The sequence below is a fragment of the Alcanivorax sp. MD8A genome, assembly GCF_002888555.1.
Classification (GTDB): Bacteria; Pseudomonadota; Gammaproteobacteria; order Pseudomonadales; family Alcanivoracaceae; genus Alcanivorax.
In genome coordinates this window covers 1-57,038 of the sequence record NZ_AQOQ01000019.1, presented here as the reverse complement: position 1 = coordinate 57,038, position 57,038 = coordinate 1, and the positions used below count along the sequence as shown (strand labels likewise).

Here is a 57,038-nt window from a genome sequence, read left to right as displayed (position 1 = left end):
ACGATGTGCAATTCACCATTTCCAATCATGCAAGAGGCTGCATCATGCCATCGGTCCAACACTGGAAAACCCCAAAGGCGGGCAACCTGGCCACACTGGCCCTGCAGGAGGGCACCCTCCCGCCACAGCCCAAAGGGAAAGTCCGGGTAACGGTTAAAGCCGTGGGCCTGAATTTCGCTGATATTTTCGCGCTCACCGGGCTCTATTCCGCCACCCCGGAAGGTAGCTTTGTTCCGGGCCTGGAATTTTCCGGGGTTGTAGAGAGCGTGGAGGACTCTGGCGCTTTCCAGCCCGGAGACCGGGTGATGGGCGTCACCCGCTTCGGAGGCTACAGCAGTGTAATCGACAGCGAGCCAGAGTATCTGATGCCGCTGCCCGCAGACTGGAACTTTTCCCAAGGCGCAGCCTGGCCGGTACAGACACTCACGGCCTGGTACGCCCTCACGCATCTGGGCGCCGTCGACAAAGGCCACAGAGTGCTGGTTCACAGCGCCGCAGGGGGCGTTGGTTTGCAGGCCATGAAATTGTGCAAGGCGCTGGGAGCAGACCCCATCGGCACCGTGGGAAACGCAGAAAAAGCCCGCTGGTTAGTTTCACAGGGCTTCGAGCAAGTACTGGTTCGCGATGCGGATTTTATGAAACAGCTTTCCGGTCTGTCTGAGCCCCTGGATCTGGTGCTGGATGCCATTGGCGGAAAGGTACAACAAGCCAGCTTTGCCGCATTGGCGCCCATGGGCAGACTGGTCGTGTTTGGTGCCGCAGAATTCACCCCCACCGGCCATCGTCCCAACTATCTCAAGGCGGCCTGGCGTTATCTACGCCGCCCCCGCTATGACGTGATGGACATGATCAGCAGTAACCGGTCAGTGCTGGCCTTCAACCTCATCTGGCTATGGGAACAAAAAACGCGAATGCAGGGATTACTGCAAGAACTGACAGCGGTGGAGATTGCCCCTCCCCATGTCGGTCACGCACTGCCCTTTGAAGAGGCACATCAAGCCCTCGCCCTGCTGCAATCTGGCAAGACCTGCGGCAAAGTCGTACTGACACTGCCGTAACGCTGTGTTGTGCGGGCCCCTTATTGCCGACCCGCGGCCAGCGGAGCCAGCAACGCCTGCAGCGCAGCTCGGTCAGGGCGGACAACACGGCCGATTTCTTCACCATTCTCCAGCAGAATCAGCGTCGGCCATAACCGGACCCGAAAACTTCGCCCCAACGGCCTGCCAGGACCGTCTTCCACCTTGAGGTGTTCACCTTCCTCAATCCGCTCCACACAGGCCTCGATATCCGGCTGGGCAGCAATACAGTAACCGCACCAATTGGTCCCGAATTCCAGTAAGCGTATTCCCTCGTGGGTGTCTACCTGTGCCCGCTCAAGGGTTTCCGGCGCGTAGGTCGATTGATAGTGCATGCAGGCTCCACTAACGTGAACATTCATCTTCCGCACAGGATAACAATATGTCCGGGCCTCCCGTACTGATTGAACACATCGACAACGTCTGTGTGATTACCCTTAACCGCCCCGCCCAGCGTAACGCTGTCGACCGCCCTGCCGCAGACGCCTTGCGAAAAGCGTTTGAAGACTTCGACAACAACCCGGCACTGCACGTGGCGATCCTGACCGGCGCTGGGGGGAATTTTTGTGCAGGCGCAGATCTGTCGGCACTGGGCGACCCGCAACGCCGCAATGAAATCGATGCGCAGGGTAGCGGCCCAGGCCCCATGGGCCCTACCCGGCTGGCCATGAGCAAACCGGTTGTCGCCGCGGTTAGCGGTTATGCCGTTGCCGGGGGGCTGGAACTGGCGGTGTGGTGCGACATGCGGGTCATGGAAAGGAGTGCGATCTTCGGGGTGTTCTGTCGCCGTTGGGGGGTGCCCCTGATCGACGGCGGCACAGTGCGACTTCCCCGTCTGATCGGACAAAGCCATGCCATGGACATGATCCTGACGGGACGGCCGGTCGGGGCCGAAGAGGCTCTGGCCATGGGCCTGGCCAACCGCGTCGTCGACGACGGTCAGGCCCTCACTGCCGCCATGACACTGGCGAAACAGATCGCGACCTTTCCCCAGGCCTGCCTGCGTGCAGACAGGCTTTCGGCCCTGCAACAATGGGAGCACCCCATGGCCGATGCCTTGCGTCAGGAAGGTGCCGGGGGATATCCAGTGGTGTTCGAGGAAGCCCTGCAAGGTGCTGAGCGTTTTCGCGAGGGCGCAGGACGGCATGGCCACTTTGAGAGTGAGTAATCCGGGGCGTCGCTAGCGATGCTGCCTTTCCGCCATGCCCCGTCTGACCACAAAAAAACGCCCCGATTCCGCTGAACCGGGGCGCTTCTTCAACGAGCCGATCACACCGAATCAGTCTCTGCGATCCAACTCCACTTCGGTGGCGTAATGCTTGCCATCACGGTATTTGAAATCCACCTCAACCCGCTGGCCGACTTGCAGATCACCGAACTGGCGCAGGCCATCGTCATAATCCGTTTTCTTGGTGACGTGAAAGGTAATGCCCTGGACCACAAAGGTCTGGTTGCCCGCATCCACGGCTTCCACCTTGCCTTCCAGATCATCGGCCATGGCCGCATTGCTGGCCATCATGGTGACGGCAGCGATACCACTCAATAGTCCTTTTTTCATCGTTACTCTCCTTGGCATGGCGCGTTGTGTGCGGCGTCTCATATCGAGAACCTGACGGGGCCTGCTGCCCCTCCACTACGCGTCTCAAAAGATAGAACCCGAACCTTGTTCATTAACGTACCACCACAAAGAAGATCCCGCCATTACGATTGACTCGCAGTAACAGGGTTGCATCCTTGTCTTCCACTGCCGAACGCAGCTCTTTCATATCGACCACGTCCTTGCGGTTGGCGTTGATGATCACATCGCCCTGACGCAAACCGGCACGCCAAGCGGGAGAAGCACGCTCCACAGCATCTACCAGCACACCGCTTTCAGCATGCTGAAGCTCACCCTTGCGCAGATCACGCAGGCTGGCGCCTTCCAGGAAACGGGAAACCGCCTCACCACCGGCGGTTTCACGATTGGATTCACTGATGGTGGCAGTGACATCCTTCTTCTTTCCGTCGCGCAGAATGCTCAGGGTCACCTTCTCGCCAACTGGCGCCATCCCGACCTTGTTACGCAGATCAGCAGCCCGATTCACTGGACGGCCATCCACAGCGGTTACCACGTCGCCGCTCTTCAAGCCGGCTTTCTCCGCAGCACTGTCTTCCACTACCTGGGTAATCACCACACCACGCTGGCGCTCTACACCAAAAGCGTCTGCCAGTTCCGGGGTAAGATCCTGGATCGTGACACCCAGCATGCCGCGACGCACTTCGCCGTGCTCAATCAGCTGGTGCATGACGTTCTCGGCCATTTCAGTGGGAATGGCAAAACCAATACCCACGTTACCGCCCGCCGGTGCCAGGATAGCCGTATTGATGCCGACCAGTTCACCACGCAGATTCACCAGAGCGCCGCCGGAGTTCCCTGGATTAATCGAGGCGTCGGTCTGGATAAAGCTCTCATACCCTTCGATACCCAACCCGGTACGCCCCAGTGCTGAGACGATGCCGCTGGTCACGGTCTGGCCAAGCCCGAACGGGTTGCCGATAGCGACCACAAAATCCCCCACCCGCAGGCCGGTAGAATCGGCGATGGCGATCTGGGTCAGCCCATCCGCCTCTTCCAGTTTCAGGACCGCCAGATCCACTTCTTCATCCGTGCCCACCAGCTCGGCAGACAACTCACGGCCATCGGTGAGGGTCACTTCAATGCTGTCCGCATTCTTGACCACGTGAGCATTGGTCAGAATGTAGCCATTATCCGCATCGACAATCACACCGGAGCCGGCACTGGCCGCCCGGCGTTCACGCTGCTGCTCGGGCATGTTGAAGAAGCGGCGAAAGAAAGGATCATCCATCAACGGGTTCCGGGCGGCACGCACCCGGGTTTCGATGGCAATGTTGACGACCGCTGGCGACGTCTTTTCCAGCATGGGCGCCAGTGACGGCAAGGCATCGCCTTCCCCAGTTACCGACGGCAGCGCCGCCTGAACGGGTGAAAAAGCCACACACAGCGCCAGCATCAGCCAGACCAGTGGCTGGACGGTTTGCATTTTCTTGGACAATGTCTGTTCCTCCTGATGATTCAAGGAAAACCGGAATTCGGGATGAGTTCCCTGTTACCCCCTACAGCGGACGTAGTGGCAGCCCGAAGCTGATAGCGCCCGCCAAACTGTGTGACCAGAATTTCTTATTCCGGTTCCGAAGCGAACAACCTTACCCCGTTGTACTCACTGGACTCCCCCAGATCCGGCCAGGTACAGGACTGCCACTGTCCCAATAGCCGGTACCCCTGCGGATTCAAATCCGGCACACGGGAGTCCGCCAGCAACACCCTGCCCGCGGCCTGAAAACGCGCCAGTAACGGCAGGTTTTCCCGGTCATAGAGAATATCGGCTGCCGTCACCAGGTCCGCCTCGGCCAAAGCACTGTCCAGATCCTGGCTGAGCGTCACCTCCACGTCATTTTCCAGCGCATTGACCCGGGTGGCAGTGAGGGCATCCGCATCCAGATCACAGGCAATGACCTTGCGAGCCCCCGCCATGGCCGCGGCAATAGCCACCACCCCGGATCCCGGGCCCACATCGACGACACAATGGCCCTTGACCCATTGCGGATGCGCAATCAGGTACTCTGCCAATACCTGCCCTGACGCCCAGCAAAACGACCAGTACGGAGGCTCTTCCATGATCCGGTTAACGACCTCCGGCTCCAGGGCCTGTTCAGGAAACAGCTCATCCAGCAGCCAGAGACGCAACTGGGGCGTATTAGGCAACGATTGGCTGCGCAGGCTTACCGCAGGCAATACGCGGTGGAGACACTGGTGCAGGGCGTCGAGGCCTACTCTTTTTTCATTCTCTGTCATACCCTAGGCCCTAATTCACTTATGCCCATCCAAAACGTCGAAGAGAATAACAAAATGATCGGCAGACAGGCATGGATTGGACTCATTGCCCTGTTCTTTACTCTCCCCACCCCTTCACAGGCCAGGGAGATCTGGACAGACGGTGTGCCCGACGCCTATTTCCAGCACTTCCTTGATTTCTACAAGGCTGATCCCAGCGCACTCGGGCGCTGGGTCAACAGTATGTCCAAAATCTCTACTGCCCAGCTGGACGCCACGCTGGAGGCACTGGATACCACGCAATTCACCTATCTTTACCCAATGGAAATCAAGGGGTTTGAGCTCTCCGCCCATAACGGTATCGCCGTTGATGAACTGTCCCTGATGGCTGTTCGCGAAGGCAAACTGATCCCGATCCCCTTCCAGATCGACGAATATGACAAAACCGGCCTGATCTGGATTGAGGGCGAGAACGACAACCCGCCAGAGGGCAAACCCGGCATCTTTGATGATTTCGACGAGCTCGCCTTCATGTTCCGCGACGGCGGCTGGGAACGCTATAACGCGGAACAACATCCGCTTGAGCAAGGCACCCTGCTCGAGGAAATCCGCCTGGACTCACCACGCAACCAGCCCCGCTATATTTATCTGGTGCGCAACAATCCTGAGCGTTCCAGGGCGGACTATGTCCAGGTGGACCTCGAACAAGGCGAGATCAGCAGCACCCTGATGAAACTGAACTACGACCCCGAGGATTTCACCCAGATTGAGTCCATGGCACCCAGGCTTGGTCCCCATGCCAACAAGAATGTTTTCGACAATATCTACGTCAACATCAGCACAGGCATTCTTAACCAGAAACTACGCGTGGACCTGGATACCCGCAAGAACATCAAAGCCACCCCCATTGCGGTGAAGGACGGCGCGGTGCGCGCCTCACTGCTGGTCAAAGCCCGCATCTGGTATGCCTATCTGCCGACCTTTTTCAGCCAGAAATTCCAGATCGATTTTTACGAGCAATCGGTGACCATTCCTTCCCGCTTCGCCATCGGGAGCGTGAAAGTCCTCAAATTTTTCCTGCTCTTTCTGCGCGAACCGCGGATCCATTTTGCCATCGATTTCCACAATCTGGATGGTGCCCGGCTGAGTTTCGACCAGGTCTATGGCGACGGCCAATACGGGCTTGTGGATGGCAAGATGAGTGCCTTTGAGACCACCATGAACGCCACCCGGCTCCCTGGCGACTGGCTGCATATGGACTCGAATCAGGGCTGGGAAATGTTCTTCAGCAACCATATGCCAGTGGTCCCCAACGGGCTGTTCGATGCCTTCCTCAACGGCGTCACGATGAACATGTTTTATGAGGACGATACCGAAAGCACGACCGACTACGAACGCTATCCCGGTGCAACGCCGCGACTGGGATTCCAGAGTGAAGGGCTGCCACGCACCGTCATTGATCTGCTTGGCGCAATCCCCAAGCTGGATTACATGAACATGGATAGCCTGGGAGAAGCCATACAGGCACTGGCAGAGGCAGAAGAAAAGGGCGCGTTTGAGAAATACGATAAAATCGTCAATGCGCGCATCCGTGAGCTTAACGAAGAAGGCCGCTTCACCACGGTGACTGCCGTTGCCGATGGCTTCGTGGCCGACCTGGACCGAATGAACTTCTCTGGCATTCCCAGAGACACCTTCAACGGCCTGGTGCGTCAATCCATTCTGGATAGCACCACCGCTCCCGACCAGATCCACCACGGCAAGGTCCTGCAGCGCATGGTGGCACTGGCCAACCAGCAGGGCATCGACATCACCCGCCTACGCTACGCCACCATGGACAACACGTTGTGGTTCCCGGCCTGGGTCGGGGAAGGTGGCGCCAGCGATTTTCACTGGCAAGTCAGCCATGCTCCCAGTGCTAAACCATTGGGCGCCGTCAGGGCTCCTTCCGCAACAGCGCCGTAAGCGCGGCGCTGTCCTTCACCTGCCCGTCTTCATCCAGTTCCGGGTAAGGCACCCCTTCTGCATCGCACAGCCGGGCGATCTTCGGGTGCCCCCAGCGAAACAGCAACGCGTTGTAGCGCGCCTCATCTACCCTGGGGCTGTCATAAAACCCCTTGGCTCGGCGCTGTTCGCAGGCTTCGGACAGGATAATCGCCGCCGCCACACTCACATTGAACGATTCCACCATCCCCATCATCGGGATGATGACATGCTGATCCACGGCCGCGGCCGCTTCATCGCTGACGCCAAACTTCTCGGTGCCCAGTAACAGGGCCGTGGGGCGAGTGAAATCTACCTGGCGGTAGGGAATGGCGGTGTCGGAAAGGTGCGCGGCCAGCACCTGAACCCCCTCACCCTGCAGCTCACGAATGACGCTGGTGCTTTCGTCCCGCTTGTGAACCTTCACCCAGCGCTGGGAGCCCATGGCCGTTCCCGCCGCCATGCGCGCCCGGTTGTTGGGCAAAATCGCGTGGACATCCATGATTCCTACCGCATCACAGGTACGCACAATGGCGGCAATATTATGGGGTTTGTGCACCCCATCCATGATCACGGTCAGGTCAGGCTGACGGCGATCCAGGGTGTCACAGATGCGGCGATAACGTTCCGGAGTCATGGTTTTTCCTCGTAGCAGGCCGCGGATTGTATAGGCCCGGGCCCGGATGGCAAAACTTACGCCCTCCTCCCGCCCCCAACCTGACGACAAACACCCGGCGCCGGGCATTTTCGCCACTGCCACTGCACGTCCCAATCCGCTAGGCTTGAGAGCCTTTTAACAGCCTGTTAACCACACCCTGGCCCCACGGAGAGACCATGTCCCACACCGCACCCCGCCGCCTGCCCCTGGAAGGAGTCCGTGTTGTTGAGCTGGGCCAACTGCTGGCTGGCCCTTTCACTGGCACCTTACTGGCCTACTTCGGTGCCGATGTGGTCAAGGTCGAACCGCCTGGGGGCGATCCCATTCGTGGCTGGCGCAAACTCGATGACGATGGCACCTCCTTCTGGTGGCGAAGCCTGGGCCGCAACAAGAAATCCGTGACCCTGGATCTCAAGACCGACCAAGGCAAGGCGCTGGTGCGCAAGATGATGACCAAGGCGGATGTGGTGATCGAGAACTTCCGCCCGGGGACCATGGAAAACTGGGGGCTGGGCCCGGACAGCTTCAGTGAAGACAACCCCGGCCTGGTCTACACCCGCATCTCTGGCTATGGCCAGACCGGGCCCTACGCCAGCAAACCTGGCTATGCGTCAGTCTGTGAAGGCATTGGTGGCATGCGCTATGTGAACGGCTTCCCCGGAGAGCGCCCGGTACGCCCCAATCTGTCGCTGGGCGATACCATTGCCGCCTTGCATGCCGCACTTGGCATCCTGCTGGCCCTGTTCGAACGTCAGGCCAGCGACAAGGGCCAGGTCGTGGATGTGGCCCTGTACGAATCAGTGTTCAACCTGCTGGAAGGGGTGATCCCGGAATTCGACGGCGCCGGCGTGATTCGTGAGCCCTCCGGCTCCACCGTGACCGGCATTGTCCCCACCAATACCTACCGCTGTGCAGACCGCAAATTTGTGGTCATCGGCGGCAATGGCGACTCCATTTTCAAACGACTGATGGTCGCCGCCGGACGCCCCGACATGGCAGAAAACCCGGACATGGCCACCAATGCAGGCCGGGTCGAGAACGAGGCCGCCATTGATGACGCCCTGGACAGCTGGTGCCGTAGCCTGCCCAGCGATGACATCCTCTCGATTCTGGAAGACGCCCGTGTCCCCTCAGGCCCAATTTATTCGGTTGCCGACATGATGCAGGACCCGCACTTCCAGGCCCGAGGCCTGTTCCAGCAGGTCGAAATCAACGGCAAGCCCCTCAAGATTCCTGCGATCACGCCGCGACTCGTCGAGACCCCCGGGGAAACCCGCTGGCCTGGCGGTGACGTGGGCAGCCATAACCAGCAGATCCTGCAGGAGGAGCTGGGGCTGAGCGCCGAGGAATTCGCCCAGCTTCGACAGGACGGCATTATTGGCTGACCCGAGACCTGTTCCCCTCGCCGGCCAGCGTCCGCTTGTCTGGTCAGCAAGTCAGAACATTGACCGTCAAGTTCGGCAGGCGTTACAACAAGGTATCGCCACGATGACGAGGCACTGACATGCACACAATAATGGGGATAACGGTGGGGCTGGTCGCACTGTGCCTGCTGGCTGCCGGGCTCTACTACCACGCCAGGCGGAACGCATTGCAGTCCGACCCGATTCTCATCGGCAGTTGTTACCTTAGCGGCGCCGGGCTGCTGCTCGGCAACTGGCTGGTACCCATGCTGTAAAGCCTGTCATGCGGCTCAGGCTTTCTCTTGCAGAAAGCCTCGCACGGCCTCTACGACCAACGAGCCATTTTCACGGTGCGGGAAATGCCCTCCGCCTGGCAAAATCCTCAGCTCCCCCTTAACCGCCGCCTGATCATTCAACCGCAGGGGGTGCGCCACCGATCCATATTCATCGGCATCGCCATGAAGACACAGCCAGGGTCGCCGCATGGAGGACAATAGCTGATCCAGATTCCAGTCACTGAACGACTCACCCAGCCAGGTATCAATCCAGGCAGCCAACACCCAATCCGTTTTGTCACCATGATACCGTGATAACTTCTCCCTCTGTGCGGGGTCAGAAAAAGCGACCTTCGCCGCCTCGATGCCGCACCGGGTCCGCTCTTCCACAAAGGCCTGGGCTGCCAGGGTAATCACGGCAACACAACGCACCCCAAGAGCCACGGCACTCGCCAGCGCCATTCCGCCCCCCACACTGTGCCCCAGTAAAGCGACCCGATTCAGATCAAGCGCATCACACAGCGCCACCACCTCAGTAGCTTCGTCTTCCACGAACGACACCGGGAGTGGGTCCGCCCGGTTGGGAGAGCGGCCAAAACCCGGGCGATCATAGGCAATGACCGTGCGCCCGGTGGCGACATTGAGCTGCTCGGGGAAATCCCGCCACAACGCCACACACCCAAGCGAATCATGCAGCAACAGCAACGGAGCCTTGCGCGGGTCACCAGGCCAGATTTTGGTATAGACCCCCCCCAGCCCGGGCAACGGTAATAGCCTCTCGCCCCCTTTCTGCAAAAACCCTGTTGGCTCTGTCATGTCTGTCCCCGGCTTCGCCATTACTGTGATCCCTGTATTGTCCCCAGCCCCCTCTTCCTGTTCCATTCCCGCACAGGCAAACTGATAGTCCATTCAGGCCATCATGCGTTCCCCTGTCTATGAAAAACATCGGTATTGTCGTCACCCCTGGCTGCTGGGCCATGAGCCTGTTCGCGGTGACCGACTTCTTCCGTATTGTCTCTTTGCTAGAAAAGCAGACAGGGCTGGCAGCGGGTTACCGGGTTCACCTGCTGGCGAACGCAGCGGACACCCGGCTCGATGCAGCTGGAGGGATTGCCATTGAGACAGACTCCTCTCTGGAAGAGGCGCGCCCGGTAGACTGGCTGATTTTTCCGGCCATTGAAGGTCCGGTACTGGAACATACCCCCAGCCCGCCGCGTCGCGCGTTGGAATATCTTGCCCGGCACTGTGAAGCAAAGCGCGTTGTGCTTACCCTGTCCACCGGCATTGTCCCACTGGCAGCCACGGGGCTCGTCAACGGCTTGCGTATCAACACCCACTGGGCGTTTCTCCCCACGCTTCAGCAGCGCTACAAGGAATGCCACTTTCGGGCCAGAGAGAGCTACCTTCAGGATCGCTGGTTATACAGCACCGGTTCGTTGCATGGCAGTTTCGATGCCCTGTTGGCACTGCTGGCCAATGACCGTGGCGACCACTTTGCCCAGCTCTGCGCCGCGCACCTCCTGGTCTCAAGCCCAATCCAGATGCGCCCGGTTCTGCCCGGCACCCGACGCCACGATGATGCGGCCATCCTTGCCGTGCAGGAGTGGCTTGAAAGCAACCCGCAGGCGTCATTGTCACTGGAGCAGCTCGCCTCCCGGTTCGGGTTCAGCGAGCGGAACCTGAAGCGACGCTTTACCCTTGCGACCGGACTTGCGCCTCATCTGTACCTTCAGAAAGTCAGAATAGATCGAGCCAAGAAGCTGTTGATCAGTGGGGCACTGTCTGTGCAGCAGATTGCCCACCAGGTGGGATACGAGAATGTCAGCTATTTTATTCGGTTGTTTCAGCGCGAAGCGGGCGACACTCCTGCCCAGTGGCGCAAGACTAACGGCGCATACTGAGCTGACGGTAAAGATTATCCATTACCCGGGCCGCAAGGCGTTTGGCCCGGTCGGTGTTGGGCCCGGCAAAACGTCCGTCAAGATTGGCCATAAAATGGCCGAGCCAGCGCTCATGATGCACACCGGTGAGCGGGATCTTGTTATCCAGCGCCCGATGCTTTTCCATCATGTGCCGCTGGTAGGTTCTGTCCCCCAGCAGCATCTTGTGCCAGTACTGGCAGATCAGCGGTAAATGTGCGTTGAGATCGATGCCGGCTACGTCAAAAAATACCGGTGCCATCTCCGGGTCTTCCAGCATGCGCTGATAGAAGCCGTAGACCATGGCATCGATATTTTCTTTGCAATCCAGATCCGGCAACGACGTATCATCTGGCTGCGCCTGACCCGGCACAAAGATCTCCACCGCCGTCATCACTTTTCCTCTTACCAGCTGATCCGGCCGACAAGAATATCCTTGAACATCACAAAGTCACCGGCAAGGCTGTACCAGGGATGCTTGAAGGTAGCCGGACGATTTTTCTCGAAAAAGAAATGTCCTACCCAGGCAAAGCCATAGCCCACGATGGGTACCCAGATCAGGCCCCACAGGTTGCCGGTGTAAATGACCCCCAACACAATCGAGATCACCCCGAGGGTGCCGAAAAAGTGCAAACGACGACAAGTGGGATCGCCATGCTCCTGCAGGTAATAGGGGTAGAACTCTGCAAAGTTCTGGAAATCTGACTGCTTGATGGTATTCATCGCTCTCTCCTGAATCCGGCCTGACACCATTATGTTGTTATACCGGGATCATCCAAGGCAGCAGGCACAAAAACTTGTAATCTCAGGCTGATTGTAACCCCGTTCACGTCGTCATATGAGGACAGGATTCTGGTGAAATTGCGCCACCCGTCACAGGCCCTGCTGCCAATGCAAGGCACTGAAAAACACGGAAAATAATTCGTATACACAGTGTTCCCGTCCCGCGCCAACCTGAGCGCGGGCTTAACAGGTTTAAACAATATGGCTCTACGTCCCCGCGTTCGTCGGCTCATCAGCAAGCACGGCAACCCGATCCCCCGCAGTCTGGATTCCCTGGTCCGTCAGGGCGAAGAGGCACCGCTGGAAAAAACCGGCATGGCCTCAGAACAGGTGGAATCCATCTGGCGCGCAACCCGCAAGCTGTACCGCGGTGGCATGAGCCCCGCCGTCAGCCTGTGCCTGCGCCGCCATGGCGAGATCATGCTCAATCGCAGTATCGGCTTTGCTGACCCGGACAGCCAGCGTGTGATGACACCGGACACGCCGGTCTGCCTGTTTTCGGCCTCCAAGGTCGTGGCAGCCATGATGGTTCACCACTTGGTGGAACAAGGACAGCTGGATCTGGATGATCCGGTCACCCGCTACCTGCCGCAGTATGGCCAGAACGGCAAGGGGCGCACCACCATCCGCCAACTGCTGACCCACCAGGCGGGCATTCCTCGCCCTCAGGAACCGGTATCCCCGGACATTCTGTTTCGCCCTCAGGAGATTTTCGACATTCTCTGTGCCGCGAAACCCACCACACTGAATACTCAGGCCTACCATGCGGTCACCGCCGGCTTCATCGTGGGTCGCATTGTGGAAGCCGTTACCGGCGAAGATCTCAATACCACGCTGGACCGGGTGGTGCGCAAGCCCATGGGCATGAAGTATTTCACCTTTGGCGGCACGGGCCCGGAGCGGGCCATGGATGTGTCCACCGGGGTGCCCTTCAAGCTGGTCGATCTGTTCCTTAACCACGCGGTGGGGGGAAGCATTGATGAGGTCGTGGAAGTCTCAAACGATGATCGTTTCCAGGACATCATTGTCCCTGCGGGCAACCTCTACGCTACAGCGGAAGAAGCCAGTCGCTTCTTTCAGATGCTGCTCAACGAGGGGCGCTACAAGGGCCAACAGATTTTTCAGCCAGAGACCGTGGCGCGTGCGCTGGAACCGGCCTATCACCGGCCCCGCTTCGATCGCAGCCTGATGTTGCCGCTGAACTTTTCCAACGGGTTCATGCTCGGCAACCGGGGAATGGGCATGTTTGGCCCCGGCGCGCCAAAAGCGTTTGGGCATCTGGGCTTTATCAGTATTTATTGCTGGGCCGACCCGCAACGGGATCTGAGCGGTGCATTGCTGACCACCGGAAAAGGCGTTATTGGTCCCCACTTGCCGTCCCTGTTTGGTCTGCAGCACACCATCAACCGGCACACACGGCTGCGTTGAAGGCCAGCGAAACGCTCGTCCGGATCCCGGGCGGGCGTTGGCATACACAAACATACTGCGCCGCCAACGCTGTTGACTTGCCTGAAGGCAAAACCCCGCTGAGCCGAATACTTCCATCAGTGGCCAGATTTTTACAACGCCCCCCTTGGAAAAGACCATCTTTCTGCCTCACAGAAGCATCACTGGGTGAGATTCTATGGTCTCAACCGCGCATGCTCTCGAACAAGCAAAGCAACCTGCAACGCCCTCCACTCCCCCTCCGTAGGAGCTATGCTCGCATAGCGATAACGAGCCTCAGCGAGACAAGAACAACCTCCGAAACCCTTCCGTCACCGCCATGTAGAACTGTGATGGATCAGGCCACTCGCACTGCGAATAGATCGCCTTGCGAGCAAGGCTCCTACAGTCGCTTGTCTGCAAGCGATAACAGCATCCATTGATAGGTCGCTTGCAGACAAGCTTTCACAGAACCCGGAGATGATCGTCGACGCCTGGCTGACGCCCCCCGCTATCGCGGTAGCGGCATGCCCCGCTGGCACTGGGTGCACGTGACGACCATGCCCAGATGCTGATGACGGCCTGCCTCGCTGGTCACCCAGGGGCGATTGATGAACGGGGGCTGATGGCGCACATGCTGGCGATGGCCGCAGGACAGCAGCATCACCCAGTCGAGTCGTTCATCCTGGCTAAACCCGGTCACCGTCACCTGAAAGCTCATGGTCTGGCCCTCCATGGTCCGCATACCCCCTATCTAATCCTCAACGCCTTCGCCCTTCAAGCGACTCGCTGGCAAGCCCCACGACCATAAAAAAAACGGAGCGCCAGGCGCTCCGTTTTTTGTCTTCCCGATACCCGGCAGGGATCAGGACATATTGGACAGAATCGCGCCTTTCACCGCGTCCAGGTCCGCATCAATGGTCACCATGCGGCTGTCCTGACACTGCGCAATGGCGGTATCCGGGTCTTTCAGGCCGTTACCGGTAAGGGTGCACACGATGGTGGAACCCTCCGGGATCTTGCCGTTCTGGATATCGCGCATGGCACCGCCCAGAGACGCAGCAGAAGCAGGCTCACAGAACACGCCTTCTTTCTCGGCCAGCAGCTTCTGGGCTGCCAGAATTTCCTTGTCGGTCAATTCATCGAACCAGCCGCCAGACTCTTCCTGCAGGGCCCAGGCCTTGTCCCAGGACTGCGGGTTACCGATACGGATCGCTGTAGCGACCGTTTCCGGATCACTGACCGGGCCGCCGCGCAGGAACGGTGCGGCACCTTCTGCCTGGTAGCCCACCATCTTGGGCGCTGCGTTCACCACACCCGCTTTCTTGTATTCGCTGTAGCCCATCCAGTGCGCGGTGATGTTACCCGCATTGCCCACCGGCAAGCAGTGGAAATCCGGGGCACGGCCCAGCTCTTCCACGATTTCAAAGGCAGCAGACTTCTGGCCCTGCAGACGGTAGGGGTTCACCGAGTTAACGATGGTCACCGGTGCTTTTTCGGCTACCTGCTTCACCAACTCCATACCCTGGTCGAAGTTGCCACGGATCTGCATGATCACCGCACCGTACATCATCGCCTGAGCCAGCTTGCCCATGGCAATCTTGCCTTCAGGGATCAGTACAAAGGCGGTGATGCCGGCCCGAGCCGCGTAGGCCGCAGCGGCCGCAGAGGTGTTCCCGGTGGAGGCACAGATAATGGCATTACTGCCCTCTTCCACGGCCTTGGTAACGGCCATGGTCATACCGCGGTCCTTGAAGGACCCCGTGGGGTTCAGGCCTTCGTATTTCACGTAGATGTCCACATCCTTGCCCAACATCTTGGGGATGTTCTTCAGGCGGATCAGCGGGGTGTTACCTTCACCCAGGCTGATGATCGGCGTGTCATCATTCACCGGCAGGTGGTCACGGTAGCGGTTGATCAGGCCGGTGTAACGGTCACGAAAAGGCATAGTCTTCATCTCTTTTTTAAAGCATCGGACGTCTGGCGTCTGCCGCCAGACGACAAAAATCAGGCGTCCAGGGATTCCACGCGGATGCGCATTATATCGCTATCCACGGTCTCAAGGGCAGCGATCTTGTCGAGCGCGGCATTCATGTCACCCTCGCGGACCTCGTGGGTCATCATCACGATAGGCACCAGCCCCTGATCCACTTCGCGCTGCACCATGGCATCAATACTGACGTTGTTGTCGCTGAGGATTCGGGTGATGTCCGCCAGCACCCCACGCTGATCCTGCACATGCAAACGCAGGTAGAAACAGCAGGTCACGTCATCAATGGTCAGAATCGGCTCGTCAGACATATGATCGGTATGGAAGCCCAGATAGGGCACCCGCTCATCATGATCCACGGTCAGTGCACGGCCCAGCTCAATGATATCGGCCACCACCGCAGAGGCTGTCGGCTCGGCACCGGCGCCGGCGCCGTAAAACAGGGTCGGCCCGACGGCATCGCCATTGACCATGACGGCGTTCATGACACCGTTGACCGCAGACAGCATGGTTTCCTTGGGAATCAGGGTCGGGTGCACTCGCAGCTCGATGCCGTTGCCGGTGTCTTTGGCAATGCCCAGATGCTTGATGCGATAACCGAAATGGGCAGCGCTGGCCACGTCTTCGGTAGTAATACGGCTGATCCCCTCGGTGTAGACCTTGGAAAACTGCAGCGGAATACCAAAGGCGATGGACGCGAGGATGGTCAGCTTGTGCGCTGCATCAATGCCTTCCACGTCGAAGGTCGGGTCCGCTTCGGCATACCCCAGCTGTTGAGCTTCGGCCAGCACGTCGTTGAAATCACGACCGCCCTCTTCCATTTCTGTCAGGATAAAGTTGCCGGTTCCGTTGATAATCCCGGACAGCCAGTGGATATGGTTGGCCGCAAGACCTTCACCAAGGGATTTCAGAATCGGGATACCCCCCGCCACAGAGGCCTCGAACGCCACATCGACACCATTATCCTGGGCAGCCTGGAAGATCTCGTTGCCATGCTCGGCGATCAGCGCCTTGTTGGCGGTCACGATGTGCTTGCCGTTGCGAATGGCGGTCAGAACAAGCTCACGGGCAGTGTCGGTGCCGCCAATCAGCTCAACAAGAATGTTGATATCGGGATCACTGGCCACGGCAAAAATGTCACGGGACAGGCGAATGCCGTCGGTCTCGCAGGCCGGATTGTCACGGCGAGCACCAATGTGCGTAATTTCAATCGGACGCCCCACACGACGTGCGATATCACGCGCATTGCGCTTGAGCACGTTTACGGTGCCTGAGCCAACGGTACCCAGACCTGCAATTCCCACCTTCACCGGCTTCACAGCGTTTCCTCGTTCAGATACATCATTCATTATTCAGTCAGCGGCAGGCCTCACCTGCCCGCCATCTCAGCCCAGCAGCCCATCCTGACGGAACATCTTCTTGATGCCGCGAATAGCCTGCCGGGTGCGTTGTTCGTTCTCGATCAGACCAAAACGGACATGATCATCCCCGTATTCCCCAAAACCCACGCCGGGAGACACCGCAACACCGGCATCCGTCAGCAGTTTTTTGGCAAACTCCAGTGAGCCCATTTCCCGGTAGGGCTCAGGGATTTCGGCCCACACGAACATGGTGGCACGGGGCCGCTCCACCTGCCAGCCGATCTCGGCCAGCCCGTCCACCAGCACATCACGGCGCTGACGGTACATTTCGCAGATCTCACTGACACAGCTCTGATCTCCCTCCAGCGCCGCAATGGCGGCCACCTGAATCGGAGTAAAGGTGCCGTAGTCGAGATAGGACTTGATCCGGGCCAGCGCGTGAATCAGGTCCTTGTTGCCACAACAGAACCCCACCCGCCAGCCGGGCATATTGTAACTCTTTGACAGGGAAAAGAATTCTACCGCCACATCCCGTGCGCCTTCGACCTGCAGGATGGACGGGGCCTGATAGCCATCAAACACGATGTCTGCATATGCAATATCGTGTACCACCCAGATATTGTGCTCACGGGCAATGGCCACCACTTTTTCGAAGAACTCCAGCTCCACACACTGGCCGGTGGGATTCCCCGGGAAATTCAACACCAGCATTTTCGGCTTGGGCCAGGATTCCTTGATCGCGCGTTCCAGCTCGGCGAAGAAATCCACCCCTTTCACCAGGGGCACATGACGAATGTCCGCATTGGAAATCACGAAACCGTAGGGGTGAATCGGATAGCTGGGGTTCGGCACCAGTACTGTGTCACCCGGGCCCATGGTCGCCAGCGCCAGATGGGCGAGGCCTTCCTTCGAGCCGATGGTCACAATGGCCTCGGATTCCGGGTCCAGCGCAACACTGTAGCGGCGCTGATACCAATCGGTGATGGCCTTGCGCAGCCGCGGAATCCCCCGCGACTGGGAATAACGGTGGGTATCGCCCCGCTGCACGGTTTCCGCCAGCTTGTCGACGATATGCTTCGGGGTGGGCTGGTCCGGGTTGCCCATGCCGAAATCAATAATATCCTCGCCCCGCGCTCGTGCCGCCTTCTTCATCTCACCAACAATGTTGAAGACGTAGGGAGGCAGTCGTCGAATGCGCTGAAAATCCGTATCCACAGGACACCTTGGGGGCAGGGAAAACAAGGCGGACACATTAACGGCGCATCACTGCGCCGTCAATGTATAGGCTGTCTTGATTCCGGCGCAAAGCGCCGGGGGACGGGGCTCAGGAGCCCGAAGCACCAAGCCGTGAAAGCATGTCTTCCGGGGTAATGTAGCCGCCCAGTTGCTTGCCTTCTGCCGTGTAAATGGCAGGCGTACCACGTACACCAAATTCCAGGCCCAGCTCGTACTGCTCCATCACCAGACCTGCACAGTCATCTTTCAATTCCGCTTCGCTGAGAGTCTCAGACAGCTTGGCATCGGTCAGGGCCTGTTTCGGGTCATCTGCGCACCAGATATGGCGCATGGGTTCCGTGGCTGGCGAGGATTCACCACCACGAGGGAACGCAAGATAATGGACCGTCACCCCTTCCTGCTGAAATTCCTCGATATGCCGATGCAACTTGCGGCAGTAACCGCAGGTGATATCCGTGAAGACATACACCTCGTATTTTTCGTCTTCCGCCTCATAGGTGATGAGCTCACTTTCATCCAGCTTTTTGATCCCGGCCCCTCGCACCTTGGCCAGGCGCTCTTCCACCGGATCGATGACCTCTCCGTCTCGCAGCTCCAGCATCGTGCCATTAAACAAGAAGCGACCGTCATCGCTCATGTACAGCGTATCGGAACCGTTGATGGTGAGCTCCAGCACTCCCGGCATTTGTGTTTCGCGAACCTCGGTCACTTTGCCACGGGTAAAGACCTTCTCAAACGCTGCCTTGGCCACATCAGCGCCCGCCTCCCCCGTTTTAGCCGACCCGTTATCCGTTGCGCCAGAATCCGCACCACAGGCTGTCACCAAGCCCACAAGGGCAATTACAAACCACTTCTTCATTCTGTCATTTCTCCTTCCGCTCCCAGCTTGGAGCCTTGCGTCTCGCTCAGGTTCCCGAGCGGGGATGATGTTTCTGGTACAGATCCTGTAACCGCTGCTGCGCCACATGGGTGTAGATCTGAGTGGTGGACAGGTCACTATGGCCAAGCAATAACTGCACCACCCGCAAGTCCGCCCCGTGATTCAGCAAGTGCGTTGCAAAAGCATGCCGCAGTGTATGGGGTGACAGGGCTTTTTGCACCCCTGCCACCTGCGCCATCTGCTTGATACGGTGCCAGAATGTCTGTCGGGTCATGCAGGTGCCTCGCAGACTGGGAAACAGCAGCTCCTGATCATTGCCCAGCAACATGGGACGCCCCTCGCGCAGGTAGCGGACCAGCCAATGCAGCGCTTCTTCACCCAGTGGCACCAGCCGTTCCTTGTCGCCCTTGCCGATCACTCTCACCAACCCCTGCCGCGGATTGATCTGGCTTTGCGTCAGCGTGACCAGCTCCGTGACCCGCAACCCCGTGGCATAGAGCACCTCCAGCATGGCCCGGTCACGCAACCCCAGCGGGGTATCCAGATCCGGTGCCGCCAGCAGGGCCTCCACATCGGCCTCGGTAAGAGTCTTGGGCAGTGGCCGGCCTGTTTTCGGCCGCTCAATCAACAATGCGGGGTCTTCCGGCACCCGTCCCTCGCGCTTTAGCCAGCGATAGAAGCTTTTTACCGCGGATAACTGTCGCGCCACGGTGCGGGCAGAAATCCCCAGCTGGTGGCGGTCCGCAAGAAACTCCAGCAACTGGTACCGCTGCGCCTCAAGCAGTGAACCGCCCTGCTCCTGCAGCCAGATCGCCAACTGCCGCACATCCCGACGGTAGTTGCTGAGGCTGTTCTCGCTAAGCCCCTTTTCCAGCCATTGCTGGTCCAGCCAGGCGTCAATCAGCCGTGCTTGCGCATCGCAAATCTCAGTCATGAATCATCATTGCCTTGCTGCCATTACCGGGCTGAGTTCCTTTTTACCAAATATTACCGGGTTTGCGGCTTATCCAAAGGACAAACGCGCCGCTTTCTGGCATCAATAGAGGTTACACCGTGACAACCAAGGAGAGGATACATGGGCATCTTATCGTGGATTGTGTTTGGCCTGATTGCCGGCATTGTTGCCAAGTGGATCATGCCGGGCAAGGATCCCGGGGGCTTTATTGTCACCATTCTCATCGGTATTGCAGGTGCCTTTGTCGGCGGCTGGCTGGGCTCCATCACCGGGCTGGGTGGCTCGGTGGGCAGCTTCAGCCTGGGCAGCTTTGTGACCGCCATTGTCGGGGCACTGGTGCTGCTATTCCTGTACCGGATGCTGAAAAAGGCGTAAAACGCGGAACTCGGGCAACCTTCCCGGCAGGCGATCCGACCATAACCCGGGTAACGCCTTACGCCAGGCTCGTTATCTCAAGGGTCGCCTGCCGCAAGCTTCCCACAACGACGGTCTGCCCGACCGTCGCATCGTGATGCAACCATAGCGCAGCCCCAAAAAAAGGATCATCGCAGATTAGCGGGAAAGCCCGATTTGATCCTCCCACCTATCCGTAGGAGCGTCGCTGGCGGCGCGATAGCCCAACCTTGGATCAAGCCACAAAGGGTACAGAGACTGAGAAAAGACGCTCTTAAGCTCTCCTCTGTGATAAATATTGCTTTCAACGGTTCTGGCTATCGCGCCGCCACCGAGCGCAGCGAGGAACGCCCGCAGGGCGGCCCCGAAGATGAACCAACAAAAAAGCCGCTTCCCGAAAGGAAGCGGCTTTTTTGTTGGAGCTGTGATCTGCCCGTCCAGAGGTTGATTCCGCATGCCCTACAGCAAAGGCTGAACCAACATTCGCCCTCGGCAGACCCGGTGTTGCCGGTCTTACCGAATCTTTTCTTTGATCCGGGCAGACTTGCCAGAGCGGTCGCGCAGGTAGTAAAGCTTGGCGCGGCTCACGTCACCACGACGATTCACTTCGATGGAATCGATCAGCGGGCTGTGCAGCTGGAATACACGCTCAACGCCCACGCCGTGGGAAATCTTGCGCACGGTGAACGCAGAGTTCAGGCCGCGGTTACGACGGGCAATAACAACACCCTGGAACGCCTGCAGACGCTCACGGGTACCTTCTTTCACCTTTACCTGAACGGTAACGGTATCGCCGGCGCCAAATTCAGGCAGGTCGGCTTTCAGCTGGGCATTTTCAATGCCCTGGATGATCAGGTTCTTGCCGCTCATGGCAATGCTCCTATTCGTTCGGTTTTGCTGTATGCGGCACCTGCTCGGCGATGTATTCGTCCAACAGCTGCTGCTCTTCGTTGCTCAAACCCCGCGCCCGGCGGCGTTCCAGCAGGTCAGGACGCTGTTGCCAGGTCCGTCCCAGCGCCTGTTTCAGGCGCCAACGGCGAATCAACTCGTGATTGCCGCTCAGCAGTACCGGCGGTACTGCCTGCCCCTCGTACACCTCCGGGCGGGTGTAGTGCGGGCAATCCAGCAGGTCTTCGAATTCACCTGAAAACGAGTCCTGTCCGGCGGAATCCTGGTGACCCAGCACTCCGGGAATCAGTCGGCTGACCGCATCGATCAGCACCAGCGCCGGCAGTTCGCCGCCGCTGAGAACGTAATCGCCGATGGAGATCTGTTCATCCACCTCGGCGTCGAGCAAACGCTCATCTACGCCCTCGTAGCGCCCTGCCAGTAATACCAGGCCGGGCTGCTGCGCCAACGCCTCGGCTTTCGCCTGGGTCAGCGTCTGCCCCTGAGGGGACAGATAAATCACTTTGGCTGCCGGGTTGGCAGCGCGGGCGGCCTGCAGGGCTTTCGCCAGCGGGTCCACCTTCATCACCATGCCGGGGCCACCCCCAAAGGGGCGATCGTCCACGGTGCGGTGACGATCTTCAGTGAAATCCCGTGGATTCACGGTTTCCACCGCCAGCTGGCCGTTTTCCACTGCCCGCCGGGTGACGCCGAAGTCGGTAATCGCCTTTGCCATCTCCGGAAACAGGGTAACCAGAGTGACCTGATACGGCACCGTATCCGTCGTCATATTAAAAATCCGGGTCCCAATCCACCGTCATGCGGCCTTCGGCCAGATTCACATCGGTGATCACGTCATCCGGTTGCCAGGGAATCAGCCGCTCGCGACGATCCAGGCTTTTGCTGTCACCGCGCACCACGACCACATCGTTGGCACCGGTTTCCAGCATTCTGACTACCTTGCCGAAATCCGCGCCTTCACTATGGAAGACCCGCAGGCCGATAAGATCGCGCCAGTAATATTCGCCACCACCAGACTGTGGCAACAGGTCACGAGGTATCCCGATATCCTGCCCCACCAGCGCTGCCGCCATGTTCCGGTCGGTTACCCCTTCCAGTTGTGCGATCAGGCCTTTGCCCTGGGGACGAAAGCCGATGACCTTCACCGGCTTCCACTCTCCACCAGATCTGGAGCCACCTTGCTTAAGGTGCCAAGGCTGGTAGTGCTGGATGTTTTCGCGGGGGTCGGTATTGGAAAAAACCTTTACCCACCCCTGCACGCCGTGCACCCCGAGGATGCGACCGACAACCTCCAGCTCAGAGGACGTCTGCCCTCCAGTGGTCATCAGGCTTCCTTACGGGCCTGCTTAACCAGGGTCTTGACGCGGTCAGACAGCTGAGCACCTTTACCCACCCAGGCATCTAGGCTTTCCAGGTTCAGCTTGAGAGGGATTTCACCGCCACGGGCGATGGGGTTGTAGAAACCCAGTTGCTCGATGAAACGACCATCACGGGCGTTACGGCTATCGGCAACAACAATGCTGTAGAACGGGCGCTTCTTGGAACCGCCGCGAGCGAGACGAATAACTACCATGGTTTATCTACCTTTTTTATCAATCCGGTTTCCCGGCCGCCTGCCGAGGAGGGCATAGCGAGCCATCGTATCCGCTTGAAAGCCAAGCCCTGCCTTGCATCAGAGCGCAAAACAAAGGACAGGCCGCGAAGGGCGCGGATTATACAGGGAGATGCAGCACGCAACAAGAGTTTCGCAGCTCCCCAACGGCTCAAGTGCCGCACCAACAAAAGCCCTGCCCAAACGCAGCGCGGGCAGAGAGGCGGAATTCCCACCTGCCCTGCCCGCGCGTTGCAGCTTGAAGCTTGCCGCTCCTTACATCGGCGGCATTCCACCGCCCATGCCGCCCGGAGGCATTCCGCCACCGGGACCGCCCATACCACCGGAACCACCCGGGCCGCCATTGCCACCCATCATGCCTTCCAGGCCACGCATCATGTTCTTCATGCCGCCTTTGGTGCGCATCTTCTTCATCATCTTGGCCATCATCTTTTGCTGCTTCATCAGGCGGTTCAGGTCCTGGATCTCAAGACCGGCACCCGCCGCGATGCGCTTCTTGCGTGAGCCCTTGATGATGTCCGGGTTGCGACGTTCTTTTACCGTCATGGAGTCGATCAACGCCTCCATGTGTTTCATCTGCTTCATGGCCGCCGGGTCCTGGGCCGCCTGCATCATGCCGCCCATGCCAGGCAGCTTGTCGAGCAGGCCCGCCATACCGCCCATGTTGCGCATCTGCTGGAACTGGTCCTTGAGATCCTCGAAGTCCATCGCCTTGCCTTTCTTGAACTTCTTGGCGATCTTCTCGGCTTTCTTCTTGTCCAGCTTGCGCTCGGCTTCTTCCACCAGGGAGAGCACGTCGCCCATGCCGAGGATCCGGCTGGCGATACGATCCGGGTGGAACGGCTCCAGGGCGTCGGTCTTCTCACCCATGCCGATAAACTTGATGGGTTTGCCGGTGAGCTGGCGAACGGACAGGGCCGCACCACCACGGGAATCACCGTCAGCCTTGGTCAGGATCACACCAGTCAGCGGCAGCGCCTCATTAAAGGCCTGGGCGGTATTCGCCGCATCCTGACCGGTCATGGCGTCGACCACGAACAGGGTTTCCACCGGACTGATCGCCCCGTGCAACCGCTTGATCTCGGACATCATCTCGTCGTCCACATGGAGACGACCGGCAGTATCGACGATCAGCACATCCATATAACGACGGCGAGCCTCTTCCAACGCACCGTTGGCAATATCCACCGGATCCTGATCGCCGGTAGACGGGAAGAAGTTGGTCTCAACCTCTCCGGCCAGCGTCTTCAGCTGCTCGATAGCCGCCGGGCGGTACACGTCGGCCGACACCACCATGACCTTCTTCTTCTCACGCTCCTGCAGGAAGCGGGCAAGCTTGGCCACCGAGGTGGTTTTACCTGCCCCCTGCAAACCGGCCATCAAGATGATCGCGGGCGGCTTGGCGGCCAGATCCAGGCCGTCGTTGGCGTCGCCCATGGTGTGAACCAGCTCGTCATTGACGATCTTCACGAATGCCTGGCCAGGATTCAGGCTTTGCAGCACTTCCTGCCCCAGGGCTTTTTCCTTTACCTGTTCGACAAACTCTTTCACCACTGGCAAGGCCACATCGGCCTCCAGCAGCGCCTTGCGCACTTCGCGCAGGGTGTCGCGGATATTGTCTTCGGTCAGGGAGCCCTGACCTGCCAGGTTTTTAAGCGACGATCCCAACCGGTCGGTGAGATTCTCGAACATGGTGCTACCTCCAGATCCTTATGTCTGCGCGCAATTGGGCCTGCGGCAGGGACAAGGGCGCGATTATAGCCCTCATTTACCGTCAACGTCATGGGGCCCAACCACAAACCCACCGGTAAAATGAGAATGATTGTTGATAGAAGAGTTGCGCCTATGCCAGACTTCAGCGGGCTTGCCCGGCACTTCTCGCCCGGGCCTTTGTAGGGATTACAGCACGTTATGGATTTTTCGGTGATCAGCGGCCTGCTGGCCTTTGTTCTCTACGTCGTCGCTTGTCTGATCGTGATCCGGCAGCTGCGCGGCGAGAACGCGCCGTCACGCCGATCCATCCTGATTCCCGGCCTGCTCGCCGTCATCGCTCATGCCATCAGCCTGTGGGAAGTCATCATTACGCCCCAGGGGCTTCACCTCGGGCTATTTCCCGTCGCCTCCACTGTCGCCATGACCGGTACTGCCCTGGTGCTGATATCCAGCCTGTATCGCCCCTTTGAGTGGATCTCGGCCATGGTGTATCCCTTTGCCGCGGTCTCCATCCCGGCCATGCTGTGGATCAACACCGGCTACGTCACCCAGCCCATGGCCCATGGCCTGGGCCAGCATGTATTTTTCTCCATCGTGGCCTATGCCGTACTCACCGTAGCCGCAGGCCAGGCCGTCCTCTTGAGCATCCAGGATCGTCAACTGCGCAACGGTCATATCCGCGGCGTGATGCGGCTATTCCCACCCATGCAGGTGATGGAATCCATGCTGTTCGAAGTGATCTGGCTGGGTGAGATCCTGCTCACCATCGCCATCGCTACCGGCTTCTTTTACGTGGACAACCTGTTTGCCCAGCACCTGGTGCACAAGACCGTGCTCACGCTGATCGCCTGGGTGGTTTTCGCCATCCTGCTGGGGGGCCGTTACCTGCGCGGCTGGCGAGGCCGCACCGCCACGCGCTTCACCCTCAGCGGCTTTGCCGTACTGCTGGTCGCCTTCTTCGGTAGTCAGCTGGTGCTCGAGTTCATTCTGAAGCGCTGATTGAGTTGAACGTTCAAAGTTGAAACACGGATCACCCGCTACTTGCGCTTGAAACCTTGAGCCCGCGCCCAAAGCCCGAACGCGGCCTCAAGGCATAAGGAAAAAGGCAACCCCGGATCGCGAACTGTTCACTGTTAACTGTTCACTGCCTCCTTGACACCTCTCGGTCCTACCCCGAACAATACCTACCCAACTGGCGGATAAACGACATTTCCCTTGGATACCTTCTCTGACGGGTGGCTCATTGGCGCCCTGATTTTCCTTGTGCTTGGCTCAGCCTTTTTCTCCAGCAGTGAAACCGGCATGGTGGCCATCAACCGCTATCGTCTGCGGCATCTGGCGCGTCAGGGCCACAAGGCCGCTTCCCGGGTCGAAAAGCTGCTAAAACGCACCGACCGCCTGCTGTCCGTGATCCTGATCGGCAACAATTTCGTCAACAACTTCGCCGCCACCGTGGCCGCCATCCTGGCCATTCGCTGGCTGGGCGATAGCGGGGCCGCCGTGGCTCCGGTGGTCATCACCATCATCATGCTGGTGTTTGCCGAGATCACCCCCAAGACCTTTGCCGCCATGCGCCCGGAGCGGGTCGCATTTCCGGCCAGTCTCGCGCTGAAACCTTTGCAGACCTTGCTGGCCCCGCTGGTGTGGATGGTCAACGGCGTCAGCAACCTGCTGCTGCGCCTGGCCGGGATTCGCGCCAACGAGCATGACGACGACCATCTCAGCCCGGAAGAGCTACGCACCGTGGTGAACGAAGCCGGCGGCCTGATCCCGGAAAACCACCAGAAGATGTTGCTGAACATTCTCGATCTGGAAACCGTCACCGTGGAAGACATCATGGTGCCGCGCAACGAGATGGTCGGCATTGATCTGGAGGATGACATGCATGACATCCTCACCACACTGCGCGCCAGCCAACACACCCGCTTGCCGGTCTACAACGGCGACCCCAACAACATGGTCGGCCTGCTGCACCTGCGCAAACTCAGCCGCCTGCTACTCAAGGACGACATCAACAAGGCCGAGTTGATGCAATACACCGTCGAGCCTTACTACGTGCCGGAAGCGACCTCATTGCACCAGCAGCTGATCAACTTCCAGAATGCCAAGCGGCGCATCGGGGTGGTGGTCGATGAGTACGGCGATGTGCAGGGGCTGGTCACACTGGAAGATATCCTGGAAGAAATCGTCGGTGAATTTACCACCGACCTGGCCGCCACCAGCCAGGACATTCACCCCCAGGAAGATGGCAGCTTCGTGATTGACGGCTCCACCACCCTGCGCGACATCAACCGCGCCTTGCAGTGGGAATTGCCAACCGATGGCCCCAAGACACTCAACGGGCTGATTCTCGAATACCTTCAGGACATTCCGGACGCCAACATTTCGGTAAAAATCGACCAGTACCAGATCGAGATTCTTCAGGTAAAAGACAACATGGTGAAAACCACCCGGATGCGTCTGGCAGTTTAAGCGCCGCCATCCGGGCACCGTCACGCTTGCGGATTCCCCCTGTTTTTTCTGTGTGATCGACTTGCACCGATTCACTATACGACTTTCACCAAACAGTCATCTTTCTTCCACATACTCCTTTCTTCCTAATCAACACCGTATCCATTTGGGGGAGTTATGGTGGACGCAGTCTCATCGCCGCGCGCCCAGTTAGTCGAACTGCTCTGGCAACTGAAACAGAATTTTGATCAGGAAGGTGACAGCAGCCTTCGCTTCGTACACTTCAATACCCTTTTGAATGATCCCACTTATCGTGCGGAGATCATCAAACGTGCAATCCATCACGACAACCGCAAGATTCGCGCGCTGGGCCTGAAGCTACAGGAAGCCAACCGCGACGGCGTGCTGCTGCACAAACGCCCTGTCACCAGCACCCCACTGACCAATCCGGATATCGCAGAAACCCTTGGCACCCAGCCGCCCCGCGACGCCACTGGCGCCAAAAGCCATCGTGGCACTTATGCCTGGCTGGGCCTGGCCGCCGTCATGCTCGGTCTCATCAGCTACTTCGCCTACAAGCCGATACATCAGCTGATCGCCGGCACCCAGGTCATCAAGGGCTCCCTGTTTGGCAACCAGACCTGGGCCGCCAACACCACCTGGATTCTGGATGGCATTGTCTATCTGGAAGCAGGCGGCACCCTGACTATTGAACCGGGCACCCGTATCGAAGGCCGTCCTGGTTCCGCCCTGGTAATTACCCGCGACGCGACCCTGTTTGCCCGCGGACAGGAAAACGCCCCAATTGTTTTCACCAGCAATCAGGCTGAAGGCACGCGTACTGCTGGCGACTGGGGTGGCGTGGTGATGCTGGGCAGTGCCCCCGTCAATGTAGAGGGCGCCCAGATTGAAGGCATTCCCGCCGGCGATACCCGCGGCGAGTTTGGCGGCCGGGATATGGAGTCCTCCTGTGGTGTAATGGAATACTCGCGTATCGAGTTTGCCGGGTTTGAGGTGTATGCCAATAACGAACTCAACGGCTTGACCCTGGGCGGCTGTGGCAGCAATACCATTATCCGCCATGTGCAGGTTCACCGAGCCCTGGATGACGGCATCGAGGTCTTTGGTGGCACCGTCAATCTCAAGCACATTGTCATTACCGGTGCCGGAGATGACTCGCTGGATTGGGACATGGGCTGGCGGGGCAACGTGCAGTTCCTGGTCGCGCAGCAACATGCCAACGTGGGCGACAATGCGTTCGAGGGCGACAACCTGAAAGCAAACCCGAATGCATCGCCGTTGTCAGAACCCACCATGTACAACGTGACCCTGATCAGCCCCCGCAGCCATGAGAAATACCATCGCGCCATGACCCTGAAAGTCGGCAGCGGCGGACATTTTCATAACATCATCATTGATGGCTTTTCCGGCGAAACCATCGACCTGAAAGGTGCCGAAACCGTTCGCCGCATCAGCAATGGCGAGCTGACTTTCAACAGCATGATGGTGCACAAGGTAGGAAACCGCGGCCTCACCTTCTTCGATGCAGAGGCCATGGACAGTGACGACGACGATGGCTTTGATGAACGACGTTATTTCCAGAGCAGCGCCATCGCCGCCCAGTTCGGCACAGACCCGCTGCTGACACGGGATGCCACCAGCGCCTCGCACCCGGACTTTGCACCCACCGCCCGCTCACCCGCCCGTAACGGTGCCAGCCCGATCCCACAGGGCGAATTCTGGGATGAAGCGGCGAACTATCTGGGAGCAGTGCGCCCCGGGAACGTCCAGAACTGGACTGACGGCTGGACGTCTTATCCGTTGAACTAACAAACGCCGAATCCAGAAACGAAAAACCACGCCCCTAGGCGTGGTTTTTCGTATCAGCGCAAGCAGCCTTCGTTTGTGACAGCACGAGGCCTGCGGTCAGTAGCGGCTTACACCCGGACCTGGGTTTGCACCTTCTTCGCCACCCGCCCCATCATCTCAATCACTTTTTCTCGCTCTCTCTTCTTGATGACCTCGCTGTCAACATGCAGGCTGAACCCCTCAGCCTCGTAATTGACAGATACTGGCTCGGCCTTTTTCAGATCCGTTGCAGATCGGGCCAGCGTTTTGAGGATGGTGTTCTTGTCAAAGTTGCGAATGCGCTCCACATCCAGATGAATACCAAAACCGCTGGTTTGCGCAGACACGTAGCGATTCTTCGCGCCGGCATCCTTCTGCGCGCCCAGCGCTTCGAATACCGGAATCGGACGATTAAAGCCCTTAACCTGAATATCACCCATGTTGCGACAACGAATGCGGTCTTTCACCAGCTCCTGTGTCGCTTCCGAAATCAGTACCCCCCCGGGGCGACAAGCCGACTCCAGACGGCTGGCCAGATTCACATCCGTACCCAGAATGGTGTAATCCATGCGGGAATCCGTACCAAAGTTGCCCACCGTGACATAGCCGGTATTAATGCCAATCCGGATTTCCAGCTTGTGATCAATGCCTTCGCGCTTCCAGCGCTGGCGCAGCAACTTCATTTGTTCCTGCATCTCGATGGCCATCAGCACACAGCGGTAGGCATCCTCTTTGGCACCAGCACTCTTGGGGTCACCGAAGAACACCATCACTGCATCACCGATAAACTTGTCGATGGTGCCGCCATGGCGTAGCGCAATCCGCGTCATCTCACTCAAATAGGTGTTGAGCATGCTGGTCAGGGTTTCCAGCGGCAACTCCTCGGAGATCGCGCTAAAGCCCTTGATGTCGGAAAAAAAGACGGTCAACCGTTTACGGCGGGTCTCCAGCTTGGCGTCACGCTTGCCGGAAAAAATCGAGCCCCAAATCTGGGGCGGCAGGTATTTTGCCAGCTTCCGGGACATCTCGACGGCCTGCTGCTGCTGACGACGCACCAACTCCTGGGCCTGCTTCAGATACTTGGCCTGCAGATGGGCAAAGGCCGAGGACGCTCCGACATACACCCCCAGGCCCAACAGTGAAATCACGGTCAGCAACACCGGCGCCTGGTCCGGAGGCAAGTAGGCAAACCCCAACAAGGCCCCCATCAACAACGCACCAATGGAGGTCATCAGCAGGTTCAGCAGCCACGGCTTGAGACCACCACTACTCACCGCATTGGCATGCACAATAATCAACAACACCAACGACGGCACCAGGGCAAAATGCAGAAGTGCACACGCCACCCCAATAATCATGGCATCGGCCTGCATCAACGCCTGATGCACCGGTTTCTGAGGCTTGTCTTTCTTCATCGCCAGGAACAGGATGCCCTGGGCGACCAGCGGATAGGTCAGCAACCCCGCCACACCCAAGAGGTGTAACTGCGAGTACAACTCGAGTTTCAGGCCCGCCATCAGCATCATGGCCGCCACCAGAAAGGCAAGCAGACGGATATAGTTGGCCTGGCGGCGTGCCCGCTCCATGGGCCCAATCAACGGGCGGCGAGCTTTCTTTTTCGACGTGGTGGACATTGTGAATCGTTTCACAGGATTTTCGGGAAGCTTAGCCGTTTCCCCACTAAGAAAAAAGACTGGGGCGACTAACGCGACCAATTCTTCCTTTTAAGGTCGTGGCTGGGACTCATTCGCAATTCGAGCTACCATGGCGCCCTTGTTATTGGAGCACTGAATGGACACCCTCACCGCCCTCACCACCCGCGTATCCTGCCCTCGCCTGGCCGAACCCGGCCCCAGTGACGAACAGCTGGATCTGTTATTACGCGCCGCCATCCGCGCACCCGACCACGGGTTGCTACGGCCCTGGCGGTTCATCGTACTGGAAGGCGATCAGCGCGAGCGGCTTGGCGACATCATGGAGGCGCAGCTTCTCGAAGAGCAGCCCGAGGCTGACAGCCGCACCCGGGAGATTGCCCGCAACAAGGCATTGCGTGCTCCAACCATCATCGTCGTTGTGGCAGACATCACTGAAAATCACAAGATCCCAGCCTGGGAGCAGATGCTTGCCGTGGGGGCTGCCGTGCAAAACATGATGCTGGCCGCCTATGAGATGGGTATCGGCGCCATGTGGCGCACCGGTGCCATGGCCAACTCCAATCTGGCCAAATCCATGCTCGGGTTTGCCGCCAAGGACCAGGTCATCGCCTATCTGTATCTGGGCACCCCGGCCATTGGCCTCAAGAGTCTTCCCGACGACACCCCCGCAGACTACCTCCGTCAGCTGCCATGATCGATCTGGACGCGCTGGCGGATCAGGTTCGTGACGCGATCCCGTTGACCCGGCATCTCTATTTCCGGTTCGAACAGTTTGACGGCGATCAGCTGCGGGTCAGCGCCCCACTGGCCCCGAACCATAATGACAAGGGCACCTTCTTCGCTGGCAGCCAGGCCGCCTTGCTGGCCCTGTCCGGCTGGGGGCTGACCACCTTGCTCGCTCAACAGGCCGGGCACCCTGCTGATGTGGTGGCGGTGGAGACTCAGCTCAAATATACCCTGCCGCTACATAGCGACATGCAGATCACCGTGACCACCGAGCAGCGCCCCCGGTTTGAGGAGCGCCTGGCCCTGCGCGGCAAGGCCAGCCTGGCCATTCGCGCTGTCGGCAAAGATCTGCAAGGCCAAACCGTCTGTGAATTTACCGGGATTTATCTGGCGCGAACCTGAAATCGCTCAAAGCCTGACCAACCGGCCCCGCAGCACTTGCCAGCACCCCCACCCTCCGGTACTCTACGCGCCCTCAAGAGTGAGCAAGGTAATGGCCATACGCCTGCTCCACTGCCGCAAGGCAGTGCCAAACTGTTTCAAGGTGAGGTGTCCGAGTGGCCGAAGGAGCACGCCTGGAAAGTGTGTATACGGAAACGTATCGAGGGTTCGAATCCCTCCCTCACCGCCAAATCAAAAAAGCCCCGCAATGCGGGGCTTTTTTGTGTTTAATCACAGATGCAGGTCACAGCGTGACTTGATCACCCATTTGATCGACGCCCTTCCGGTACGCCCATAATCCAGCTGGCCACGACTCGCGCCTTCACCAGCAAAACCAAAGCAGCAACCAGCTCTACACCGGTTGCAAGCATATTGGCTTTTCGGTCGGCGTTGATGTCAAAAAGTTGCCCCACATGCTTCTGCTCCTCGGTATACGCCCATAAAGCCCCCCAGTACACGGCATCGACAACCGCGTAATACAGCGTATAGAGGCCTATACCTGCCACAATCACCGCAAGCATATCTGCCGGCGTTGGCTTTGATCCATCAACGTCCCCATCCATTTCAGATTTGAGAATGGTGCGAGAAACCAACAGAGGGAATTGCCAAAGTATCAGAGCAACAAAAAGCGGGAAAATCGCCGAAACGAGCGAGAAAACATCATGAATACTGAAATGTTGGCTGGGCTCACCCAGTGAATAAGCCAGGACCACAACTCGATCCAGAAAAAACAACGCCATCGCTATGGCAAACAGGCGAACAAAAAGCGCCAGATAGTGACTTCCTTTCATCTTTCATCCTTGTTTTATGTACTAGAACGCCTACTTGGCCTGGCCTGCTCAGCGGCTCTTCCAGATCCGGGCAACCGCCTTGTCTTCGCCCAACAGGCCCACCACGACACACACCAGCGCCGACACCCCGAAAAACACCGCCGGGATCAGCCCGCCATAGAGCCCGGAGTGAAGACTCATCGCCAACGTTGCGGCGGACAGGATCAGGAACAGGCTTCCCACCCCAAGAAGAATCTTGCGGTAAGACGCCCGGTAGTTGTACTCATCCGTACCGGATTCGAAGGGCCGCAGGATCGGCCAGAAGACTTTTCTCAAAAAGGTTTTCACTGTGGGCTCCACAACAGGCACAACAATCCAGACCATTTAAGCAAAAAAGGCGCCAACGGCGCCTTTGGTAAGCTTGCCGTCATTCGCCGGCAGGCTAACCCATGGCATCCTCTTCGGCTTTCAGCTTGCGGTACTCGATCGGGGTCATCCCAACCCAGCGCTTGAAGGCACGATAAAAGGTAGACGGTTCGGAAAAGCCGGTCAGATAAACGATTTCGTCAATGGATTCGTCCGTGCCGGCCAACAAGCGCTTGGCCAGCCGACAACGGTAATCGGCCACCAGCTGGTTGAAATTGGTGCCCGCGTCGGCAAGCCGGGTGCGCAACTGCCGCGCCTTGATGCCCAGACGCTCGGCCACTTCTTCCAGGTTGGCGTGCCCGGATTCCAGCAGCTCCCCGATCAGGCGATTCACCTGCGCCACCAGATCCTGCTTTTCCAGCCGTGCCACCTGCTCGCTGGCCAGCTGCTCATGCAGGTGCAGCAATTCCGGCTCGTGGTGGGCAGAAGAAAGGCTCATGACCGACGCATCGAAATACATGCCCACACTGGGCATGTCGAATTTCACCGGGCACTCAAACTGGCGTTCGTATTCCTTCTGATCCGCATGGGGGGAATGGCCAAAATGGATCTCCAGCGGTTCGAAAGCGCCATCGGTGACGAATTTAAAGAACTTGATAACCCCCATCATCATGCATTCGTTCAGATGACTCAGGCGTTTACTCCAGATCATCTGCTTGAGGAAGACACGCTCTCCCTCCTCAAACAACTCGCCCTGCGCGGCATCAGACAACAGTCGCTGGTAATCCAGCGCCCGTTTCAGGCCCTCACCAAAAGTGGGGCTCGACAGGAACAGGTACTCAAGCACCTGGCCCTTGTAGACAGGAATATGCTGACCCAGGTGCAAACCGATATGTTCGTCGCCAGACACCTTTTCAAGGGCCTGCCAGAACCATTCCTGGGCATCGTGGGGGGTACGCAGGTCAGGAACCTGCAAGATGGATTTGTCGAGACCGACCTCTGCCAACACGGCATCAGCATCAATACCGGCATTTACCATGGCCTTGTAGGCCATGCGCAACAGCACACCGGAATCTGTCATTTCTGCCATGCGCTTGCCTTGTCCCCAAATGAAAAAAGCTACTCTCAGATCGACTGAGAGTAGCATAAGGATGGCAGGGCCGGAACCAGCTAACCGGCCTCTACCGGGTGCTCTTTACTGCGACTAGCGAGTCACGCAGCCTGGCGGGAAGCTGACCCGGATTCAGCCTTCAGCGGGATGACCTTGGCCATCAAACCCTTGCCCTTGCCGCCACCTTTGCCCGGCAGGGACATTTTGAAAATCCGCTTCCACACACTGACCGACTGCTTCATGAATGAGCCGGTGTTGTAGGGCAGGCCGTACTTCTCGCAGATCGCCTTCACTTCAGGGGAAATTCTTGCATAGCGGTGCGCAGGAATGTCCGGGAACAGGTGGTGCTCGATCTGGAAGCTCAGGTTACCGCTCATGATGTGCATGAGACGGCCACCCTCAAAGTTGGCCGAGCCCAGCATCTGGCGTACATACCAGTGACCACGGCTTTCATCTTCCAGTACCGACTCCGGGAACTGCTCGACCTCCTCCGGGAAGTGACCATTGAAGATCACCTGGGAAGACCACAGGTTACGCGCCAGGTTCGCCGTCACGTTGCCGGCAAACACGAACGGGAAGAACGGGCCGGCCAGCGCCGGGAACAGCAGGTAGTCCTTGAACAACTGCTTGCGCATCTTCTTCCAGGTCGGCTTGAACTCTGCCTTCAACTCTTCCTTCGTCTTGGTCTTGTAGATCAGGTAGTCCTCGAGCTTGAGGCTCTGTACCGCCACAAAGTGCTGGAAGAAGGTGGACAGAATCACCGCCAGGATCGGGTTCAGGACAAAGCGCGGCTCCCACTCCTGATCGTCTGACATACGCAGAATGCCGTAACCAATGTCGTGATCCTTGTCGAGCACGTTGGTGAAGGTATGGTGCTCAAAGTTGTGGGTGTGCTTCCACGCGGTATTGGTACAGGTGTTGTCCCAGTCAAAGTTCCGCGAGTTGATATTCTTGTCACCGATCCAGTCGTATTGGCCATGCATGACGTTATGGCCAATTTCCATGTTATCCAGGATCTTGGAAGCCGACAGACAGGCTACCCCGGCAAGCCATGCCGGCGGCAGGAAACCCGCCATCAGCAGGCCACGGCCGGCCACTTCCAGCTGACGCTGGCGCTTGATCAGGGTACGGATGTATTTCTCGTCCTTCTCGCCCAGGTCCGCGATTTCGCGGTTACGGATGGCGTCCAGTTCCTGGCCGATGGCGTCAAATTGTTCCGGGGTCAGAGTGTGGTAAATGCTCATGATGCTGACTCCTTTCCTTTAAATGTCCAGGGTCACCGTGCCCACTGGCACGCTGACGCAAAGTTGAATGTCTTCTTCATCGCCGCTGCTGATCTCACCGGTGCGCAGATCGCGTACCTTGCCAGCGGTTTTCTTGCAGGTGCAGCTGTAACAGATCCCCATCCGGCAGCCGGATTCCGGGGTAAGGCCTGCCGCCTCTGCCTGCTCAAGCAGGTTGCTGCCGTTATTGGCGACCAGGGTTTCGCTGCGGGCAAAACGCACTTCGCCCCCCGCTTCATCACTGGTGTCCAGCTGTGGCGTTGCCAGGGTGAACTGCTCCTTGTGCAACCGGTCGCTCAGGCCTTCCTCTTCCCAGACCTTTTCCACTGCCGCCATCATCGGCGGCGGACCACACAAAAAAGTGGTCGCCTGTGCAAAATCCGGAACAGAGCTGCACAAGTGTTCACTACAGAACAGCCCCGACAACTCGCCACCCGATTCTCCGTCGCCAAAAGCACGCAGCAGGGTCACGTTGTTGTGACGGGTGGCAATATCCGCCAGCTCGTCTGCATAGATCATGTCTTCGGCACGATTGGCGTAGTGCAGAAACGTGATCTCGCCGTCATATCCCTCATCACACAAGGTGCGCAACATGGACATCACCGGCGTAATACCACTGCCGCCACTGATCAGCAGCACCCGCTCCGGGCGCTGCTCCGGCAGGGCAAATTCACCCCCAGCCGGGCTCAGGGTGACGACCTCGCCTTCCTGCAGCTGCTCGCGCAGGTAACGTGAAACGAAGCCGTTGGCATGGGCCTTGGCGGTCAGCTCAATGCGGCCATCCGTGCGATGCAGGGAGTTGGCCGGAGAGTAACAACGGGTGTGGCGCTTGCCGTCAATGCTGACCGTCAGCTGCACGAACTGGCCCGGAATAAAGCCCTGCCAGTTAGTATTGGGCTGCAAGGTCACGGTCACGCTGTCGGCCGTCAGGTGTTCAATCTTCTCCACCCGTGCACGGACTTCCGTGGTGGACCAAAGGGGGTTGAGCACTTCCAGGTAGCGATCAACGCCGTGGGGGTAGCTGAGCACCCCGGCAACACGGGACTGCAACAGGCGCTGAAGGCCTTGCTGAAAACGTCGCGGAGTCTGTGTAGTTGCGTTCATGGGAAAAACCCTTAAAGTGAACAGATGTACGCATTATTCTCAGCACAGGGATTAAAGTCAACACTTGTTCACTAAAAAAATAAAGGCTTTCATTTTCATGTGCTTACAAAGCTTTTTGTGGAATTAGTTGCATCACCGTCCCACAACGAGGAGAATTTACAGCGTATTTTTGGAGGCCAATCCGATGTCCAAGGAAAGCAGCAGCAGATCCCGCAAGCCTAAACGGGGCCAGACCCGTGAGGCCTTGATGGAGGCTGCCCTGGATCTGGTGGTCAAAAAGGCGCCCTTTTCCAGCCTGAGCCTGCGTGAAGTGACCAAACGCGCCGGCGTGGTCCCCACCGCCTTCTATCGCCATTTCACCGACATGAGCGCCCTGGGTCTGACCCTGCTGGACGAGTCCTTCCGCACCCTGCGGCAGATGATGCGTCAGGTCCGACAGGAAAATCAGCCCAACGAAAACATGCTGCGCGGCTCCATGGAGACCTACTTCAATTATGTGCGCGAGAACCGCGCCCATTTTCTGTTCGTCGCCAAGGAGCTGTTTGGTGGCACCCCCACCATGCGCAACGCTATCCGCCGTGAAATCCGCATGTTCACCAACGAGTTGGCCATGGATATGGCACGCTTTCCCTTCCTTAACCATCTCAGCGCTGAAGACCTGCAAATGATGGCCGGCCTGGTGGTGAACAACGTCACCGCCCTGACTCAGGAAATGCTGGAGCTGGAAGAAAGCGATACCTTCGGCCAGCAGGAAGTGCTTGGCACCGCCGAAAAACAATTGCGGTTGATCTTCCTTGGCGTGGGCCAGTGGAAATCCTGACCCCTGCCCGATGACTGCTTGAGTCGCCAGCGCCGTCGTCTGCGCGGCCAATAGCGGCTTGCCCTTGCTGCTCTATACTTTCCCGAAGAATCAGCCAGCTACCACAGCCACGGCTTACTACAGGTAAAGGGAAAGGATCGAGTGATGAGCGAGGTAAAATTCCGCGAACTGCGTAATTCACCCCCCATGGTGGTTAACTTTGCCAAGGCAGTGCTGCGTGCCACCGTCAAGCCAGGCAAGAACCCGGCCCTGCCGGAAATCGGCCTGCGACTCAACGATGTGGCGCTGGACGAAAAACACCTGGCGGCTTACCGCAAGGTGTGTGGCTTCGCAGCGGACGGCAAGCTACCCGTTACCTACCCCCATATGCACGCCTTCCCGCTGCACATGGCCCTGATTCTCAGCGATGGGTTCCCGTTCCCCGCCATGGGGCTGGTGCATGTCCGCAACAGCATTACCCAGTACCGCCCGATCAGTGAGAAAGAGCAACTCAATGTGAAGTGCTATCTCGGCAACCTGAACAAGGTAGACAAGGGTTACGAGTTCTCTATCTTCACCAGCATCAGCACCGGTGGTGAGCGTGTTTGGGAAAGCGAATCCGTGAATTTCTTCCGCACCGGCGGCGGTGGTGGCAGCAAGAAGAAAGAGGCCCCCAAGCCCGCGCCCGCCACGGACACCGTGGAGTGGAAAGTCCCCGGTGATACCGGCCGTCGTTATGGCGCGGTATCCGGTGACCGCAACCCGATTCACCTGTACCCGCTGTCGGCCAAGCTGTTCGGTTTCAAGCGTCAGATTGCCCACGGCATGTGGTCCAAGGCCCGCTGCCTGGCCGAACTGCAAAACCAGCTCCCCGAGACCGCTTTTACGGTCGATGTGCAGTTCAAGCTGCCCATGTTTATTCCTGCCAGCGTCAAGTTTGAGAACAAGCCGGCCAAGGGCGGAAGCGATTTCCGTCTGCTGGCCAAAGATGGCATCAAGCCCCATCTGGCCGGCCAGATCCGTCCGGCAGAGTAAAACGCCAGACGCCAGAACGCGGGCAGGGCCGTGGGGATCCCACGGTACCCTGCCCGCGTTTTTTTGTGCCCGGGGGGTGGTGTAGAGGTGCGTGCAGCGGTTCAGGGGCGCAGTTGGATTTGTCTCTGGGATCTCTTCGGGTGGGTATGCGAGCAGCGTCATGCATACGCTCTGGAATCTATACCTCGCTTGGGCTCGGTTCGCCATGCGAGCATGGCTCCTACAAAGTGCTCAGGTTATTTAATAGCGCCGAACTCAACGATCGGGAAAGCGTTTCCGTTCTTCTAAAAAATCCCGGAACTATTTTGGGGTTGCCCTTCCAATCCAGCGTAGCTGATAGCTGATAGCTGATAGCTGATAGCCGATAGCTGATAGCTGATAGCTGATAGCTGATAGCTGATAGCTTGTCGCGTGCCGCTGCCGTAAACTTCCTCTCCATGCGCGATGACTGCCACGATTATCTATCCCTGTTTCTCAACGACATCCCTCTACTGGATGTGCGTGCCCCTGTGGAATTCTCCAAGGGCGCCTTCCCTGCCGCGACCAATATTGCGCTGATCAACAATGACGAACGGCATCAGATCGGTATTTGCTACAAGCAGCATGGGCAGCAGGCAGCCATTGATCTGGGCAACCAGCTGGTCAGCGGTGAAGAGCGGGACAAGCGCATGCAAGCGTGGCAGCAATGGTGGCGCGACAACCCCCACGGCTATCTTTATTGCTTCCGGGGTGGCCTGCGCAGCCAGACCACCCAGGCCTGGCTAACAGAGGCAGGGGTCGATGCCCCACTGATTCGGGGTGGCTACAAGGCCATGCGGACCTTCCTGCTCAACCAGCTGGAAAACCGCATCGCTGCCCAGCATTTCGAAATCCTGTGCGGCAGAACCGGCTGCGCCAAAACCCGTGTCATCGAAGCCCAGCCCAACGCTATTGACCTGGAAGGCATCGCGCATCACCGCGGGTCCGCATTTGGGCGTCGCCCCGGCGGGCAGCCCAGCCAGATTTATTTTGAAAACACCCTCAGCATTGACCTGCTGAAAGCCCACGCTGCCAACCATCAAACGGTGCTGCTGGAAGATGAAAGCAAGCTGATCGGACGCTGCCATTTACCCTTCAGTCTGCAGGACCGTATCAAGAGCCAGCCGCGCATCGTGATCAATGAGACGCTGGCGTCTCGCGTTCAGGTCACGCTGGAAGACTATGTGGTCGGCCCACTGCAGGAGTATCGCCAGCACTTTGGTGAACAACAGGCGCTGCAGCAACTGGGTGAGGAATTGCTCGCCGCCATGGACCGCATTCGCCGGCGCCTGGGCGGCCTGCGCCACCAGCAGTTGCGTCAGGTGCTGGAGGAAGCACTTGCGGTCCAGGCCATCAACGGCGATACCGAACTGCATCGCGAATGGATTCACACCCTGCTGGCAGATTACTACGACCCCATGTACGACTACATGCTTTCCCGACGACATGGCGAGATCGTGTTCGAGGGAAGCCGTGACGAGGTCATGGCGTTTCTGAATGAGCGCAATGCCAGTCAATAGCACTGACTCCCGGGCCTGTGGAGGAGCTATCCCGGTAGTGTTAACCGGCTCTGGCAACCCGGCGTCAGCATTCCTATAATTTCCCCGTCGTGTCTGGCCGGGCCCACGGCACCCGCACACCCTGTTCCGCCCGGTACGCCTCCCTATTGAACGGAGTCAACAATGCGCTTCAAACTGCTTGCCGCTCTGCTGATGGCCATGCTGCTGTCTGCCTGCAACAACGAGCCTCACCTGGGGACCTTCACTTTCACCGCCATCCCGGATCAGGATGAATCCCAACTGGAAAAACGTTTTGGCGTGGTTGCTCTCTATCTGGAAGAGCAACTGGGCGTACCCGTGAAATACGTACCGGTGAAATCCTACGCCTCAGCGGTCACCGCCTTCCGCAACGATCAAGTGCAAATGGCCTGGTTTGGCGGGCTGTCGGGGGTGCAAGCGCGCCGTCTGGTACCGGGCTCACAAGCCATTGCCCAGGGCCAGGAAGACACCGCTTTCAAAAGCTACTTTATTGCCAACACCAGTACCGGCTTGAGCCCGGTTGATACCCTTGGCGAAGACTTCGTTGCCCAACCCTCCTTCACCTTCGGCTCCAAAGGCAGCACCTCCGGCCGTCTGATGCCGGAATTCTATCTGCGTGAAACCTTTGGCCAGGCACCGGATGCCCTGTTCGACAAGGTCGGTTTCTCCGGCGACCACAGCCGCACCATTGCGCTCGTGCAAAGCGGCGCCTATGCCACCGGCGCGGTCAACTACAAGGTCTGGGAGCGCGAGCTGGCCGAAGGCAAGATCGATACCGGCAAAGTGCAGGTCATCTGGGAAACCCCGGTGTACCCCGATTACCACTGGACCGTACGCGGGGATCTGGACGAGAAATTTGGTGACGGTTTCAGCCAGAAAGTCACCGACGCCCTGCTCGCCATCGACGATCCTGTACTGTTGAATGCCTTCCCGCGGGAGAAATTCATCCCCGCCAGCAATGACGATTACGCCCCTATCGAAGACACCGCAGCGGAAATTGGTCTGCTGGACACGCCCTAGGTGTTCAGCTTCGACAAGGCATCGCTTGGCCACCCCGGCCAGGCGGTGTTTGAGTCACTGAGCCTGAGTATCGGCGCCGGTGAAATAGTCGCCCTGCTCGGCCCATCCGGGGCGGGCAAGTCCACGCTACTTGAGGCCCTGCGTCAGCAGCAGGAACACCAGGTGGCCTGGTGCCCCCAGGCCGGCTCGCTCGTACCCATGCTGAGTGTCTTCCACAATATCTACATGGGTGCCTTGGCACGCCACTCCACCCTCTACAACCTTCGCACGCTGCTGCTGCCCAGTGCAGCGGAAAAACACGCCGTAGGCGAATTGGCGCAGACGCTGGGGTTGGAAGACAAACTGTTCACCAGCGTCGACAGACTTTCTGGTGGGCAGGCACAACGCGTGGCTCTGGGCCGTGCGCTCTATACCCGGCGCCCAGTACTGCTTGCCGATGAGCCGGTCTCCAGCCTGGATGAACACCAGGGGCTAACGCTGCTCCGGCATACCCTGGCACAACACACCACCGCCGTGGTGGCCCTGCACGACCGTAGTCTGGCCCTGGCTTGCTGCCAGCGCATCATTGGTCTTCGCCACGGAGAGATCGCCCTGGATGCCCCCAGCGACAGCCTGTCGCTGGCGGATCTGGATGCGCTCTACCAATGACCCCGACCCTGAATACCACCGCCAGCCAGTGGCGCCGCACCAGCGGCTGGCTGGCGGTGGCCGGGCTGCTCGCGTTTCTGCTCGCGGATCTGGAGATCACCCGCTCCTCCCCCGGCCATGAACTGCAACGGATGGCCAGCGGTTTTCTGTCACCGGATTTCTTTGCCACCGACGCTCTCTGGCACGCCCTCGCCAATACCCTGTCCTTCGCCTGGCAAGGTACCGCCCTTGGCGCGCTGTTGGGTTTCCTCATGGCCATGCTCTGGCATCGCCGGGCGGTGCGCAGTGTGGCGGCCTGCCTGAGGGCCATTCATGAGCTGTTCTGGGGGCTGCTGTTGTTGCAGGTGACCGGGCTCAGCACCATCACCGGTGTGCTCGCCATCGCCATCCCCTATGCCGGCATTTTTGCCAAGGTATTCGGTGAATTTCTGGAGGAAGCTGATCCGGCACCCGGCCGTGCCCTGCCGCAACACACCTCGTCCCTCAGCCTGTTTTTCTATGCCCGTTTACCTTTGGTCTGGCGAGCGTTTCGCGCCTACGGCGGCTATCGCCTGGAGTGCGCCATTCGTGCCTCTGCCATCCTCGGTTTCATCGGGCTGCCCACCATTGGCTTTCATCTGGAAACCGCGTTTCGCGAAGGCACCTACGATCAGGGTGCCGCCCTGCTGTATCTGTTCTTTGCCCTGATTTTTACGTTGCGCTGGTGGTTACGACCCGCTCTGGTGGCCCTCTACCTGATCGCCGCCATCGCCTGGGCGCCACCGCTCTTCCATGGTCAGCTCGACACGCTGGTTCGCTTTGTCACCGAAGATCTGGTCCCGGCGCCCTTGCGCCATGGCGGGGGAACTAGCGAGCTGCTGTCATGGCTGATCAGCCTCTGGCACCAGCAACTCTGGCCCGGGCTGTGGCAAACCGTAGTGCTAGGCATGGCGGCCTTGCTGGTCACCGCACTCCTGTCACTGGTGCTGTTCCCGCTGATTTCGCCCTTGTTCGGTAACCGGGCAAGCCGCCATGCAGGCCATGGGTTGCTGGTGGTCTTACGCACCACGCCGGAGTTTTTTCTGGCTTTCTTCTTTCTGATCTTGCTCGGTCCGTCCATGCTGCCGGGCATCCTGGCGCTGGCGCTGCATACCGGTGCCATCGTCGCGCACCTGACCGGGCGCTTCAGCGAAACACTGGTGCTAAGGGCGGATGCCCCCAGCGGAGTCAATCGGTATGCCTGGGAAGTCCTTCCCCGGGTCAGCCCCAACCTGCTGGCCTTTCTGTTATACCGTTGGGAAGTGATCATGCGGGAAACGGCAGTATTGGGGATCCTTGGCATCCACACCCTGGGTTTCTATATTGATTCCAGCGTGGCGGAATTCCGTTTTGACCGTACCGCCCTGTTGATACTGGCCACGGTCATCTTGAATCTCGGTGTCGATGCCCTGTCGCGCGGACTGCGTAAACGCCTGCGGCTCAAACCCGGGCTCGGCGTGTAAATCGCCGATCGTGAACAACGACTGCAAAGGGAAATATGAAGCTCTATCAGGTTGATGCCTTTACCTCGTCCCTGTTCCGGGGCAATCCTGCCGCAGTGGTGCCGTTGGAGCGCTGGCTGGACGACGCCCTGCTGCAGAACATCGCACTGGAAAACAACCTGTCGGAAACCGCGTTTCTGGTGCCGGATGACACCGGCTATGCACTACGCTGGTTTACCCCCCGGGTAGAAGTGGATTTGTGCGGTCATGCCACACTGGCCGCCGCATGGGTGGTCTTTAATGCATTGGGGTTTGCCGGGGAACGGGTGCGCTTCAACTCTGCCTCCGGGCCACTGTATGTCACCCGCAGCGGCCAGCGGCTAACGCTGGACTTCCCTGCCCGGCCTGCGACCCCCATCACCGAAACAAGCACTCTCGAACACGCTCTGGGCGTACCGATTCGCGCCGCCGCGCAAGCCCGTGATCTGCTCATCGAAGTGGACAGTGCCGCTTGCGTTCGTGAATACCAGCCGGACTTTTCCGCCATCGCGGCACTGGATACCTTTGCCGTGATGCTGACCGCCCCCGGAGAGGATTGTGATTTCGTCAGCCGCTTTTTTGCTCCCGCAAAAGGGGTGCCCGAAGACCCGGTTACCGGCTCTGCCCACTGCACCCTGGTGCCCTGGTGGGCAGACAAACTCGGAAAAAAACAACTGCATGCCCGGCAGCTGTCTGCTCGTGGTGGCGAACTGTTCTGCGAGATGACCGGCGACAGGGTATCGCTGAGTGGTGAAGCGCGCTGTTACCTGAAAGGCGACATTCTGCTGTGAATATTCCTCCCGCCCACACCGATTTGCTGCTCATCGGCGGTGGCCATAGCCACTGTCTGGCCCTGCGCATGCTGGCCATGCAGCCGATACCCGGTGTGCGCATCACGCTGGTGTCATCCGACCCGACCAGTGCCTATTCCGGCATGCTGCCCGGGCTGATTGCCGGGCACTATGCCCCCGCCGAGACCCAGGTCGATCTGTACCGGTTATGTCTGGCCACCGGCGCCCGCTTTGTACACGCCAGCGTCACCTCGCTGGCCGCCGATCAGCACACCGTGCAACTCAGTGACGGCAGCACCCTGGGTTATGACTGGCTGAGCCTGGACGTGGGCGCCACACCGGACCTGTCTCCGATCGGCGACAGCCATCCCCAGGTGCTCGCCGTCAAACCCGTCGCCACCTTCTGGCAGCGTTGGCAGCAATGGCGCAACCACGCTGATAAACACCATCTGGCCGTGGTCGGCGGCGGTGCCGGTGGCACAGAAATGGTGCTGGCCATGGCGGAGTATTGCCGCCAGCAACAACGCCCCGTGACCTTCAGCCTGCTCACCGGCGGCACGCTGCTGCCGGGCTATGGTGCCGCAGTGCAAGCACGCATGCGACGGCACTTGCAGCGTTACAATATCCAGCTGCAGGAGCACACCCGGGTGACCCGGGCCGACAACGCAGAAACGCTGCTGGCCAACGACCAGCCACTGCCCGCAGACGGCATCGTGTGGTGCACCGGGGTGCGCGGCATCCCGGTGGTGGCGAACAGTTCGCTTGCCTGTGAGGCTCAGGGCTTTGTAAAAGTCGACGCGCAGTTGCGCAGCCTGAGCCACCCGCGCGTGTTTGCCACAGGCGATTGTGCAGCGTTCCCTTCCCCCCTGCCCAAGGCCGGGGTCTACGCGGTACGCCAGGCAGGAGTGCTCGCCCACAATTTACGCGCAGCCATAACCGAAGCCCCGCTGAAACCCTATCGGCCCCAACGCCATTTTCTGTCGTTACTGTCGACCGGAGACAAGCAGGCGGTGGCGTCCCGAACCGGACTGCCCGCCCTGTCAGGGAAATTCGTCTGGCGCTGGAAAGATCGCATTGATCGCCGCTTCATGGACAAGTTCGGTATCGACTTGCCCACCATGTCGGCCACCCCGAGCGCCCCCTCTTCGCAAGCAATGCCACTGCACTGCGCGGGCTGTGGAGCCAAGGTGGGCAGCCAGGCGTTAAGCGACGCACTCGCCGACCTGCAACCCCATCTCAATGCCGGCATCCACGCCGGGGTAGACACCGCCGACGATGCCGCCGTGATCGACTGGCCCGCCGGCCAGCGACTGGTGCAAAGCCTGGATCACTTCCCCGCCTTTGTGGATGAACCGTATCGGTTTGGCCGGATTGCCGCACTACACAGCCTCAGTGATCTCTATGCCATGAACGCCCGGCCCCATTCCGCCCTGGCAAATATCACCGTGAACTGGCATCACCCCAAACTGCAGGGCCGAGACCTGCAGCGGTTAATGGCGGGGGCCGTACGAGAGCTGAACCGTGCCGGTTGCACCCTGGTCGGCGGACACACCACAGAAGGGCCACAAATGGCCGCGGGGTTTACCGTCAATGGCAGCGCACCGGCCGGTGTCCTGTGGCACAAACGCGGCGCCCAGCCCGACGATGTGATCATTCTGACCAAACCGCTGGGCAGTGGCGTCCAACTGGCTGCCATGATGCACGGCAACGCCTTGCGCAGCCCCTGGCTCGCGGCCACCCTCGACAGCCTGTTGCTCAGCAATGGTCCCGCTTGTGACGCCATGGGGTCACTGCCGGTCCATGCCTGCACGGATATCACCGGTTTTGGCTTGCTGGGCCATCTGCATGAAATCTGCCAGCAAAGCGATGTCAGCATGACGCTGGATACCGACAAGATCCCGTTGTTGCCCGGCACCCTGACACTGATTCAGGAAGGCATCGCCAGTACGCTGAGCGACACCAACCGGCAGATACTGATGCATTGCCAGGCGCGCGAGCGCGTCAGCGAGGCCCTGAAAACAGCCTTGTGCGATCCGCAAACCAGTGGTGGTCTGGTGTTCTGTTTACCTGCCGCTATGTCAGAGCATGCCCAGCAACAACTGGCGCAAAACGGTGTAAAAAGCGCAGTAATCGGTAAAGTCCTTGTAAAAAACCGGCATGGGGATGCAGATATTTTTCTTCAATAGCGTCACAGTAATTCCAACTTGAGCTGAGAAGGAGAACCCCACCATGTCCAAGCGACTGACAGGACTCGTTGCGTCATCCATTTTCCTGTTCATGCAACTGATGGTCGTCCCGGCCGCCCATGCGGCCATGGTCGGTAACGATACCGTCATCCAGCAACAGGATCGCGCCGCCATGAAAGCGCAAGTCATGCAGTTGATGGATCATCAAGCCGCCGCGCAGGCACTGGAAAAAAATGGTGTCACCAAGGAACAGGTCAGCGAGCGTCTGGATCGTCTTTCTCATCAGGAGCTGCAGCAACTGGCACAGAAATCTGAAGAGCTGCCCGCAGGTCAGGGCGTCCTGGGCATCGTGCTTGCCATCATCCTGATTCTGGTGATTCTGGATCTGCTGGGTGCCACCGATGTCTTCCCGGTGATTGATCCCGTCAGCTGATCGATGACGTTGATGTTTCGTTCCCACACGCCAGCGCCCCCGCTGGCGTGTGCGTCACAGCCCCGTAACCGCGCTGCCGCGGCAACCCTCCTGCTCATTCTGATCGCGCTCTTGAGCGCCTGTCAGAGTGTTCCGCCACCGCAAAGTGCCCAGATCGCCCAGCATGAACAGGTCGTGGTGCCCTTTGTCCCGCAAGAGGCCTACCAATGTGGTCCGGCCGCGCTGGCCATGATGTTGCAATGGGCCGGGAAACCGGTCAGCGCCGATGCGCTGGTGGACGAAGTCTGGCTACCTGAGCGCAAGGGCAGTCTGGGAATCGAGCTGATGGCGGCGGCTCGCAGCCGGGGCCTGCTGGCCTACCCGGTCAACGATGCCAAACATCTGTATCAGGAATTACAGGCAGGCCGCCCGGTGCTGGTGATGCAGAATCTGGCCCTGCCCAGCTGGCCGAAATGGCACTATTCCGTGGTCACCGGGTATCACGATGAAGGCAAGACGGTGGTGATGCATAGCGGCACCACGCAAAGCAAAACCACGCACTGGAACCGGTTTATCCGCACCTGGGCACGGGCAGAGCAATGGGGATTCACCCTCATCGCCCCCGGCGAATTGCCGTCCAGTGCCGAACCGCAGCCGCTCTTCCGGGCTATCTCGGCCACCCCCAATGCCATGGATTACTGGCCCCAAGCCGTGAAGGCCTTCCCCGACAGTGGCGAGCTATGGTTTGGTTACGGCAATGCCCTGTGGCAAGGCGGAGACAAGCCTGCCGCTCTGGAGGCCTTCGAGCATGCCGTAAAGGCGGCGCCTGAGATGGCCGCGGCCTGGAACAACCTGGCGTTCGCCCAGCATCAACAGGGAGATAGCACCGCCGCCAGACGCAGCCTCTGCAAGGCACTGAACCTGGCACCGGATGACGAGAATATTCTCGACACCGCGAACACCCTGGGCTACTCCTGCCCCGCCTCCGGCTCGACCAGCTCCGGGTGTTGTTCCAGCAACTGATCGCGTTGCGCCATCAGACCATCCAGCTTGCGCTGGCCTTCGGCCAGCTGCTCCGGATCGATGCCAAATGCCTCCCCCTGTTCAATCAGACTTTCCAGCTCGCCAATCTTGCGGTTGGCTGCCGTCACAAAAGAGGCATACACCTGCTGCTTCTGGCGCATTTCGTACTGCTGGTACAGCCCCGGGTCCGCCAGCTCCTCGGCAGACGGCATCTCACGCAGGTTGGTGCTGCGCGCCAGTGGCGGGGTGCGGGGGTCACCGTTTTCCATGCTCTCTCGCAATGCCGCCACCGCCTTGGCAGAGGGCACCGGCACCACCGCAGGGGCGCCCCCCTGCGACGCATTGGACGCCGGGCCGTCGATACCCCGATCCCCGATGTAGGTCGGCATCGTCTCAGCCTCATCCGCAGGCAACTTCTCGGCCATCGACGGGCTCACCGTTGCCGGGGGGACCAGGGGCTCTGCCACTGCAGCTGTCGGGGTGTCATCATGCAGCCGGGCCCAAGCCACGCACACGGCCAGGGTAATCCCCAGACCCACAACAACCAGTGCGACTAACGGCCCGGGTTTCATCACATGACACCCTGATTGATGCGCAGTGACGCATCGGCACTGGCGTCCGCCAGCTGCTCACGAAACCGGGCTTCAAGCTGTTCACGGGCAATCGCCAACGAGGCTCGGTAACGTACCGATTCACTGTCCAGCGGCTGGTAACCCATGACTTTTTCATCCACCTGAAGAATTTCCCAATAGGGGGCACCGCTGACCGCCGGGCTACGAAACGGTGCAGATACCCGCCCCTCTGGCTGCACAAAGGCCAACGCCAGCATCCAGTGGTCATTGCGAGTCTCCCGATCGATCCACCCCAGCTGGCCACCGTCGCGGGCATCCTCTGCCAGTGAGTACTGAACGATCGCCTGCTCGAACGACAAGCCATCGCGAATCTCCGCCACAATACGATCCGCCGCCTGCTGGGAATCTACCCGTAGATGGCGTCCCCGCACGCGCTCGACACGGGTGAATTGATCCTTGTTGGCCGCGTAGTACCCGGCAATCTGCTGCTGGGTGACCTTGCCCGCCTGCTCCCGCAGGGCGGGGTTATCATCGTGAATGTCGTGCATCAGCCCCATCTCATGCAGCAGGGCATCGCGATGCAACGCATCCTCAAGACAACGGTCCACTGCCGCCACCGCCTGTCGAGACAGGCCGGACTCCTGTTCAAACCAGTAGAACACGAACTCCATGGTGAGCTGTTGTTTGATGGCTTCGCGAACAAAGGCCAGATTCAGATTGTGCATTTGCACCTTGAGCTGAATGTTCTGGCGGCGGTAAAGATCCCACAGGCTCAGGGTCTGTTCCGGCTGTGACTCCGCAAACCGGTAACGGGCCAACACGTACTGCTTCGCCGCCTGCTGCTGGGCCTCTGTCATGGTGGTATAGAGAGCTTGTTCCAGGGTCAGCATGGGGGCCAACGCCGTCGCGTCCAGCTCCAGAGACTGCGTCAGATACGTCAGACTATTGTCGGCACCACGGGTTTGCACGGCGGTCCGCAAGGGCTCAGCAAAAGCCGAACGCAACAGCCGAAAGCGTTGCTGCTCTCGCACCGTATCTCGGTCATAGCCCACATTGCCGGAGCCGACCTGGGCGGCGTGGTGGCCGTGATGATCATCGTGCTCCGCCATGCCCGCCAGCAACCGGTTTTCCACCAGTCCCTTGAGCACAGCCTGGGGAGTCGTCGTCGGATCGGCGCGGCGCGCGGCGGCCACAAACACCGCCAGGGTGTCCGCCGGCAAATCCTCACCGTTGATTCTCGCCGCGACAGAGTCCGGTAGCGGACCCCATGCCTGCCAGGCCACCGGGCCCAGTAACACCGCAGCAAGAAAGACCACAAACAGAATGGGAATCAAGCGTTTCATGGCGCCACCCTTGTTATTGTTTTGGAAGCGCCCTGCCTGCTTTCAACGTGTCGCAGAAAGCAGGAGGGCCACAGGCGATAAGCCTGTTAGGGGTTCACTTTCACCGCCGCGTGGTTCAACAGGTGCACCACCATGGCAGTCGCATGGGGAATCACCACCTGCGCCACCTGAACACGGTCGCCGTGGTCGGTGCTGGACAGCACAATACCGCCGTTACCGTAGGCCAGCGCCCCACCCTGGGTCAGCAGTGGACGGATATCATTGCTGCTGGTGGACAGCGGGGTGTAGTCCATCATCGCCTGATCCACCAGTGCGCTGTTGTTAAGGTTTTCGCTGTCATAGTAATCCGCCACCCAGGACTCCCAACCGCTGTGATTCAGGGCCGAGGTGGTCCACACGTGGTGGGGCTGCAGCAAGTCAGTGGTATGCATCACGAAACCCAGGGTCTGGGCGGTGGGCGTTGCCAGGAACTGGCTGTACCAGTACTGCCCCAGGTTATCGATGGGCTGGAACGGCATCTCCTCGAAATCATCGTACATGGACTTGCTCGAGTAGCTGCCCTGGCGGTAGTTGGCTTCGGTCACACCATAGGTGTTGTACTCGCTGTCATCGGCGCAGCTCCAGAAACACCAACCGGTCATACCGCCGTTGCCATCATCCATGTAATCGCCGACCAGCCAGGTAGCCGCCAGATTGTCGATATCGCCCCACACGGTCAGCAGGTCGTAGTTGTAACCGCCGAAGTCATTACCGTGCACATCGGAACCCCGAGTATGGTTCTGGAAGTGCCAATAGGAGGTGTAATTCACCAGCGAGGCGCCAGCGTTGAATACCGGGGCATACACACAGTCCCCGGTCACCGCGCCGCACAGGTAGGTATCCTGGAAGTCATCCACGTCATAAGCGCCCTGCCCGATCACTTCGGCAAACTGATCCATGCTGTAACCCGCGGCATTCACCCAGGCTTTCAGGCGGTTGTACTCGGTGGTTTGCGGGTTAGCCTTCATGTAGTTCACCGCATCAATGGCGATGCGCTTATGGGTGATTTGCTGAAAGGCGTGGGCTGGTAGTGACAATACCGCGGCCGCAAGCAGGCCGGTAAGCGCTAGCATCTTCATGGGGGTCCCCTCCCGTTTTGTTGTTAAATTGTTATCGAATTGAACAAACAATAACCAAACGTATATCACAGCCCTAGGGCGTGGCGGGACATTTGATGGACATTTTCTGCCAGCGGCGCCTCAGCCCGTTACAATGCCGATGAGCGGCATTCAATTTACCAACCGCCAGGCCGAATACCGCCACCACCACAGCATTCATCACGGCCCTGTGATACAACAGGGCTTTACTTCGATTCCCGGAGCCCGCGTTGTTATGGATCGACGACTCACTCTCGTCCTCTTGCTGATCTTGCCCCTGTTCGCCACCGCCCAGACCGGCAGCTTTTCCTTGCCCGGTGTTGGCGATTTGCAGAAACAGCTTACGGAGACCAGCGATAAAAAATCCGACGGCACAGAAAACCCTGACAAAGAGCAGCTACGCGACACCATCAAGTTCCGTCAGGAAATCGACAGCAACCGTGAACAGATCGAAGACCTCAAGCAATTCGCCAGCGACGCCCCGGCCAAGCGTACTCGCCTTGAGGCAGAGCTGACCCGACTGCGCCAGGAGCGAAACACAGACTGGGACAAGCACTATCAGGACAACACCCTGCAGGAGCTGATTCAGGCCCTGGTTGCCCAACTCGATGCTCTGGAAAAAAATCAGGAAGACCTGGCGGAGGCCAACAGCGACCTGACCCGCGCGCAAACCCTGCCGGAACAGGCGCAAAACGCCATCAGTCGGGCCATGGATCGCATGGACACCATCCGCACCCGCCTGAATCAGGGAGTCGATGAGGACGGTGAAAACCTGTCTGACGTGCAAACCCGCAGCCTGAACACCGAACTCAAGGCATTGGAAAGCCGCATTGAACGCTATAACCAGGAACTGGCCATCGTCGACAAGCAGCAGGACGTGGCCCGCTTGCGTCAACAAACCGACAAGCTGGAACAAAATCTCATCGAAGCCCGTCTCGATGCCCTGCAGCCACTGATCAATGAACGTCGCAGCAACCAGCTTGAAGAGCTGGCCAATTCGCCTGAGAGCGACATCCCTGCCGCCGTGCTGGAGCACCCGCAGGTACAAAAAGCCATGGAGAAAAACCAGGCCCTGCGCAAACAGCTGGCCAGCGCCAGCGAAAACGTCAACAACCTGCTGCGTAAGGCCGTCAACACCAAGACAGAGCTGGACAAGGCCCGCTCGCTGTCCGCCACCGTCAACGATCAGATCCGCATGCTCGAAGGCAGCCTGCTATTGTCGCGCATTCTCTACGAACAGCAGAAAAGTCTTCCCCAAAATCAGGAAGAGCTCGATCTCGGCAAGGACATCTCCGATGCCCGCCTGAAGCAATTTGAAATTGAACAGGCCATGAACGATCTGGATGATTCCCCGCTCCCCTCGCAGGCTCAGCTCGACAAGCCGCTGTCTGCGGATCTGGAAAAGGCTTTCAGCATCCTGCGCGAAGAGCGCCTGGAACTGTACGACCAGCTGGACCAGGAACTGAGCCGCCAACTGGCCATCCTCACGCGCACCCAGCTAAGCCATGAGCAGCTCATCAAGATCACCCTCAGCCTGCATACCACGATCTCGGAACAAACCTTCTGGATGCCCAGCAACCAGCCACTGAGTTTCGAATGGCTCGGCAGGCTACCCAGCGAACTAGTGGACCAGATTCGCGACATGCCCTGGGAAGAACTTTGGGAAGGCACCGCAGGGCTGTTCAAACGCAAATGGGTCTGGCTGCTGGGTCTGCTGATTCCCACCGTTGTTCTGATCACGATCCGTTCCCGGCTGAAAAAGCGCATCAGCGACATGAACAAGGATGTGGGCTTCCTGCGTCGTGACAGCCAGTCCCATACCCCTCTCAGCCTGTTCTACACCGTGCTGATCGCTGCGCCCATCCCGATTTTCATGGCCCTGGTTGCCATTGGTCTGTGGATTCAACCCGGCACCCTCACCAGCGTCATGGGGGCCGCCGTTGCCCAGCTTGCCCTGCTCTGGCTGGTCTTCGAAGTGCTCTACCGTCTGCTGAAAACCGATGGCATTGCCCAGCGGCATTTCCGCTGGAATATGGAGTACAACCATCAGATGCGCCGCCGGCTGGCCGTGTCCGGCCTGGCGCTGATTCCGATGATCTTTCTGGTGGCCTTTGGTGACCAGTGGCCCGCGCAGCTAAGCAATGACCGGCTGGGGCTGGTGATCATGGTGGCCTCGCTGATCACCATCATGGTCAGCCTGCCGTGGGTCGCCCTGTCGTACCCCGGCCGCCACTACAGCCGCACCATGAAAGGCCTGGCCACGGGGTTATGCTTCCTCGCCCCCCTGACCCTGATCGTGCTCACCGGCGTGGGTTACTACTACACCTCTGTTCGCCTGGCCGGACACATGATCTACAGCCTCTACCTGGTCGCCCTGTGGATCATTCTTGATGCCACCGCGGTACGTGGCCTGGCCGTGGCCGCACAGCGACTTTCCTACAAGCGTGCCGTGGCCCAGCGGGAGGCCGAACAGAAAGACACCAGCAGTGCCGAAGCCGTGGAAGTGGAAGAACCGCAACTGGACCTCAAGCAGGTCAACCAGCAATCCCTGCGCCTGATCCGGCTGGCCCTGGTCGCCGTCGTCGGCCTGATGGTGTACTGGGTCTGGGCCGATGTGTTACACGCCTTCGCCTACACCGACAACATCGTGCTGTGGGAAACCAGCGAAGGCAGTGGTCAGGCCGCCACCAGCTCGCTGATCAGCCTGGGGGACGTGATTGCGGCGCTGATTATCGGCGCAGTCACATTCCTGCTTGCCAGCAATCTGCCGGGGCTGCTCGAAGTGCTGGTGCTGTCGCGGCTGGATCTGCGTCAGGGCACCAGTTATGCCACCACCACCCTGCTGTCCTACGTGATTGTTGCCAGCGGTATCGTGCTGACGCTCGGCTCGCTGGGCCTGAGCTGGGACAAGATGCAATGGCTGGTTGCCGCCCTTGGGGTTGGCCTGGGCTTCGGGTTGCAGGAAATTTTTGCCAACTTTATCTCTGGCATCATCCTGCTGTTTGAACGCCCCATCCGCATCGGCGACGTGATCACCATCAACAACCTCGACGGCACCGTCAGCCGGATACGCATTCGTGCGACCACCCTGATCGACTTTGACCGCAAGGAAATTCTGGTGCCCAACAAGGTGTTTGTGACCGAGCGACTGATCAACTGGTCGCTGTCCGACACCGTCACCCGGATTATCCTGCGTGTCGGCTTTGCCTATGGCTCAGACCTGAAAAAGTGCCGTGAAATCCTGCTACAGGCGGCCAAAGAAAACAGTCGTGTGCTGCGTGACCCTGAGCCCGTGGTGCTGTTCATGAGCTTCGGTGCCAGCACACTGGATCATGAGTTGCGCGTTCACGTGAGCGACATCAACGACCGTCTGGCCGCCACCGACGAGCTGAATCGCCATATTGATGCCCTGTGCAAAGAGCACGACGTGGAAATCGCCTTCAGCCAGCTGGATATTCATATCCGCAATGGCGACGGCGAGCAGCTGACCATCGAGGGTAAAAAAGAACAGAGCGACGACAACAGCACACCGCCGAAAGCCAACGATGGCGAGTCCAACGAAACCGGCGACCCTAAATAACGCGGTACCCGGCAGACACGCCGCTCAGCGCGGCGATGTCAGGGGCGGCTCGGCGTTCACCCCAGAGGACACCGAGCCACAGAAAGCGCACGCTGTTCCATCTCCGTCCCTGCCCAGGGGCGTACGCCTACGGCAAAGCAGCGGGGTTACAGCACCACCTCGAAACATTCCAGCTGGGGCGGGCCCAGGTAGATATCGCGGCGGGCGCCAGCATTGGCGTGCGCCTTGCGGAATGCCTCGGATTTGGTCCAGCCTTCAAATGCGGCCTGAGATTCCCATACCGCGTGGGACGAAAACAGGGTGTACTCATCATTCGTCGCCCCCTGCAGAAGATGAAACTCCTTGAAGCCCGGGACTTCCTGCAGGTAGGTATCCCGCCCTTTCCAGATCTCGATGAAATCCTGCTCACAGCCTGGCTTGATCTTGAAACGGTTCATTGCGATATACATGCTCACCCTCCGTCATTGTGAATGGGCCCCTATAGTGGCGCAGGTGATCCACAAGTGCATTGACGCAAACACGCATCACGCCTCCCCACGCCCCTGACTTCCACGAATCACCGCTACAAACTTTGGTCTAATTCACTCCCCCTCAAGCGCCTCCTAGCATGAAAGCACATCGCCAACCCGTGCAGTCCATCATGACAATCCGTCACGAACGGCGTCACCATGGGCTATGCACCACCCCGCTGGTACCCGAGCGGGGGCAAAAAGAGGCCAAAGATGAGTTACGAACAAGAATATTCCACGTCCATCAACGATCCCCACACCTTCTGGGCCGACAAGGCCCGCCAGCTGGACTGGTTCACCTTCCCCTCCACCATTCTCGGCAAGGATGAAAACGGTATCGACCGCTGGTTTACCGATGGCGTCATGAACACCTGCCACATGGCACTGGATGCCAACCTCGCTGCCGGGCGCGGCGATCAGGTGGCGATCTACTACGATTCCCCCGTCACGAACAGCAAACAGGCCATCACCTACGCCGAGCTCACCGAACGCGTCGCCACCTTCGCGGGTGCCCTGCGCCAGCAAGGGGTGAAAAAAGGCGACCGGGTACTGATCTACATGCCGATGATCCCGGAAGCCGCCGTGGCCATGCTCGCCACCGCGCGCCTGGGCGCCATCCACTCTGTGGTGTTCGGGGGCTTTGCCGCTCACGAGCTGGCAGTACGTATCGACGATGCCGAACCCAGGGTCATCGTTTCGGCGTCCTGCGGCGTAGAAGTGAACAAGATCATTGAATACAAACCGCTGGTAGACGCGGCCATCGAGCAGGCCCGACACAAACCCGAGCGCTGCGTGATCTACCAGCGCCCTCAGGCCCACGCCGACCTGCAACCGGGTCGCGATCTGGACTGGCAGGTAGCCGTCGCCGCCGCCAGCCCGGTGGACTGCACCCCCGTGCTCGCCACCGACCCGCTCTACGTGCTCTATACCTCCGGCACCACCGGCAAACCCAAAGGGGTGATCCGCGACAATGGCAGCCACGCCGTGGCCATGCGCTACAGCATGAAAGCCATCTACAACATGAACCCCGGCGACACCTTCTGGGCCGCCTCCGATGTGGGCTGGGTGGTGGGCCACTCCTACATCGTCTACGCCCCGTTACTCAGTGGCCTGTCCACCGTACTTTACGAAGGCAAACCGGTTCGCACCCCCGATGCCGCCGCCTTCTGGCGTGTGGCGGAGGAATACAAGGTGAAAGCCCTGTTCTCTGCCCCCACCGCCTTCCGCGCCATCAAGAAAGAAGACCCCAATGGCGAGGGCATCAAGCAACACGACCTCTCCGCCCTGGAAACCCTTTTCATGGCCGGCGAACGGCTGGACCCACCCACCTACGAGTGGGTCAAGGACATCACCGGCCTGCCGGTGGTAGACCACTGGTGGCAAACCGAAACCGGCTGGGGGATCTGCGCCAACCTCATGGGCATCGACCCCAAACCCTGCAAACCGGGCTCTGCCACCCTGCCCAGCCCTGGCTACGATGTGCGCATACTCGATGACAACGGCAACGAAGTGGGCCCTAACCAACAGGGTAACGTGGCCATCAAACTGCCCCTGCCACCCAGTTGCCTGCCCTCCGTCTGGGGCAACCATGACCGCTTTCTGGCCGGCTACCTGGAACAGTTTCCCGGCTATTACACCTCCGGCGACGGTGGCTACAAGGATGACGACGGTTATGTGTTCATCATGGGCCGCACCGACGACGTGATTAACGTGGCGGGCCACCGCCTTTCCACCGGCGAAATGGAAGAAGTGCTCGCCGGCCACCCGGCCGTCGCCGAATGCACCGTCATCGGCATTAACGACGATCTCAAGGGGCAGGTGCCCATTGGGCTGGTCTTGCTCAAAGATGGCATGGAGGTAGAAGCAGACACCCTCAACAGCGAACTGGTCGCCCGCATCCGCCAGGAGATTGGCGCAGTGGCCTGTCTCAAAGACACCCTGATCGCCCAGCGCCTGCCCAAAACCCGCTCGGGCAAAATTCTGCGCAAACTGCTACGCCAGATCGCTAACGGCGAACGCTATAACATCCCGTCCACGATTGATGATCCGGCGAGTATTCCTGAGATTGAAGCGTTACTCAGAGAGAGAGAACTAGTGGCGCACTGACAGCAACAACGACGCCAGTCTGGCCTGCCCACAACAGGGGCAAGGCCAGAGCGTCCCCTGCCACGCCAAGAAACAGCCTATTCAGCCGAACACGCCGCCTCAATCGCTGCCACATCAATCTTGTGCATGGTCATCATGGCTTCAAAGGCCCGCTTGGCCAGTGCCCGATCCGGGCTGGTGATGGCCTGGGTCAGCACCACCGGGGTGATCTGCCATGACAGCCCCCACTTGTCCTTGCACCAGCCGCAGGCACTTTCCTGGCCGCCATTCTCGATAATCGCGTTCCAGTAGCGATCCGTTTCTTCCTGATCCTGCGTGGCCACCTGAAACGAAAAGGCTTCATCATGACGGAAGGCATCACCCGCATTAAGCCCCAGACAGGGAATCCCCATCACGGTGAACTCAACAGTGATCACATCCCCTTCTTTTCCCGCGGGGTAATCGCCCGGCGCCCGGTTGATGGCATCCACGCTGGTATCCGGGAACACACTGGCATAGAACCGCGCAGCCTCTTCGGCATCACCATTGAACCAAAGACAGACCGTGTTTTTTGCAGGCATGGACATCCTTATCTCCCATTTCTCAGCATAGGTATTGCTACTCATGAAGGATGATCCTGCGATAGGCAGTAAACCAAGGGAGCCTCTGAATAACTCCTTGCATGC

At 59.1% G+C, this 57,038-nt stretch carries 55 protein-coding genes and 1 tRNA gene; 26 read left to right on the top strand and 30 right to left on the bottom strand.

The genetic code is table 11. The annotated features are described in order from the left end of the window. Positions 1 to 44: 44 nt before the first annotated feature. The gene (locus tag A15D_RS11230) at positions 45 to 1,058 is read left to right on the top strand and encodes a zinc-binding dehydrogenase (RefSeq protein ID WP_102792006.1); all 1,014 of its coding nucleotides are present in this window, start codon (positions 45 to 47) and stop codon (positions 1,056 to 1,058) included. 20 nt (positions 1,059 to 1,078) lie between these two features. Here the strand turns inward: A15D_RS11230 and A15D_RS11225 are convergent, their stop codons facing one another. Next, positions 1,079 to 1,411, bottom strand: coding sequence for a thioredoxin family protein (locus A15D_RS11225; RefSeq protein WP_102792005.1), 333 nt, complete (start codon positions 1,409 to 1,411; stop codon positions 1,079 to 1,081). 47 nt (positions 1,412 to 1,458) lie between these two features. Here A15D_RS11225 and A15D_RS11220 point away from each other — a divergent pair, with 47 nt between their 5' ends. Continuing rightward, the gene (locus tag A15D_RS11220) at positions 1,459 to 2,244 is read left to right on the top strand and encodes a crotonase/enoyl-CoA hydratase family protein (protein WP_102792004.1); all 786 of its coding nucleotides are present in this window, start codon (positions 1,459 to 1,461) and stop codon (positions 2,242 to 2,244) included. A gap of 111 nt (positions 2,245 to 2,355) precedes the next feature. Here A15D_RS11220 and A15D_RS11215 read toward each other — a convergent pair whose 3' ends face one another. The 3 genes from A15D_RS11215 to A15D_RS11205 form a co-directional block, all read right to left on the bottom strand. Beyond that, positions 2,356 to 2,634: a DUF5666 domain-containing protein gene (locus A15D_RS11215; protein WP_102792003.1), complete on the bottom strand. Its 279-nt coding sequence runs from the start codon at positions 2,632 to 2,634 to the stop codon at positions 2,356 to 2,358. A gap of 112 nt (positions 2,635 to 2,746) precedes the next feature. Continuing rightward, a complete protein-coding gene (locus A15D_RS11210; protein WP_102792002.1) occupies positions 2,747 to 4,117 on the bottom strand; it encodes a DegQ family serine endoprotease in 1,371 nt (456 codons plus the stop codon). A 137-nt stretch (positions 4,118 to 4,254) separates the two neighbouring features. Continuing rightward, positions 4,255 to 4,929, bottom strand: coding sequence for a methyltransferase (locus A15D_RS11205; protein WP_102792001.1), 675 nt, complete (start codon positions 4,927 to 4,929; stop codon positions 4,255 to 4,257). A gap of 54 nt (positions 4,930 to 4,983) precedes the next feature. Here A15D_RS11205 and A15D_RS11200 point away from each other — a divergent pair, with 54 nt between their 5' ends. After that, entirely contained in the window at positions 4,984 to 6,873 is a 1,890-nt protein-coding gene (locus A15D_RS11200; protein WP_102792020.1) for a hypothetical protein, read from the top strand. On the opposite strand, the gene trmH is transcribed toward A15D_RS11200, so the two are convergent. Next, on the bottom strand, positions 6,845 to 7,528 hold the full coding sequence (gene trmH, locus A15D_RS11195) for a tRNA (guanosine(18)-2'-O)-methyltransferase TrmH (protein WP_022984401.1): 684 nt from the start codon (positions 7,526 to 7,528) through the stop codon (positions 6,845 to 6,847). The two genes, A15D_RS11200 and trmH, sit on opposite strands and share 29 nt — an antisense overlap. 197 nt (positions 7,529 to 7,725) lie before the next feature. On the opposite strand from trmH, the gene A15D_RS11190 reads away from it, so the two are divergent. Next, on the top strand, positions 7,726 to 8,934 hold the full coding sequence (locus tag A15D_RS11190) for a CaiB/BaiF CoA-transferase family protein (RefSeq protein WP_102792000.1): 1,209 nt from the start codon (positions 7,726 to 7,728) through the stop codon (positions 8,932 to 8,934). Positions 8,935 to 9,053: 119 nt separating this feature from the next. Next, a complete protein-coding gene (locus A15D_RS17250; protein WP_158245802.1) occupies positions 9,054 to 9,227 on the top strand; it encodes a hypothetical protein in 174 nt (57 codons plus the stop codon). A gap of 15 nt (positions 9,228 to 9,242) precedes the next feature. Here the strand turns inward: A15D_RS17250 and A15D_RS11185 are convergent, their stop codons facing one another. Next, complete coding sequence (locus A15D_RS11185) at positions 9,243 to 10,043, bottom strand: alpha/beta fold hydrolase (RefSeq protein WP_102792019.1); 801 nt, start codon at positions 10,041 to 10,043, stop codon at positions 9,243 to 9,245. A 119-nt stretch (positions 10,044 to 10,162) separates the two neighbouring features. On the opposite strand from A15D_RS11185, the gene A15D_RS11180 reads away from it, so the two are divergent. Further along, positions 10,163 to 11,128, top strand: a complete 966-nt coding sequence (locus A15D_RS11180) for a GlxA family transcriptional regulator (protein WP_102791999.1) — start codon at positions 10,163 to 10,165, stop codon at positions 11,126 to 11,128. Here the strand turns inward: A15D_RS11180 and A15D_RS11175 are convergent. Together A15D_RS11175 and A15D_RS11170 are read right to left on the bottom strand one after the other, a co-directional pair. After that, complete coding sequence (locus A15D_RS11175) at positions 11,112 to 11,540, bottom strand: group III truncated hemoglobin (protein WP_102791998.1); 429 nt, start codon at positions 11,538 to 11,540, stop codon at positions 11,112 to 11,114. The genes A15D_RS11180 and A15D_RS11175 overlap by 17 nt on opposite strands. An 11-nt stretch (positions 11,541 to 11,551) precedes the next feature. Next, positions 11,552 to 11,869 (bottom strand): DUF962 domain-containing protein, encoded by a 318-nt coding sequence (locus A15D_RS11170; protein WP_102791997.1) that lies wholly within the window; start codon positions 11,867 to 11,869, stop codon positions 11,552 to 11,554. A gap of 261 nt (positions 11,870 to 12,130) precedes the next feature. On the opposite strand from A15D_RS11170, the gene A15D_RS11165 reads away from it, so the two are divergent. Then, a complete protein-coding gene (locus A15D_RS11165; RefSeq protein WP_102791996.1) occupies positions 12,131 to 13,357 on the top strand; it encodes a serine hydrolase in 1,227 nt (408 codons plus the stop codon). Between the two features lie 508 nt (positions 13,358 to 13,865). On the opposite strand, the gene A15D_RS11160 is transcribed toward A15D_RS11165, so the two are convergent. The 6 genes from A15D_RS11160 to xerD form a co-directional block, all read right to left on the bottom strand. Further along, on the bottom strand, positions 13,866 to 14,099 hold the full coding sequence (locus tag A15D_RS11160; protein ID WP_255407675.1) for a DUF3565 domain-containing protein: 234 nt from the start codon (positions 14,097 to 14,099) through the stop codon (positions 13,866 to 13,868). A gap of 120 nt (positions 14,100 to 14,219) precedes the next feature. Beyond that, positions 14,220 to 15,302, bottom strand: coding sequence for a threonine synthase (thrC, locus tag A15D_RS11155; RefSeq protein WP_102791995.1), 1,083 nt, complete (start codon positions 15,300 to 15,302; stop codon positions 14,220 to 14,222). Positions 15,303 to 15,361: 59 nt separating this feature from the next. Further along, positions 15,362 to 16,663, bottom strand: a complete 1,302-nt coding sequence (locus A15D_RS11150) for a homoserine dehydrogenase (protein ID WP_102791994.1) — start codon at positions 16,661 to 16,663, stop codon at positions 15,362 to 15,364. 66 nt (positions 16,664 to 16,729) lie between these two features. Continuing rightward, complete coding sequence (gene alaC / locus A15D_RS11145) at positions 16,730 to 17,920, bottom strand: alanine transaminase (protein ID WP_022985645.1); 1,191 nt, start codon at positions 17,918 to 17,920, stop codon at positions 16,730 to 16,732. Positions 17,921 to 18,029: 109 nt separating this feature from the next. After that, positions 18,030 to 18,800, bottom strand: a complete 771-nt coding sequence (locus A15D_RS11140) for a DsbC family protein (protein WP_102791993.1) — start codon at positions 18,798 to 18,800, stop codon at positions 18,030 to 18,032. 46 nt (positions 18,801 to 18,846) lie between these two features. Beyond that, positions 18,847 to 19,755: a site-specific tyrosine recombinase XerD gene (gene xerD / locus A15D_RS11135; protein WP_102791992.1), complete on the bottom strand. Its 909-nt coding sequence runs from the start codon at positions 19,753 to 19,755 to the stop codon at positions 18,847 to 18,849. A 141-nt stretch (positions 19,756 to 19,896) separates the two neighbouring features. Here xerD and A15D_RS11130 point away from each other — a divergent pair, with 141 nt between their 5' ends. Continuing rightward, positions 19,897 to 20,151 carry a GlsB/YeaQ/YmgE family stress response membrane protein gene (locus A15D_RS11130; RefSeq protein ID WP_022985642.1) on the top strand — a complete coding sequence of 85 codons (255 nt, stop codon included), beginning with the start codon at positions 19,897 to 19,899 and terminating at the stop codon, positions 20,149 to 20,151. A gap of 531 nt (positions 20,152 to 20,682) precedes the next feature. Here the strand turns inward: A15D_RS11130 and rplS are convergent. The 5 genes from rplS to ffh form a co-directional block, all read right to left on the bottom strand. After that, the gene (gene rplS / locus A15D_RS11120; protein WP_022985640.1) at positions 20,683 to 21,039 is read right to left on the bottom strand and encodes a 50S ribosomal protein L19; all 357 of its coding nucleotides are present in this window, start codon (positions 21,037 to 21,039) and stop codon (positions 20,683 to 20,685) included. Between the two features lie 10 nt (positions 21,040 to 21,049). Continuing rightward, positions 21,050 to 21,847 carry a tRNA (guanosine(37)-N1)-methyltransferase TrmD gene (gene trmD / locus A15D_RS11115; RefSeq protein WP_102791990.1) on the bottom strand — a complete coding sequence of 266 codons (798 nt, stop codon included), beginning with the start codon at positions 21,845 to 21,847 and terminating at the stop codon, positions 21,050 to 21,052. 1 nt (position 21,848) lies between these two features. Continuing rightward, entirely contained in the window at positions 21,849 to 22,403 is a 555-nt protein-coding gene (gene rimM / locus A15D_RS11110; protein WP_102791989.1) for a ribosome maturation factor RimM, read from the bottom strand. Continuing rightward, the gene (gene rpsP / locus A15D_RS11105) at positions 22,403 to 22,651 is read right to left on the bottom strand and encodes a 30S ribosomal protein S16 (protein ID WP_022985637.1); all 249 of its coding nucleotides are present in this window, start codon (positions 22,649 to 22,651) and stop codon (positions 22,403 to 22,405) included. The genes rimM and rpsP overlap by 1 nt, the downstream gene beginning before the upstream one ends. Before the next feature lie 294 nt (positions 22,652 to 22,945). After that, entirely contained in the window at positions 22,946 to 24,382 is a 1,437-nt protein-coding gene (ffh, locus tag A15D_RS11100) for a signal recognition particle protein (protein WP_102791988.1), read from the bottom strand. 219 nt (positions 24,383 to 24,601) lie between these two features. Between ffh and A15D_RS11095 the strand changes: the two genes are divergently transcribed. The 3 genes from A15D_RS11095 (at position 24,602) to A15D_RS11085 (ending at position 28,684) form a co-directional block, all read left to right on the top strand. Beyond that, complete coding sequence (locus A15D_RS11095; protein ID WP_102791987.1) at positions 24,602 to 25,402, top strand: inner membrane protein YpjD; 801 nt, start codon at positions 24,602 to 24,604, stop codon at positions 25,400 to 25,402. 216 nt (positions 25,403 to 25,618) lie between these two features. Continuing rightward, positions 25,619 to 26,875 (top strand): HlyC/CorC family transporter, encoded by a 1,257-nt coding sequence (locus A15D_RS11090; protein WP_102791986.1) that lies wholly within the window; start codon positions 25,619 to 25,621, stop codon positions 26,873 to 26,875. Positions 26,876 to 27,031: 156 nt separating this feature from the next. Continuing rightward, positions 27,032 to 28,684: a hypothetical protein gene (locus A15D_RS11085; protein ID WP_102791985.1), complete on the top strand. Its 1,653-nt coding sequence runs from the start codon at positions 27,032 to 27,034 to the stop codon at positions 28,682 to 28,684. Between the two features lie 107 nt (positions 28,685 to 28,791). On the opposite strand, the gene A15D_RS11080 is transcribed toward A15D_RS11085, so the two are convergent. Beyond that, the gene (locus A15D_RS11080) at positions 28,792 to 30,336 is read right to left on the bottom strand and encodes an adenylate/guanylate cyclase domain-containing protein (RefSeq protein ID WP_102791984.1); all 1,545 of its coding nucleotides are present in this window, start codon (positions 30,334 to 30,336) and stop codon (positions 28,792 to 28,794) included. A gap of 157 nt (positions 30,337 to 30,493) precedes the next feature. Between A15D_RS11080 and A15D_RS11075 the strand changes: the two genes are divergently transcribed. The 3 genes from A15D_RS11075 to A15D_RS11065 all read left to right on the top strand — a co-directional run bounded on the left by A15D_RS11075 (position 30,494) and on the right by A15D_RS11065 (position 31,714). Beyond that, positions 30,494 to 31,051 (top strand): nitroreductase, encoded by a 558-nt coding sequence (locus A15D_RS11075; RefSeq protein ID WP_102791983.1) that lies wholly within the window; start codon positions 30,494 to 30,496, stop codon positions 31,049 to 31,051. Continuing rightward, positions 31,048 to 31,485 carry a YiiD C-terminal domain-containing protein gene (locus tag A15D_RS11070; RefSeq protein WP_102791982.1) on the top strand — a complete coding sequence of 146 codons (438 nt, stop codon included), beginning with the start codon at positions 31,048 to 31,050 and terminating at the stop codon, positions 31,483 to 31,485. The genes A15D_RS11075 and A15D_RS11070 overlap by 4 nt, the downstream gene beginning before the upstream one ends. A gap of 141 nt (positions 31,486 to 31,626) precedes the next feature. Continuing rightward, positions 31,627 to 31,714, top strand: a tRNA-Ser gene (locus A15D_RS11065). A 70-nt stretch (positions 31,715 to 31,784) separates the two neighbouring features. Here the strand turns inward: A15D_RS11065 and A15D_RS11060 are convergent. The 5 genes from A15D_RS11060 to A15D_RS11040 all read right to left on the bottom strand — a co-directional run bounded on the left by A15D_RS11060 (position 31,785) and on the right by A15D_RS11040 (position 36,158). After that, positions 31,785 to 32,315 carry a hypothetical protein gene (locus tag A15D_RS11060; protein WP_102791981.1) on the bottom strand — a complete coding sequence of 177 codons (531 nt, stop codon included), beginning with the start codon at positions 32,313 to 32,315 and terminating at the stop codon, positions 31,785 to 31,787. A 48-nt stretch (positions 32,316 to 32,363) separates the two neighbouring features. Beyond that, entirely contained in the window at positions 32,364 to 32,642 is a 279-nt protein-coding gene (locus tag A15D_RS11055; protein WP_031226569.1) for a hypothetical protein, read from the bottom strand. Positions 32,643 to 32,736: 94 nt separating this feature from the next. Next, complete coding sequence (locus tag A15D_RS11050) at positions 32,737 to 33,750, bottom strand: AraC family transcriptional regulator (RefSeq protein ID WP_102791980.1); 1,014 nt, start codon at positions 33,748 to 33,750, stop codon at positions 32,737 to 32,739. 122 nt (positions 33,751 to 33,872) lie between these two features. Beyond that, positions 33,873 to 35,015, bottom strand: a complete 1,143-nt coding sequence (locus tag A15D_RS11045) for an acyl-CoA desaturase (protein WP_102791979.1) — start codon at positions 35,013 to 35,015, stop codon at positions 33,873 to 33,875. An 18-nt stretch (positions 35,016 to 35,033) separates the two neighbouring features. Further along, positions 35,034 to 36,158, bottom strand: a complete 1,125-nt coding sequence (locus A15D_RS11040; RefSeq protein ID WP_102791978.1) for a ferredoxin reductase — start codon at positions 36,156 to 36,158, stop codon at positions 35,034 to 35,036. Between the two features lie 184 nt (positions 36,159 to 36,342). Here A15D_RS11040 and A15D_RS11035 point away from each other — a divergent pair, with 184 nt between their 5' ends. The 10 genes from A15D_RS11035 to A15D_RS10990 all read left to right on the top strand — a co-directional run bounded on the left by A15D_RS11035 (position 36,343) and on the right by A15D_RS10990 (position 47,127). Further along, complete coding sequence (locus A15D_RS11035; RefSeq protein WP_022985625.1) at positions 36,343 to 36,978, top strand: TetR family transcriptional regulator; 636 nt, start codon at positions 36,343 to 36,345, stop codon at positions 36,976 to 36,978. A 144-nt stretch (positions 36,979 to 37,122) separates the two neighbouring features. Further along, entirely contained in the window at positions 37,123 to 37,992 is an 870-nt protein-coding gene (locus tag A15D_RS11030) for a MaoC family dehydratase (RefSeq protein WP_022985624.1), read from the top strand. A 404-nt stretch (positions 37,993 to 38,396) separates the two neighbouring features. Beyond that, positions 38,397 to 39,530 carry a tRNA 2-selenouridine(34) synthase MnmH gene (gene mnmH, locus A15D_RS11025; RefSeq protein ID WP_369825834.1) on the top strand — a complete coding sequence of 378 codons (1,134 nt, stop codon included), beginning with the start codon at positions 38,397 to 38,399 and terminating at the stop codon, positions 39,528 to 39,530. A gap of 162 nt (positions 39,531 to 39,692) precedes the next feature. Next, the gene (locus A15D_RS11020; RefSeq protein ID WP_102791976.1) at positions 39,693 to 40,568 is read left to right on the top strand and encodes a putative selenate ABC transporter substrate-binding protein; all 876 of its coding nucleotides are present in this window, start codon (positions 39,693 to 39,695) and stop codon (positions 40,566 to 40,568) included. Further along, positions 40,569 to 41,216, top strand: coding sequence for an ATP-binding cassette domain-containing protein (locus A15D_RS11015; protein ID WP_102791975.1), 648 nt, complete (start codon positions 40,569 to 40,571; stop codon positions 41,214 to 41,216). It begins immediately after the preceding gene. Beyond that, positions 41,213 to 42,697, top strand: coding sequence for an ABC transporter permease (locus A15D_RS11010; RefSeq protein WP_102791974.1), 1,485 nt, complete (start codon positions 41,213 to 41,215; stop codon positions 42,695 to 42,697). Before A15D_RS11015 ends, A15D_RS11010 begins: the two co-directional genes overlap by 4 nt. A gap of 35 nt (positions 42,698 to 42,732) precedes the next feature. Further along, positions 42,733 to 43,506 (top strand): PhzF family phenazine biosynthesis protein, encoded by a 774-nt coding sequence (locus tag A15D_RS11005; RefSeq protein ID WP_102791973.1) that lies wholly within the window; start codon positions 42,733 to 42,735, stop codon positions 43,504 to 43,506. Next, positions 43,503 to 45,692, top strand: coding sequence for a selenide, water dikinase SelD (gene selD / locus A15D_RS11000; RefSeq protein ID WP_102791972.1), 2,190 nt, complete (start codon positions 43,503 to 43,505; stop codon positions 45,690 to 45,692). Before A15D_RS11005 ends, selD begins: the two co-directional genes overlap by 4 nt. A gap of 43 nt (positions 45,693 to 45,735) precedes the next feature. Then, positions 45,736 to 46,125 carry a PA2779 family protein gene (locus A15D_RS10995; RefSeq protein ID WP_102791971.1) on the top strand — a complete coding sequence of 130 codons (390 nt, stop codon included), beginning with the start codon at positions 45,736 to 45,738 and terminating at the stop codon, positions 46,123 to 46,125. Between the two features lie 12 nt (positions 46,126 to 46,137). Then, the gene (locus tag A15D_RS10990; protein ID WP_102792017.1) at positions 46,138 to 47,127 is read left to right on the top strand and encodes a PA2778 family cysteine peptidase; all 990 of its coding nucleotides are present in this window, start codon (positions 46,138 to 46,140) and stop codon (positions 47,125 to 47,127) included. Here the strand turns inward: A15D_RS10990 and A15D_RS10985 are convergent. From A15D_RS10985 to A15D_RS10975, 3 genes are all read right to left on the bottom strand, one after another. Continuing rightward, positions 47,073 to 47,699 carry a hypothetical protein gene (locus A15D_RS10985; protein ID WP_102791970.1) on the bottom strand — a complete coding sequence of 209 codons (627 nt, stop codon included), beginning with the start codon at positions 47,697 to 47,699 and terminating at the stop codon, positions 47,073 to 47,075. The genes A15D_RS10990 and A15D_RS10985 overlap by 55 nt on opposite strands. Then, entirely contained in the window at positions 47,699 to 49,042 is a 1,344-nt protein-coding gene (locus tag A15D_RS10980) for a peptidylprolyl isomerase (protein ID WP_102791969.1), read from the bottom strand. Before A15D_RS10980 ends, A15D_RS10985 begins: the two co-directional genes overlap by 1 nt. A gap of 86 nt (positions 49,043 to 49,128) precedes the next feature. After that, positions 49,129 to 50,160 (bottom strand): phospholipase, encoded by a 1,032-nt coding sequence (locus A15D_RS10975; RefSeq protein WP_102791968.1) that lies wholly within the window; start codon positions 50,158 to 50,160, stop codon positions 49,129 to 49,131. 253 nt (positions 50,161 to 50,413) lie between these two features. Between A15D_RS10975 and mscK the strand changes: the two genes are divergently transcribed. After that, positions 50,414 to 53,758: a mechanosensitive channel MscK gene (gene mscK / locus A15D_RS10970; protein WP_102792016.1), complete on the top strand. Its 3,345-nt coding sequence runs from the start codon at positions 50,414 to 50,416 to the stop codon at positions 53,756 to 53,758. 146 nt (positions 53,759 to 53,904) lie between these two features. Here the strand turns inward: mscK and A15D_RS10965 are convergent, their stop codons facing one another. Beyond that, entirely contained in the window at positions 53,905 to 54,207 is a 303-nt protein-coding gene (locus A15D_RS10965; protein WP_022985611.1) for an antibiotic biosynthesis monooxygenase, read from the bottom strand. Positions 54,208 to 54,480: 273 nt separating this feature from the next. On the opposite strand from A15D_RS10965, the gene A15D_RS10960 reads away from it, so the two are divergent. Next, the gene (locus A15D_RS10960) at positions 54,481 to 56,373 is read left to right on the top strand and encodes a propionyl-CoA synthetase (RefSeq protein ID WP_102791967.1); all 1,893 of its coding nucleotides are present in this window, start codon (positions 54,481 to 54,483) and stop codon (positions 56,371 to 56,373) included. Between the two features lie 77 nt (positions 56,374 to 56,450). Here the strand turns inward: A15D_RS10960 and A15D_RS10955 are convergent, their stop codons facing one another. Beyond that, positions 56,451 to 56,939 (bottom strand): VOC family protein, encoded by a 489-nt coding sequence (locus tag A15D_RS10955; RefSeq protein WP_102791966.1) that lies wholly within the window; start codon positions 56,937 to 56,939, stop codon positions 56,451 to 56,453. Positions 56,940 to 57,038 lie beyond the last annotated feature (99 nt).

Coding starts and splice junctions, on each gene's coding strand:
- A15D_RS11230 (WP_102792006.1), top strand. CDS start 45: ATGCCATCGGTCCAACACTGGAAAACCCCAAAGGCGGGCAACCTGGCC.
- A15D_RS11225 (WP_102792005.1), bottom strand. CDS start 1,411: ATGCACTATCAATCGACCTACGCGCCGGAAACCCTTGAGCGGGCACAG.
- A15D_RS11220 (WP_102792004.1), top strand. CDS start 1,459: ATGTCCGGGCCTCCCGTACTGATTGAACACATCGACAACGTCTGTGTG.
- A15D_RS11215 (WP_102792003.1), bottom strand. CDS start 2,634: ATGAAAAAAGGACTATTGAGTGGTATCGCTGCCGTCACCATGATGGCC.
- A15D_RS11210 (WP_102792002.1), bottom strand. CDS start 4,117: ATGCAAACCGTCCAGCCACTGGTCTGGCTGATGCTGGCGCTGTGTGTG.
- A15D_RS11205 (WP_102792001.1), bottom strand. CDS start 4,929: ATGACAGAGAATGAAAAAAGAGTAGGCCTCGACGCCCTGCACCAGTGT.
- A15D_RS11200 (WP_102792020.1), top strand. CDS start 4,984: ATGATCGGCAGACAGGCATGGATTGGACTCATTGCCCTGTTCTTTACT.
- trmH (WP_022984401.1), bottom strand. CDS start 7,528: ATGACTCCGGAACGTTATCGCCGCATCTGTGACACCCTGGATCGCCGT.
- A15D_RS11190 (WP_102792000.1), top strand. CDS start 7,726: ATGTCCCACACCGCACCCCGCCGCCTGCCCCTGGAAGGAGTCCGTGTT.
- A15D_RS17250 (WP_158245802.1), top strand. CDS start 9,054: ATGCACACAATAATGGGGATAACGGTGGGGCTGGTCGCACTGTGCCTG.
- A15D_RS11185 (WP_102792019.1), bottom strand. CDS start 10,043: ATGACAGAGCCAACAGGGTTTTTGCAGAAAGGGGGCGAGAGGCTATTA.
- A15D_RS11180 (WP_102791999.1), top strand. CDS start 10,163: ATGAAAAACATCGGTATTGTCGTCACCCCTGGCTGCTGGGCCATGAGC.
- A15D_RS11175 (WP_102791998.1), bottom strand. CDS start 11,540: ATGACGGCGGTGGAGATCTTTGTGCCGGGTCAGGCGCAGCCAGATGAT.
- A15D_RS11170 (WP_102791997.1), bottom strand. CDS start 11,869: ATGAATACCATCAAGCAGTCAGATTTCCAGAACTTTGCAGAGTTCTAC.
- A15D_RS11165 (WP_102791996.1), top strand. CDS start 12,131: ATGGCTCTACGTCCCCGCGTTCGTCGGCTCATCAGCAAGCACGGCAAC.
- A15D_RS11160 (WP_255407675.1), bottom strand. CDS start 14,099: ATGCGGACCATGGAGGGCCAGACCATGAGCTTTCAGGTGACGGTGACC.
- thrC (WP_102791995.1), bottom strand. CDS start 15,302: ATGCCTTTTCGTGACCGTTACACCGGCCTGATCAACCGCTACCGTGAC.
- A15D_RS11140 (WP_102791993.1), bottom strand. CDS start 18,800: ATGAAGAAGTGGTTTGTAATTGCCCTTGTGGGCTTGGTGACAGCCTGT.
- xerD (WP_102791992.1), bottom strand. CDS start 19,755: ATGACTGAGATTTGCGATGCGCAAGCACGGCTGATTGACGCCTGGCTG.
- A15D_RS11130 (WP_022985642.1), top strand. CDS start 19,897: ATGGGCATCTTATCGTGGATTGTGTTTGGCCTGATTGCCGGCATTGTT.
- rplS (WP_022985640.1), bottom strand. CDS start 21,039: ATGAGCGGCAAGAACCTGATCATCCAGGGCATTGAAAATGCCCAGCTG.
- trmD (WP_102791990.1), bottom strand. CDS start 21,847: ATGACGACGGATACGGTGCCGTATCAGGTCACTCTGGTTACCCTGTTT.
- rimM (WP_102791989.1), bottom strand. CDS start 22,403: ATGACCACTGGAGGGCAGACGTCCTCTGAGCTGGAGGTTGTCGGTCGC.
- rpsP (WP_022985637.1), bottom strand. CDS start 22,651: ATGGTAGTTATTCGTCTCGCTCGCGGCGGTTCCAAGAAGCGCCCGTTC.
- ffh (WP_102791988.1), bottom strand. CDS start 24,382: ATGTTCGAGAATCTCACCGACCGGTTGGGATCGTCGCTTAAAAACCTG.
- A15D_RS11095 (WP_102791987.1), top strand. CDS start 24,602: ATGGATTTTTCGGTGATCAGCGGCCTGCTGGCCTTTGTTCTCTACGTC.
- A15D_RS11085 (WP_102791985.1), top strand. CDS start 27,032: ATGGTGGACGCAGTCTCATCGCCGCGCGCCCAGTTAGTCGAACTGCTC.
- A15D_RS11080 (WP_102791984.1), bottom strand. CDS start 30,336: ATGTCCACCACGTCGAAAAAGAAAGCTCGCCGCCCGTTGATTGGGCCC.
- A15D_RS11075 (WP_102791983.1), top strand. CDS start 30,494: ATGGACACCCTCACCGCCCTCACCACCCGCGTATCCTGCCCTCGCCTG.
- A15D_RS11070 (WP_102791982.1), top strand. CDS start 31,048: ATGATCGATCTGGACGCGCTGGCGGATCAGGTTCGTGACGCGATCCCG.
- A15D_RS11060 (WP_102791981.1), bottom strand. CDS start 32,315: ATGAAAGGAAGTCACTATCTGGCGCTTTTTGTTCGCCTGTTTGCCATA.
- A15D_RS11050 (WP_102791980.1), bottom strand. CDS start 33,750: ATGGCAGAAATGACAGATTCCGGTGTGCTGTTGCGCATGGCCTACAAG.
- A15D_RS11045 (WP_102791979.1), bottom strand. CDS start 35,015: ATGAGCATTTACCACACTCTGACCCCGGAACAATTTGACGCCATCGGC.
- A15D_RS11040 (WP_102791978.1), bottom strand. CDS start 36,158: ATGAACGCAACTACACAGACTCCGCGACGTTTTCAGCAAGGCCTTCAG.
- A15D_RS11035 (WP_022985625.1), top strand. CDS start 36,343: ATGTCCAAGGAAAGCAGCAGCAGATCCCGCAAGCCTAAACGGGGCCAG.
- A15D_RS11030 (WP_022985624.1), top strand. CDS start 37,123: ATGAGCGAGGTAAAATTCCGCGAACTGCGTAATTCACCCCCCATGGTG.
- A15D_RS11020 (WP_102791976.1), top strand. CDS start 39,693: ATGCGCTTCAAACTGCTTGCCGCTCTGCTGATGGCCATGCTGCTGTCT.
- A15D_RS11010 (WP_102791974.1), top strand. CDS start 41,213: ATGACCCCGACCCTGAATACCACCGCCAGCCAGTGGCGCCGCACCAGC.
- A15D_RS11005 (WP_102791973.1), top strand. CDS start 42,733: ATGAAGCTCTATCAGGTTGATGCCTTTACCTCGTCCCTGTTCCGGGGC.
- A15D_RS10995 (WP_102791971.1), top strand. CDS start 45,736: ATGTCCAAGCGACTGACAGGACTCGTTGCGTCATCCATTTTCCTGTTC.
- A15D_RS10990 (WP_102792017.1), top strand. CDS start 46,138: ATGTTTCGTTCCCACACGCCAGCGCCCCCGCTGGCGTGTGCGTCACAG.
- A15D_RS10985 (WP_102791970.1), bottom strand. CDS start 47,699: ATGAAACCCGGGCCGTTAGTCGCACTGGTTGTTGTGGGTCTGGGGATT.
- A15D_RS10980 (WP_102791969.1), bottom strand. CDS start 49,042: ATGAAACGCTTGATTCCCATTCTGTTTGTGGTCTTTCTTGCTGCGGTG.
- A15D_RS10975 (WP_102791968.1), bottom strand. CDS start 50,160: ATGAAGATGCTAGCGCTTACCGGCCTGCTTGCGGCCGCGGTATTGTCA.
- mscK (WP_102792016.1), top strand. CDS start 50,414: ATGGATCGACGACTCACTCTCGTCCTCTTGCTGATCTTGCCCCTGTTC.
- A15D_RS10965 (WP_022985611.1), bottom strand. CDS start 54,207: ATGTATATCGCAATGAACCGTTTCAAGATCAAGCCAGGCTGTGAGCAG.
- A15D_RS10960 (WP_102791967.1), top strand. CDS start 54,481: ATGAGTTACGAACAAGAATATTCCACGTCCATCAACGATCCCCACACC.
- A15D_RS10955 (WP_102791966.1), bottom strand. CDS start 56,939: ATGTCCATGCCTGCAAAAAACACGGTCTGTCTTTGGTTCAATGGTGAT.